General features: G+C 47.9%; 47 protein-coding genes and 7 tRNA genes (1 of these 54 running past the window's edge). 34 read left to right on the top strand and 20 right to left on the bottom strand.

Annotated features, from left to right (window positions below):
• Nucleotides 1-4,938, bottom strand: the 5' portion of a protein-coding gene (locus Q3O60_RS13665) for an ATP-binding hybrid sensor histidine kinase/response regulator (protein WP_305894497.1). 1,683 nt of this gene lie to the left of the window's left edge; 4,938 of the gene's 6,621 nt are visible here — the first part of the coding sequence; the start codon lies at nucleotides 4,936-4,938; its stop codon lies beyond the left edge, outside the window.
• 208 nt (nucleotides 4,939-5,146) lie between these two features.
• Here Q3O60_RS13665 and Q3O60_RS13660 point away from each other — a divergent pair, with 208 nt between their 5' ends.
• Nucleotides 5,147-7,399: a TonB-dependent receptor gene (locus tag Q3O60_RS13660; protein WP_305894496.1), complete on the top strand. Its 2,253-nt coding sequence runs from the start codon at nucleotides 5,147-5,149 to the stop codon at nucleotides 7,397-7,399.
• Nucleotides 7,400-7,429: 30 nt separating this feature from the next.
• Here the strand turns inward: Q3O60_RS13660 and Q3O60_RS13655 are convergent, their stop codons facing one another.
• The 5 genes from Q3O60_RS13655 to Q3O60_RS13635 all read right to left on the bottom strand — a co-directional run bounded on the left by Q3O60_RS13655 (nucleotide 7,430) and on the right by Q3O60_RS13635 (nucleotide 12,732).
• Nucleotides 7,430-8,095 carry an exonuclease domain-containing protein gene (locus Q3O60_RS13655; protein WP_305894495.1) on the bottom strand — a complete coding sequence of 222 codons (666 nt, stop codon included), beginning with the start codon at nucleotides 8,093-8,095 and terminating at the stop codon, nucleotides 7,430-7,432.
• 15 nt (nucleotides 8,096-8,110) lie between these two features.
• On the bottom strand, nucleotides 8,111-9,934 hold the full coding sequence (locus tag Q3O60_RS13650; protein WP_305894494.1) for a DUF294 nucleotidyltransferase-like domain-containing protein: 1,824 nt from the start codon (nucleotides 9,932-9,934) through the stop codon (nucleotides 8,111-8,113).
• A gap of 132 nt (nucleotides 9,935-10,066) precedes the next feature.
• The gene (locus Q3O60_RS13645) at nucleotides 10,067-10,579 is read right to left on the bottom strand and encodes a hypothetical protein (RefSeq protein ID WP_305894493.1); all 513 of its coding nucleotides are present in this window, start codon (nucleotides 10,577-10,579) and stop codon (nucleotides 10,067-10,069) included.
• 85 nt (nucleotides 10,580-10,664) lie between these two features.
• Nucleotides 10,665-12,464 carry a sodium:solute symporter family protein gene (locus Q3O60_RS13640; RefSeq protein ID WP_305894492.1) on the bottom strand — a complete coding sequence of 600 codons (1,800 nt, stop codon included), beginning with the start codon at nucleotides 12,462-12,464 and terminating at the stop codon, nucleotides 10,665-10,667.
• 4 nt (nucleotides 12,465-12,468) lie between these two features.
• On the bottom strand, nucleotides 12,469-12,732 hold the full coding sequence (locus Q3O60_RS13635; RefSeq protein ID WP_305894491.1) for a DUF4212 domain-containing protein: 264 nt from the start codon (nucleotides 12,730-12,732) through the stop codon (nucleotides 12,469-12,471).
• A 178-nt stretch (nucleotides 12,733-12,910) separates the two neighbouring features.
• Between Q3O60_RS13635 and Q3O60_RS13630 the strand changes: the two genes are divergently transcribed.
• The 9 genes from Q3O60_RS13630 to Q3O60_RS13590 all read left to right on the top strand — a co-directional run bounded on the left by Q3O60_RS13630 (nucleotide 12,911) and on the right by Q3O60_RS13590 (nucleotide 24,210).
• A complete protein-coding gene (locus Q3O60_RS13630) occupies nucleotides 12,911-16,546 on the top strand; it encodes a PAS domain-containing hybrid sensor histidine kinase/response regulator (protein WP_305894490.1) in 3,636 nt (1,211 codons plus the stop codon).
• Between the two features lie 114 nt (nucleotides 16,547-16,660).
• The gene (gene pabC / locus Q3O60_RS13625) at nucleotides 16,661-17,422 is read left to right on the top strand and encodes an aminodeoxychorismate lyase (protein ID WP_305894489.1); all 762 of its coding nucleotides are present in this window, start codon (nucleotides 16,661-16,663) and stop codon (nucleotides 17,420-17,422) included.
• Nucleotides 17,416-18,480 (top strand): endolytic transglycosylase MltG, encoded by a 1,065-nt coding sequence (mltG, locus tag Q3O60_RS13620; RefSeq protein WP_305894488.1) that lies wholly within the window; start codon nucleotides 17,416-17,418, stop codon nucleotides 18,478-18,480. Before pabC ends, mltG begins: the two co-directional genes overlap by 7 nt.
• Entirely contained in the window at nucleotides 18,470-19,114 is a 645-nt protein-coding gene (tmk, locus tag Q3O60_RS13615; protein WP_305894487.1) for a dTMP kinase, read from the top strand. Before mltG ends, tmk begins: the two co-directional genes overlap by 11 nt.
• Complete coding sequence (holB, locus tag Q3O60_RS13610) at nucleotides 19,098-19,994, top strand: DNA polymerase III subunit delta' (RefSeq protein WP_305894486.1); 897 nt, start codon at nucleotides 19,098-19,100, stop codon at nucleotides 19,992-19,994. Before tmk ends, holB begins: the two co-directional genes overlap by 17 nt.
• A gap of 13 nt (nucleotides 19,995-20,007) precedes the next feature.
• The gene (locus tag Q3O60_RS13605) at nucleotides 20,008-20,334 is read left to right on the top strand and encodes a PilZ domain-containing protein (RefSeq protein ID WP_305894485.1); all 327 of its coding nucleotides are present in this window, start codon (nucleotides 20,008-20,010) and stop codon (nucleotides 20,332-20,334) included.
• 22 nt (nucleotides 20,335-20,356) lie between these two features.
• Nucleotides 20,357-21,142, top strand: coding sequence for a TatD family hydrolase (locus Q3O60_RS13600; RefSeq protein WP_305894484.1), 786 nt, complete (start codon nucleotides 20,357-20,359; stop codon nucleotides 21,140-21,142).
• 488 nt (nucleotides 21,143-21,630) lie between these two features.
• The gene (locus tag Q3O60_RS13595) at nucleotides 21,631-22,662 is read left to right on the top strand and encodes an NAD(P)H-quinone oxidoreductase (RefSeq protein ID WP_305894483.1); all 1,032 of its coding nucleotides are present in this window, start codon (nucleotides 21,631-21,633) and stop codon (nucleotides 22,660-22,662) included.
• A 69-nt stretch (nucleotides 22,663-22,731) separates the two neighbouring features.
• A complete protein-coding gene (locus tag Q3O60_RS13590) occupies nucleotides 22,732-24,210 on the top strand; it encodes a hypothetical protein (protein ID WP_305894482.1) in 1,479 nt (492 codons plus the stop codon).
• A 41-nt stretch (nucleotides 24,211-24,251) separates the two neighbouring features.
• On the opposite strand, the gene Q3O60_RS13585 is transcribed toward Q3O60_RS13590, so the two are convergent.
• Nucleotides 24,252-25,793 (bottom strand): MFS transporter, encoded by a 1,542-nt coding sequence (locus Q3O60_RS13585; RefSeq protein ID WP_305894481.1) that lies wholly within the window; start codon nucleotides 25,791-25,793, stop codon nucleotides 24,252-24,254.
• Between the two features lie 28 nt (nucleotides 25,794-25,821).
• Nucleotides 25,822-27,882, bottom strand: a complete 2,061-nt coding sequence (metG, locus tag Q3O60_RS13580) for a methionine--tRNA ligase (protein WP_305894480.1) — start codon at nucleotides 27,880-27,882, stop codon at nucleotides 25,822-25,824.
• 128 nt (nucleotides 27,883-28,010) lie between these two features.
• On the opposite strand from metG, the gene apbC reads away from it, so the two are divergent.
• From apbC to Q3O60_RS13550, 6 genes are all read left to right on the top strand, one after another.
• The gene (apbC, locus tag Q3O60_RS13575; protein WP_305894479.1) at nucleotides 28,011-28,961 is read left to right on the top strand and encodes an iron-sulfur cluster carrier protein ApbC; all 951 of its coding nucleotides are present in this window, start codon (nucleotides 28,011-28,013) and stop codon (nucleotides 28,959-28,961) included.
• A gap of 67 nt (nucleotides 28,962-29,028) precedes the next feature.
• Nucleotides 29,029-29,631: a dCTP deaminase gene (dcd, locus tag Q3O60_RS13570; protein WP_305894478.1), complete on the top strand. Its 603-nt coding sequence runs from the start codon at nucleotides 29,029-29,031 to the stop codon at nucleotides 29,629-29,631.
• 197 nt (nucleotides 29,632-29,828) lie between these two features.
• The gene (locus Q3O60_RS13565; protein WP_305894477.1) at nucleotides 29,829-30,407 is read left to right on the top strand and encodes a glutathione S-transferase family protein; all 579 of its coding nucleotides are present in this window, start codon (nucleotides 29,829-29,831) and stop codon (nucleotides 30,405-30,407) included.
• 75 nt (nucleotides 30,408-30,482) lie between these two features.
• A tRNA-Pro gene (locus tag Q3O60_RS13560) sits at nucleotides 30,483-30,559 on the top strand.
• 257 nt (nucleotides 30,560-30,816) lie between these two features.
• Nucleotides 30,817-31,047, top strand: a complete 231-nt coding sequence (locus tag Q3O60_RS13555) for a hypothetical protein (protein ID WP_305894476.1) — start codon at nucleotides 30,817-30,819, stop codon at nucleotides 31,045-31,047.
• 2 nt (nucleotides 31,048-31,049) lie between these two features.
• On the top strand, nucleotides 31,050-31,898 hold the full coding sequence (locus tag Q3O60_RS13550; RefSeq protein ID WP_305894475.1) for a hypothetical protein: 849 nt from the start codon (nucleotides 31,050-31,052) through the stop codon (nucleotides 31,896-31,898).
• A gap of 425 nt (nucleotides 31,899-32,323) precedes the next feature.
• Here the strand turns inward: Q3O60_RS13550 and Q3O60_RS13545 are convergent, their stop codons facing one another.
• Both Q3O60_RS13545 and Q3O60_RS13540 read right to left on the bottom strand, forming a co-directional pair.
• Entirely contained in the window at nucleotides 32,324-33,142 is an 819-nt protein-coding gene (locus tag Q3O60_RS13545; RefSeq protein ID WP_305894474.1) for a hypothetical protein, read from the bottom strand.
• Entirely contained in the window at nucleotides 33,142-34,332 is a 1,191-nt protein-coding gene (locus tag Q3O60_RS13540) for a hypothetical protein (RefSeq protein WP_305894473.1), read from the bottom strand. Before Q3O60_RS13540 ends, Q3O60_RS13545 begins: the two co-directional genes overlap by 1 nt.
• Nucleotides 34,333-34,566: 234 nt before the next feature.
• Between Q3O60_RS13540 and Q3O60_RS13535 the strand changes: the two genes are divergently transcribed.
• Nucleotides 34,567-35,250, top strand: coding sequence for a superoxide dismutase (locus tag Q3O60_RS13535; protein ID WP_305894472.1), 684 nt, complete (start codon nucleotides 34,567-34,569; stop codon nucleotides 35,248-35,250).
• A gap of 70 nt (nucleotides 35,251-35,320) precedes the next feature.
• Here the strand turns inward: Q3O60_RS13535 and Q3O60_RS13530 are convergent, their stop codons facing one another.
• The 3 genes from Q3O60_RS13530 to Q3O60_RS13520 form a co-directional block, all read right to left on the bottom strand.
• On the bottom strand, nucleotides 35,321-36,373 hold the full coding sequence (locus Q3O60_RS13530; RefSeq protein ID WP_305894471.1) for an MJ1255/VC2487 family glycosyltransferase: 1,053 nt from the start codon (nucleotides 36,371-36,373) through the stop codon (nucleotides 35,321-35,323).
• Nucleotides 36,374-36,394: 21 nt separating this feature from the next.
• Nucleotides 36,395-36,922, bottom strand: coding sequence for a phosphatase PAP2 family protein (locus tag Q3O60_RS13525; RefSeq protein WP_305894470.1), 528 nt, complete (start codon nucleotides 36,920-36,922; stop codon nucleotides 36,395-36,397).
• 102 nt (nucleotides 36,923-37,024) lie between these two features.
• Nucleotides 37,025-38,917 (bottom strand): tetratricopeptide repeat-containing diguanylate cyclase, encoded by a 1,893-nt coding sequence (locus tag Q3O60_RS13520; protein WP_305894469.1) that lies wholly within the window; start codon nucleotides 38,915-38,917, stop codon nucleotides 37,025-37,027.
• Between the two features lie 227 nt (nucleotides 38,918-39,144).
• On the opposite strand from Q3O60_RS13520, the gene Q3O60_RS13515 reads away from it, so the two are divergent.
• Nucleotides 39,145-40,281 (top strand): 1-acyl-sn-glycerol-3-phosphate acyltransferase, encoded by a 1,137-nt coding sequence (locus Q3O60_RS13515; RefSeq protein WP_305894507.1) that lies wholly within the window; start codon nucleotides 39,145-39,147, stop codon nucleotides 40,279-40,281.
• Between the two features lie 71 nt (nucleotides 40,282-40,352).
• Here the strand turns inward: Q3O60_RS13515 and cspE are convergent, their stop codons facing one another.
• Entirely contained in the window at nucleotides 40,353-40,562 is a 210-nt protein-coding gene (gene cspE / locus Q3O60_RS13510; RefSeq protein ID WP_305894468.1) for a transcription antiterminator/RNA stability regulator CspE, read from the bottom strand.
• A gap of 355 nt (nucleotides 40,563-40,917) precedes the next feature.
• On the opposite strand from cspE, the gene Q3O60_RS13505 reads away from it, so the two are divergent.
• Nucleotides 40,918-42,987, top strand: a complete 2,070-nt coding sequence (locus tag Q3O60_RS13505) for a prolyl oligopeptidase family serine peptidase (protein WP_305894467.1) — start codon at nucleotides 40,918-40,920, stop codon at nucleotides 42,985-42,987.
• A gap of 79 nt (nucleotides 42,988-43,066) precedes the next feature.
• On the opposite strand, the gene ald is transcribed toward Q3O60_RS13505, so the two are convergent.
• Nucleotides 43,067-44,185: an alanine dehydrogenase gene (gene ald, locus Q3O60_RS13500; RefSeq protein WP_305894466.1), complete on the bottom strand. Its 1,119-nt coding sequence runs from the start codon at nucleotides 44,183-44,185 to the stop codon at nucleotides 43,067-43,069.
• A 134-nt stretch (nucleotides 44,186-44,319) separates the two neighbouring features.
• Between ald and lrp the strand changes: the two genes are divergently transcribed.
• From lrp to Q3O60_RS13470, 6 genes are all read left to right on the top strand, one after another.
• Nucleotides 44,320-44,802: a leucine-responsive transcriptional regulator Lrp gene (gene lrp / locus Q3O60_RS13495; RefSeq protein WP_305894465.1), complete on the top strand. Its 483-nt coding sequence runs from the start codon at nucleotides 44,320-44,322 to the stop codon at nucleotides 44,800-44,802.
• Between the two features lie 316 nt (nucleotides 44,803-45,118).
• Nucleotides 45,119-47,578, top strand: coding sequence for a DNA translocase FtsK (locus Q3O60_RS13490; RefSeq protein ID WP_305894464.1), 2,460 nt, complete (start codon nucleotides 45,119-45,121; stop codon nucleotides 47,576-47,578).
• Nucleotides 47,578-48,204, top strand: a complete 627-nt coding sequence (gene lolA / locus Q3O60_RS13485; protein ID WP_305894463.1) for an outer membrane lipoprotein periplasmic chaperone LolA — start codon at nucleotides 47,578-47,580, stop codon at nucleotides 48,202-48,204. The genes Q3O60_RS13490 and lolA overlap by 1 nt, the downstream gene beginning before the upstream one ends.
• Nucleotides 48,205-48,209: 5 nt before the next feature.
• The gene (locus Q3O60_RS13480; protein ID WP_305894462.1) at nucleotides 48,210-49,553 is read left to right on the top strand and encodes a replication-associated recombination protein A; all 1,344 of its coding nucleotides are present in this window, start codon (nucleotides 48,210-48,212) and stop codon (nucleotides 49,551-49,553) included.
• 80 nt (nucleotides 49,554-49,633) lie between these two features.
• Nucleotides 49,634-50,932 (top strand): serine--tRNA ligase, encoded by a 1,299-nt coding sequence (gene serS / locus Q3O60_RS13475; protein WP_305894461.1) that lies wholly within the window; start codon nucleotides 49,634-49,636, stop codon nucleotides 50,930-50,932.
• Nucleotides 50,933-50,951: 19 nt separating this feature from the next.
• Nucleotides 50,952-51,140 (top strand): hypothetical protein, encoded by a 189-nt coding sequence (locus tag Q3O60_RS13470; RefSeq protein WP_305894460.1) that lies wholly within the window; start codon nucleotides 50,952-50,954, stop codon nucleotides 51,138-51,140.
• Between the two features lie 35 nt (nucleotides 51,141-51,175).
• Here Q3O60_RS13470 and Q3O60_RS13465 read toward each other — a convergent pair whose 3' ends face one another.
• From Q3O60_RS13465 to Q3O60_RS13445, 5 genes are all read right to left on the bottom strand, one after another.
• Nucleotides 51,176-51,496: a TusE/DsrC/DsvC family sulfur relay protein gene (locus Q3O60_RS13465; RefSeq protein ID WP_305894506.1), complete on the bottom strand. Its 321-nt coding sequence runs from the start codon at nucleotides 51,494-51,496 to the stop codon at nucleotides 51,176-51,178.
• Nucleotides 51,496-51,777, bottom strand: a complete 282-nt coding sequence (locus Q3O60_RS13460; protein ID WP_305894459.1) for a DsrH/TusB family sulfur metabolism protein — start codon at nucleotides 51,775-51,777, stop codon at nucleotides 51,496-51,498. The genes Q3O60_RS13465 and Q3O60_RS13460 overlap by 1 nt, the downstream gene beginning before the upstream one ends.
• Nucleotides 51,774-52,139 (bottom strand): DsrE family protein, encoded by a 366-nt coding sequence (locus Q3O60_RS13455; RefSeq protein WP_305894458.1) that lies wholly within the window; start codon nucleotides 52,137-52,139, stop codon nucleotides 51,774-51,776. Before Q3O60_RS13455 ends, Q3O60_RS13460 begins: the two co-directional genes overlap by 4 nt.
• Nucleotides 52,139-52,498 carry a DsrE/DsrF/TusD sulfur relay family protein gene (locus tag Q3O60_RS13450; protein ID WP_305894457.1) on the bottom strand — a complete coding sequence of 120 codons (360 nt, stop codon included), beginning with the start codon at nucleotides 52,496-52,498 and terminating at the stop codon, nucleotides 52,139-52,141. The genes Q3O60_RS13455 and Q3O60_RS13450 overlap by 1 nt, the downstream gene beginning before the upstream one ends.
• Before the next feature lie 139 nt (nucleotides 52,499-52,637).
• A complete protein-coding gene (locus Q3O60_RS13445; RefSeq protein ID WP_305894456.1) occupies nucleotides 52,638-53,306 on the bottom strand; it encodes a Bax inhibitor-1/YccA family protein in 669 nt (222 codons plus the stop codon).
• Between the two features lie 222 nt (nucleotides 53,307-53,528).
• Here Q3O60_RS13445 and Q3O60_RS13440 point away from each other — a divergent pair.
• The 9 genes from Q3O60_RS13440 (at nucleotide 53,529) to Q3O60_RS13400 (ending at nucleotide 57,640) form a co-directional block, all read left to right on the top strand.
• Nucleotides 53,529-53,619, top strand: a tRNA-Ser gene (locus Q3O60_RS13440).
• Between the two features lie 92 nt (nucleotides 53,620-53,711).
• Nucleotides 53,712-53,802: transfer RNA gene (locus tag Q3O60_RS13435), tRNA-Ser, on the top strand.
• Between the two features lie 197 nt (nucleotides 53,803-53,999).
• Nucleotides 54,000-54,644 (top strand): UvrY/SirA/GacA family response regulator transcription factor, encoded by a 645-nt coding sequence (gene uvrY / locus Q3O60_RS13430; protein WP_305894455.1) that lies wholly within the window; start codon nucleotides 54,000-54,002, stop codon nucleotides 54,642-54,644.
• 31 nt (nucleotides 54,645-54,675) lie between these two features.
• Complete coding sequence (gene uvrC / locus Q3O60_RS13425; RefSeq protein ID WP_305894454.1) at nucleotides 54,676-56,490, top strand: excinuclease ABC subunit UvrC; 1,815 nt, start codon at nucleotides 54,676-54,678, stop codon at nucleotides 56,488-56,490.
• Nucleotides 56,491-56,522: 32 nt separating this feature from the next.
• A complete protein-coding gene (pgsA, locus tag Q3O60_RS13420; protein ID WP_305894453.1) occupies nucleotides 56,523-57,089 on the top strand; it encodes a CDP-diacylglycerol--glycerol-3-phosphate 3-phosphatidyltransferase in 567 nt (188 codons plus the stop codon).
• Between the two features lie 118 nt (nucleotides 57,090-57,207).
• Nucleotides 57,208-57,283 (top strand) — tRNA-Gly (locus Q3O60_RS13415).
• Nucleotides 57,284-57,325: 42 nt separating this feature from the next.
• Nucleotides 57,326-57,399, top strand: a tRNA-Cys gene (locus Q3O60_RS13410).
• A 50-nt stretch (nucleotides 57,400-57,449) separates the two neighbouring features.
• Nucleotides 57,450-57,536 (top strand) — tRNA-Leu (locus Q3O60_RS13405).
• A 28-nt stretch (nucleotides 57,537-57,564) separates the two neighbouring features.
• Nucleotides 57,565-57,640: transfer RNA gene (locus tag Q3O60_RS13400), tRNA-Gly, on the top strand.
• Nucleotides 57,641-57,671 lie beyond the last annotated feature (31 nt).

Below are 57,671 nucleotides of genomic sequence, written 5' to 3'. Positions count from 1 at the left end.
TTGCCGTTGTCGCTCGGTCATACCTATGCCGGTATCGGTGACTGAGCCATGCAATTTATAACTACGGTCGGCTGATTTATCTCCATGCAGCATAATACAAATAGACCCTTTATCGGTAAATTTAACTGCATTATTCAGCAAGTTGATGAGTAACTGTTGAATACGTAAAGGATCGCCAATCAGCTCCTTGGGAATATCAACCGATATATCAGCGACCAGCTCCAGCCCTTTGCTGTGAGCTTTCAAGGCTGTCATATTAATGGCTTGCTGCACTACATGATGTATAGAAAGCCGGGTACGCTCCAGTGTTAATTTGCCTGCTTCTACCTTAGAGAAATCGAGAATGTCATTTACAAGGCTGAGCAGCATTTCGCCTGAGCCCCGAATTTTACCCAGTAAATCCAACTGTTCATGATCGACCACTCGCTTACTGGCCAAGCGACTCAGGCCTATCACCGCATTAATTGGGGTTCGAATTTCATGGCTCATCCGAGCTAAAAATGCCGATTTTGCATCGGTCGCTGCTTCTGCTTTGATTTTAGCTTGGGCCAGCTCTCTGGTTCGTGAAGCTACTTTTTGTTCCAGATTTTTATTTGCCTCTAACAGTTGCTGCGATAAGCGGGTGTTTTCAAATAAGATAGCTGTCTGGTTGGCCAGTAACTGCAGTACTTGGATCCGCTCTTCCGGAAAAGCACCTGTCATGCTGTCGTGCTGCAAATACAAAATACCGCGAAAGGCGCCATTGACAATAATAGGAATACACAGCAAGGATGCTGGCAACCCAAGTTGTGGATGAATGGATTTCAGCAGCGGAACCTGACTGGTATCATTATAGAGTTTGGCTTTACCGGTGCGGCGAACCAAATTTAGCAGGTTGGCTGGCGGCTGCAGTAATTTATCGCTGGTGCTGGCTTGTAGCTCCAGCTCTTCTTCTCCTGATGCAAACAAAAGACAGCCATTCTGTGCTCCGGCATTTTCCACCATGATATGCAGCATGGTATCGAGGAAAGCGGTTAAATCAACTTGTCCACTGAGCGTTTCAGAAGCCTTAAAAATTGAAATAAGATCCAGTTGGCGGCCTGATGTGGCGGTGTCGGATGAGTGTTGGTATACACGTAGTTCAGGGTAGGTTGATTGTAACTGCTGAAGTTTGGCTGCGGCTTGCCATTGTTGATAACTTTGGTAGGCCTTCAGGCGGTGTCCTGCGGCAAAATCGGGCTGATGCATCTGTTGCCAATAATCGGCTACCCGTTCATGGGCAATGGCGAGGTGGTGCAGAAATCCCTGCTGTTCAGACTGGTGAATGGCTTGCTGATAAAGTTGCCATGCATCCGTTTTATTGGCCAAAGCGGCTTGCTCAGCATGAAGTAAAAACACCTTATATTGATGGTTGTCCGGTCCGGCTTCGGACCAGCTTTCAAATTTAAGCACCAGCGCATTAAGCTCATTGTGCCAATGACTGGCTTGGTCATTATTAGGTGCGTGCTGTGCTTTTCTGAGTAAACGAGCATAGGTTAGGGCGGCAAAAAAGTAATACTCAGTCTGGTGGTGCAGTGATAATGCTACGCCTGCCAGTGGCTCTGCAGCCTTGATATGTTCGAGGGCTTGCTCATCTTCATCCATCAAAGAAGCAAGTATTAATTTGATGCAATGGTAGCAAAATAAAATGGTGTGGTTGTTGTTTTGTTGCAACACCGCAAGCTGAGTACTTTCTGAGTACGCTTCTCCTTCGAGCATCAAGACATTACGTGGAACCGTCGTTAGGTTGAATGTCAGTTGCTGCCAAATCTGGCTAAACTCAAGGTTATAAGGAAACTGCTTCTCAGTTAGAAACTGAATCGCACGATCGCCGTACTGTGCGACCTGCTGTAAGGGTTGGCCACTCATGACCCGATAAAAGCTACCAAATAAAGCCGAATGGGCCGCATACTCCAGGTTGCCTTCTTTTAACGCTTGTTGAAAACTGTCTTCGAGTGCTTGTATGCTGACGCTGAGAGGGGCATTCCAGGGCAAAATTGCAGCTGCGCGTTGAAAGTCTAACTGAGCTTGAAATTTACCTTGGTACCGCGTATTCACATCCAAAGCGAGATCTGCAAACTCGAGCGCTGTACTGTATTGACCAAATGCAGCCACTAAATTCATACCATGGCCGAGATAACCCAGTGCCGACGAAGCACAATGACCATGCTGCAGGCTTAATTTCAGTAAATGATAACTGACCGTCATGTAGTGCAAGGGGCCGACGATATAGGCGACCGTAAAGAGACTCCCTAGCATATCCATGGCCTGCAATAACTCATCATCTTGCAGGGCTGGGCGTTCGATTAAAGCCGCGATGTTGTCAGGTGCATACATCGTTAGCACTTCCGCATAATGACTGACAATCTGCTCCGTGACGGTAATGTCAATCCCCACTTCAGCCAGCACCTCAGCGGCAAGATCAAAGGCTTCACTAAGCTGATTCTGAGCAAACAAAATCAGGATCTTTTGCTGGCAGTTTTGCATACGCTGCAACCGGGAGTGAGTCAGCTGATCCAACTGCAGGCACCAGTGCCAGGCATCCGGGTAGTTCTGTGTTAGATAGCTACTTTGCGCAAGGCCAGCGAGGACGGCCCGGGATTGATCGTCACTCGAAGGATCGCTCAAGTTTTCCAGCAGTTGCCGGGCCTGCACAAAAAATGCATGAGCGGTATCGTATGCATTGGTTGCTAAGGCTTTATCTGCAGCCATTAAGTTAAATTCAGCCACCTTTTCTGCGCCAAGCTCACCTACACTGAGGGGGAGGGCGGCATTGAGATGCGTGATAAACTCAAAGACATGTTGTTGCTGCTGCTGTGCTGTTGCAAAGTCTGCCAGATAATAGCGGGCAATAGTAGCGTGCAGCTGTTGCTCAGTTTGTGGGGTGGCCAGTTGAAACGCTGCTTGTTGCAGGCGGTCATGGCTGAAATGAAGCGATTGCAATTGCTGCCCATCCGGAGCTTTGAATGCGGTCAGAATACCTGTGTTAATAGGGCCGGTTAGGTGCTGCTCCAGTTCCATGACTGAATACCCGGTAATCCCTGCTAGGGTATGCATGGTTGCTGAGTCACCCAGCAAGGCAATGATTCTAAGCAGTTGCTGTGCCTCGGCATCAAACTGATTGAGTCGCTCTGCTACGACCTCAGCATGCTGATCGCTCATGGTTTGCTGAGACACTGCAGTCAAATCCCAACGCCAGATACCATCCGCACAACAATATAGTAGCTTTTCATGATGTAGTTTCAGCAAAAACTGCTTCAAGTAAAAGGGGTTGCCACTGGTTTTTTGAATCAACATATCAGCCAGTGGCTGCAACGATTTCTCGGTCTGTTGCAGTGTATCGGTGAGTAGCTGCAATGTTGCCTGCTCAGACAGAGGGTTAATCGATATGTGCTGAAGGTTGGCATGGCTTTGTGCTATAGCATCAAGAGTAAATTGCAATGGGTGGTCGGCCAGAACTTCATTTTTCCGAAAACTCAGTAGCAGCATGATGCGCTGAGCACTTGGATCTTCGGCTAATAGCTCCAACCAGCGCAGTGTGGCTCTATCTGCCCATTGCATATCATCCAGAAACAAGACCAGCGTGCAATTTTGCTCGGGAAAAACACGGAAGATACGTAGTAAAAGCTGATTAAAACGGCTCTGGCTGGCACGGTTAGCCAAGGCCTGTGGTTTGGGTGCTGGTGTGAGAATAGGCGCCCACTCAGGGATCAGCTCCGTCAGTAAAAAAGCATCGTCACCAGCCGCCAGTTGCAGCAGTTGCTGCCATATTTTTAGTTCTGACTCGGGCTCTTGCAAAATAGATTCTGCTAACTGCTCCAGCGCACTTTTCAGCCCTGAGAAAACTGAGTTCTGTAAGTACTGATCGTGTTTTCCTTGAATAAAAAAAGTATGACCGTCCAGTGTTAATGGATGCAGCTGTGCAATGACGCTGGTTTTTCCTGAACCAGAGTAGCCTTGTACCGCCACCACCTGCATTTCGCTGGATTGGTGAGATAAAGCAAAGGTGTGTTCCAGAACTTGTAATGCGTCGGCCCGCTCATATAAGGTGTCAGGAAAAGGCAGCTGACGGATCCCCACATAGACGGAGGGGATGAATAATGTTTTATCCTGTTCTGAGCTTGGCTCAGTGCAAGATTCAATATCTTGCATCACACCCTGGACCGAATGATAACGTTGATTCGGGTCTTTATGCAGCAGAGTATGAATGATGTGAGCTAGTCGGGGATCAAGCTCTGGTTTTAATTCGAGTAAATCTGTTGGTTTTTTCGCAATGTGGGCATGAACCAACTCAAGCGCTTGTTGCTGTTCGAATGGGAATTGCCCGGCAATTAAGGCATAACTTAAGACACCTAGTGCATAGAGATCAGCGCGCTGATCCAACGGGCAGTGCACTCTGCCAGTGGCTTCCGGAGCTAGCGTCCGAAGCATGGCGAGATCCAATTCAGTCTTTACCTGCAATGGATGGACTGAACTGATGGTAGATGCAAAACGACTATTCAGTAAATTGACTTCGTCACCAGTCGCAGACCAATAGAGTGATTCTGCCTTTAGTTCGCCCAAGATGAAACCGGCCTGGTGGATTTGTTGCAGCAGGCGCAATAAACTTTGGATGGCGGTTAGGGCCGTAATTTTCTGCTGACTAATGCAGTCGATCACTTCAAAAAAGCCAAGCGTGTAATGCCGCATCGGGACCACCCTATACCGGTAGCCTCCTTCTTCAAAGCTATCTAAGGCCTGAACAAGCCAGGGATGCTCTGCCTGCAAAGTGGCGAGAGCTTGTGATGTAGACGCTGCGGATAACGAGTGTTGATGAATAAACACCTGCTGTTGTTCAGCAGTTTTGGCAACAAATAAACGATGATCAGGAGCTAAAGCAGGACGTTCAGTTAACTCATTAAATTGTGACAGCTTCAGCATAGAACAACACCTGAAAGTATGAACAGTCTTGAGCTAGCTTAATGGGTTCGTAAAGAAGAATAAAGGCTTTTCATCATAGCTTTGGCTATCAAGCTGATTACAAATTCTGTTTGTAGAGCCTGATACGATCCTATACTATTTCACCATCGACTTAAGTACTTTGGCTTCGCTGTTTTTACCGCTTCAGGGCCAGCTCAGGATAGGCACTATGTATTATAAAAACATGCTCTATAAAAGCGTATTCCCTGTTTCATTTTGTAGTTTAGCGCTCGGACTCAGCACATGGTCTGCTGAAGCACAAATGGATAGCTCTTCAGCGGAGCAAGATGCTGTTGAAGTCATAGAGGTGCATGCTCAACGCCGTTTACAAGATATTTTTGATGTGTCCGTTGCTGTGACACTAATCGATGGCGAGTACTTAAAGCAACGGCAGATCAAAGACAGTGTAGAGCTGGCTGCGTTATCACCAAACTTTACTGCAAGCCAAGCTGCCGCAGAAGGCACCACACCAGCTTTTACTATGCGCGGTGTTGGCATGTTTGATTACAATACATCGACGGTCTCTCCGATTGCGATATACAGCGATGATATTGTCAGTGGTGGTGCCAGCTTTCTGGGGGCTCAGCTGTTTGATTTGGCTCGGGTCGAGATTTTACGTGGGCCTCAGGGCACTTTGTTTGGCCGTAATACCACTGGCGGCGCTATTTTACTGATGTCAGCCATGCCTGAAGATGAATTTGGTGGCTATATAAGGGCCAGTGCGGCTGAACAGCAACATTATCGGGCACAAGGCGCGCTGAACACCCCAATTAATGACGATACTGCCGTCCGCTTTGCCTTTAACTGGCAGGATTACCACTACAGCATGAATAATGTGTTTCCTGATGCACCTACTGCGGGTATGGAGCAAGCCAGCTTCCGTGTGCTGCTTACCACACAATGGCAAGATTGGGATCTATTATTGCGCTTGTCATCCGAGCATTGGCAGGGTGTACCAAAACCAGTGTACAGTGCAGGTATTTTCAGTGATCTGGCCACAGGAACCTTATGTCCGCTTGCTTTAGTGGGCACCAAAGAATGCGTCGATGGCTTTGGCATGCGTGTGGATAGCGATGATTTCTGGACCACATCGGCGAACATGGCAGAGAAACGTAATCGTACCGATAGTTGGGGGGCCAGTATCCACCTCAGCCGTGACTTTAGTCCAGAGTTCAGTCTGAAGTCGGTTAGCGCTTATAAAACGTTCAATCGAATGCATTTATGGGATGCGGATGGTCCCGGACAGTTTATTGAAGGCCAGCTTGGCTCGAACAGTGATTTTTTCAGTCAGGAATTGACGTTCTATTGGGATCAAGGCTCGCGCTTTTGGACCGCTGGGCTTTTTTACCTGCAAGAAGAGCTTGAGCAAAACAATCGCCTCGATTTATTTCGCGATTTTAGGGCGGTACCTGAGTTATCAGATGTTCCGGCCCAATTTATTTATCACAATACCCTCAAGAATACCTCAACGGCGGCTTATGCCCAGCTGGAGCAGCCGCTTAGTCAGCGTTTTACCCTGACTGCAGGGCTGCGGATCACGGATGAGAGTACGCGCTATCAGGCGCAAAGTGATTTGGATACGGTCGCATTTTTTATTCCACAGCTGTGGGATCTTTCCGGTAAAGTATCGGATATCGAGTGGACCGGGAAACTCGCTCTTAACCAGCGTTTAAATCCCCGGCATATGCTGTATTACAGTTATTCCAGAGGGTACAAAAGTGGCGGTTACAATGGCGGCTTTGCCAGTAGTGCAGAAGAAGCCGCCAACTCAGCTTACGGGCCTGAATACCTGGATGCCTGGGAAGTTGGCAGTCGTTGGCGCTCAGAAAATAATCGTATGCGCTGGAATCTGGCTGCTTTTTATTACGATTACCGCGATCAACAAACCTTCGTCAACTTTAGCAGTGGGGTTGCTCCTTATCATGTATTGAAAAATGCTGGTGACGGGCAAATCTTTGGTGTTGAATCTGAATGGCGCTATCAGGCCAGTCAGCAGTTGGAACTGCAGTTAGCGCTGGGGTATATCCCAACGGCTAAGTTAGGGGAGTATCGTGAAGGTGAGCTATTTGTTGCCGATACCCGTTTACCTTTTACGCCTGAATGGACGCTAGGTGCAGCCATTCAGTACCAGCAGGCACTGAATCACGGTGCTTTATTGTGGCAGCTTGGTGTCGATTACCAATCCTCAGTTTACTTTGATCAATACGAAGACCATTATACCCGCCAGACAGGTTACAGTCTTTGGCATGGGCGGGTCGGTTGGCAACTAACACCTGAACTTGAGCTGGCTTTTTGGGGTAAAAACTTGTTTAATCAAGAATATACTGAGCTAAAGTTCGATTCGATTGCCGCACTTGGTGCCATAACTCAATTGCGAGGTGAGGCCCGACAGCTTGGGGTTGAAGTTAGCTATTACTTCTAGCCAAGTTAGACATAGATGAGTATACGATCACTAACGCGATAGCGCTTGAAGCTCTGCTAAAGTCATCTCTGCATTGCTGTACTGTCGAATTTGGCTGATCAGCAGCTGTGCGCAGGCAAAGGCATCGGCCAGCGCATGGTGTTGTGGTGCTTCTGGTAAATGATGCCGCTCCAGACAGTTTGGCAGCCGCAAGGCATTTTGTGTCAGCACCGTACCTTTGCGCTGAAGCCGCTGCCACTCTACACGCATGGTATCAATAGCGTTAAACTTAGGGCTACGGCCGAAGCAACGTTGGCAGGCCATGGTTAAAAAAGCTAAATCCATCACTGCATGATGGGCAACCAGAATATAGCCGGGGTAACTCTCAAGCAGCAACTGCAACAATTCGCATAACTCCATGCCTTGCAATAACTGATGGTCATGTACGCCATGGAACACGGCACTTTGGCCGACGCCGATCGGAGATTTCACCAGATAGTGGGCACTTTCACCCAGAATGATTTCTTGCTGCCGTATTGGAACCCAGCCCGCACTGACGATATGGTCTTGCTTGGCATCAAGGCCAGTTAGCTCTAAATCAAGCGCCAAAAAATTCACATCCCGCAACTTGGTTTTCGGTGACGGAGGGGAAATAGCTTCGTATTGACGGACAATGTCATTCATTGGCATTGGGGGATTTTTGAACCAACCAAACATGATAATACCTCCAAACTAAAGCTCCCGACAGAAGCGATACTTCAAGTGACTTTGGGCCTGATTAATCACCTCAAACACATCCTTTAACTGATGCCGTTGCAGACCAGATAAGACAGCTGGGTCGAGCAAATTAGACGCTTCATGGCCTTGTGAAATATCATGCTGATGTTTATCCCAGCGTAGCTGGGCCAATACATCAAATGCATCGAGTAAGTTCTGGCTGTCTTTTGGATCCATCACTTTATGCTGCGCCAATTGGATCAATCGTTGCCGTGTATTGATGGCTGGGATCCCTTTGCTCAGGCTGTAAATACGTGCGATATCGGTGATCAGGATCAGGCCGCGCTTTTTCAAATCGAGCCCTTTCTTTTGTTTGCCATCGCGCTCCAGGGTAAAGGTTTTGAAGAAACCAAGCGGTGGCGAGCCTTTTAATGCATTGTGCGAAAGATGGTACAAAAACACGGCTCGATCAACGGTGCGAGCCAGAATATCTTGCTTTAACGCATTAAACAGACTTTTGCTGCCATAAATAGGCCGCAAATCAAAGAAAATACTCGACTTTAGCAAGGCGTCCGGGGTTGGGGTTTGGATCCAACGGCCGAATTGTTTCGACCAGCCTTTGAGACTTAGCCGTAACTCAGGGTTACTGGCCATAATATTACCCGGGCAGTACACAATGCCACATTGGTTTAAGCCATCACAGACGATTTTGGCGAGTTGCTCAAAATACTGGCCAACGGCGCCCTCCGGCTCTTTTTCCAATAGTAAAGCATTGTCTTGATCGGCATTTAAACCTTGCTCCATCCGTGCCTGCGAACCAAACCCGAGCCAGCTGAACACACAAGGCGGCGGCCCGAGTTCAGCAATGGCCAGTTTGATCCAACTTTGCGTCAGAGCATCCGTCACGGTTGTCAGTACGTGGCTGGCCTCGTGCGCGGGCACTTGCTGCGAGCTCAGGCTACGACTTAAATGCTCTATTTGACTGGCGCACTGCAAAATACCTTCTTCGGTATGTTGCCGGTGGATCTCACCAATCAAATACACCGGATGATCTTGTTGGGCACGGATCACATCTGTCGCGGTGATCATGCCAAAAATATGCTCATCCCTGAGCACGGGCAAATGGTGAATATTGTGCTGACTCATCAACTGGACGGCTTCAAACAGATAGGCATGCAAGTCGATGGTTTCGGGACGTTCTGTCATCACTTCAGTGACGAGGGTATTAGCAGGTAAGGCTTCAGCAACCACACGGCTGCGTAAATCGCGGTCGGTGATAATACCCACCAGCTTATTATCGTGCTCGACCAATAAAGACGATACCCGCTGTTTTGACATCATACTGGCCGCTTCTTGAACGGTTGCATCTGGCGGAATACTGACTTTACGCGCTTTGGCGACGTCGCTAATTTTTAGGGTAAACCGATCGGTAGATTGCGCCTTGTATTGATGCAGGCGGCGACTAAATAAACGTTGAAAAAATAAATCGATGTTTTTGAATTGATAGCGAAAATGATCAAAGCCTTCTGCAGGCAACCAATAGACCAGGCCATCTTCTTCACACAACAGAGTATCTTTATCATGCAGCTCCGTCAGTAGTTGTTGATAGCCATAAAAATCACCAGTTTGTAACTTGGTGAGTAGTTGCTGCTGATCACTGTAAAGGGAGAAGACTCCAGTGCGGACAATCATCAGCCGTTGGCTAGCTGTGTTTACTTCTTCACCGGCACGAAAATAGTACACCGACATCTGACGTGCCAATGCCTGCCGTTGATCTGCATCCAACTGATCAAAGGGGGTAGTTTGTGCTAAAAATGACGTAACTTCGGTGACTTCCATTGCTGTTATGCCTGAGCCAACATACAAGCAACCATAGCAAAGCGATGGCAGAGAAACCAGACGACTTTAGTCGCAGCCATAACATGGATACTCAGGTATCAAAGAATAAAACCATCCATGATGTGCTGTGGTTTAACGGCATACCCGCAGCAGTGGATCGTTTTGCTCTAACCGGTACCAGTCGCTGGAGACAGATTCACCAGCAGCAGGAAGCTTAAGTTGCTCATGATAATCAGCGCGGGCCTGCTGGCTACAGTGGATGACTGTGGTCACTTTTCTGGCTGCCATACGACGTTCGAACAGGTATAAATCCAAACGGATTAAATCTGGGTTGTGTTCATTGTGGCTGGCATTGTTGAGATCAGCGGCAATAAAGCGTAGCGTTTGCGGGAAGACATAACTCCAGGGCCGCCAAAACGCGGTTTGTTCAGCGGTACGTACCACCTCGACTCCAGCAGGAAGTAAGGTTTGCTGATGATCAAACCAGGTGTATTCGGTGTAGATCTGAAAGCTCAGCATACCAACACCAGCAGCAACGGGAACCCACCAGGTGGCAAGCCTTTTGCCGCTCAAAAAACGCAAAGTCAGGGCGATGCCTGCCGCGCCCATACCAGCGGAAATAGTAGCGATAAATTCCCAGAACATGTGTACCTCTCGAATAAAAAAGGGCTTTCCTGCCGGAAAGCCCGTGTTTGGACGTTACTACTCTAGCACAACAACGTGCATGGAGTTAGTGGCCAGTCGCTTCACCGGCACCGCGCGGGAAACGAACACTTTCGACCAGGTCTTGAATTTCCTGTGGTGGTTCTTCAGTCAGGCCAGAGACTAAGAAGGCAACACCAAAGTTGATCATGGCACCCACTGCACCGAACGACAGCGGCGAAATACCGTAGCCGAAAGAGCCCAGTAGCCAGTTCTGTGGGATATTCTCAAAGGTATTGGTGCCAGGAATGAACAACCAGCCCAGATACAGGAAGATGTAAACCACAGTACTGATTAAACCAGCCAGCATACCTGCGATAGCTCCTTTGCTGTTGATGCGTTTGGAGAAAATCCCCATCATCAGCGCTGGGAAAATCGACGCTGCAGCGATACCGAACGCGAGTGCTACCGTCTGGGCGGCAAAGCCAGGCGGATTTAACCCGAGCCAGGTAGCAACCACTATGGCGACCCCCATAGAGATCCTGGCCGCCATCAACTCGCCTTTATCACTGATATTTGGATTAATGGAGCCTTTGATTAAGTCATGACTAATGGCAGAGGATATCGCTAATAACAAACCGGCAGCGGTGGATAACGCTGCTGCTAAGCCGCCAGCTGCAATTAAGCCGATGACCCAACCGGGTAGATTGGCAATTTCCGGGTTGGCCAGTACCAAAATATCATTATTTACAGTCAACTCATTACCAGCCCAGCCACGTTCAGCGGCCGTCGCTGCAAACTCTTGACCCTTTGGATCGGACAGATTGTCGTTGTACATCTGAATACGACCGTCGCCATTTTTATCGTCAAAGCGGATAAGACCAGTGTTTTCCCAGGTACGCATCCAATCAGGGCGCTCACTGTAATGAATGGCTTCAGCGGTTGGGCCATCTGGATAAATAGTGGTCATCAGATTTAAACGGGCCATGGAAGCAACTGCTGGTGCAGTTAAATACAACAACGCGATAAACACCAGTGCCCAGCCAGCAGACCAACGAGCATCTGCAACCTTAGGTACAGTGAAAAAGCGAATAATGACGTGCGGTAAACCAGCGGTACCAATCATCAGGGATAAAGTAAACAGCACCATGTTGAGTTTGTTATCGACGTCAGCGGTGTAGTCCTGGAAACCTAAATCACGGACAACTTCATCCAGTTTCTGCAACAAAGGCAGGCCAGATTCGGTATGGGTCGAGAATAAACCTAGTGGTGGAATTGGGTTACCGGTCAACTGCATAGAAATAAAGACAGCAGGAATGGTATAAGCAATAATCAGCACCACGTACTGTGCGACCTGAGTGTAAGTAATACCTTTCATGCCGCCCATAACGGCGTACATAAATACCACCACAGCGGCAATCATGAGACCAGTATCGTTTTCTACTTCCAGGAAGCGAGAAAAGGCGACACCAGCGCCGGTCATCTGACCGATAACATAGGTTACGGAAGCAATGATCAAACAGGCGACAGCGACTAAGCGCGCTCCGGTGCTGTAAAAACGGTCACCGATAAAGTCAGGTACGGTAAACTTACCAAACTTCCGCAGGTAGGGAGCAAGCAACATCGCAAGCAGTACATAACCACCGGTCCAACCCATTAAAAAGCTTGAGTTAGCGTAACCGCCGGCGGCAATAAGGCCAGCCATAGAGATAAACGATGCGGCAGACATCCAGTCTGCAGCGGTTGCCATGCCGTTCATGACTGGGTTGACACCACCACCGGCAACATAAAACTCCTTGGTGGAACCAGCGCGCGCCCAGATAGCAATACCGATATAAAGCGCAAAGGATGCGCCGACGAAGATTAAGTTAATGGCAAACTGACTCATAGCATTATTCCTCGTCCAGACCGTATTCTTTATCGAGCTTGTTCATTCTCCAGGCGTAGAAAAAGATCAAGGCGATAAAGGTTAAGATGGAACCTTGCTGGGCGAACCAAAAACCCAGATCAGTGCCACCAATTGCGATTCCGCTCAGTAACGGGCGGAATAAAATACCGAAGCCGTACGATACCAACGCCCAAATCGCCAGGCTGATGATGATCAGCCGGAGATTTGCTTGCCAGTACGCAGCAGCACTTTTTTTATGCTCTACCATGGTTGTGCTCCCATTGTTGTATTTTTGTTCACTTTTGGTCAGTCTTAATCTAGCAGCGGCTGGGAATTGCGAAAGCCCGACTTTAGTCGAAGCCAAAGGGTTTAGAGCGAGCTATTGGTTGACTTTCGATGGTGTTCAGCCAAGAGTATGAAAAGAAAAATAATGGGGAGAGCATGCAGTGGCAGCTTGGACGGTAGCATTATTGGCGTTAGCCTATGTCGGAGGCTTATTTTGGATCGCCAACTGGGGGGAGCGTCATGCCGACGATCGTCTGATACGAAAGTATGGTGGCTTAATTTATAGTCTGGCTTTGGCTGTATATTGCACATCCTGGACCTATTACGGTGCTGTAGGCACCGCAGTCACGCAAGGCTGGGATTACATTCCCATTTATTTAGGCCCATTGCTGCTGTTTCTATTCGCTCAACCTTTCCTGTTTAAATTGCTGCATGTCACTAAAAAACACAATGTGACCTCGATCGCTGATTTTATTTCCTCCCGTTATGGCAAACGACGCAACATTGCTCTGTTGGTGGCACTGATCTGCTTGGTGGTGGTGGTGCCTTATATCTCATTGCAATTAAAAGCGGTGGCTAGCTCGTATCAGGTGCTGCTGGGTGAGGACTTTAGTGTTGGCAATGTGAGCTGGTTCCAGGATAGTGCTTTGTTAAGCGCGATTGCTATGGCGTTTTTTGCTATTTTGTTTGGCACCCGAAAAGTGCACCTGACCGAGCAGAACCGGGGAGTGATGGTGGCGATAGCCTTTGAATCTGTGGTCAAACTCTTTGCCTTGTTGATGCTGGCCGGAGCTGTGTATGTGTTTATATTGGATATCGAACAATCAGCTTTGCAACGATTTATTGAGCATGCTTCGATGCAGCAGCAGCAAACCAGCAGCAGTGGTTGGATAGGCTTTATCACCAAAACGGTTTTGGCAACGGCTGCTGTATTTTTGTTACCTCGCCAATTTCACGTGGCCTTTGTTGAAAATGTGTCGAGTCAGCACCTTCGGCATGCCAGGCGCTGGTTCTCTGGCTACATGGTGATGGTGACTCTGGTGGTCGTGCCTATTGCTGTGGCCGGTATGATGATGTTTCCTGGCCGCTTGGTCGATGCAGATAGCTTTGTATTGCTGATCCCTTCTGCCTCAGGCTGGGATACCTTGAGTATCCTGGTCTTTATTGGTGGCTTTTCTGCCGCTACCTCGATGATCATTATTGCGACACTGGCACTGAGTACCATGATCAGCAACGATGTGATCTTGCCGGGCTTGTTACGACGCAGTAAGAAGCAAGGCATGCAGCATGACTATAGTTTGTTGCTGCTGTTGGTTCGTCGCAGCATGATCGTGGTGGTGATGGCATTATCCTGGCTGTATTACGTGGTGTTTGCCCGCAATTATGATTTGGCAGAAACCGGTTTATTGGCCTTTGCTTTAACCATACAGCTTGCTCCTGCTGTGGTGGGGGGCTTGTACTGGCGACATGGTAATGCATATGGCGTTTATGCTGGTTTGTTACTTGGTTTTAGCCTGTGGTTCTTCACTTTAATGTTGCCTCAGTTGGTCAGCGCCGGGGTGATCAATACCGATATTATGGCCACCGGTTTGTTTGGTTTAAGCTGGCTGCGTCCCGAGCAGCTGTTTGGAGTGCAATTAGATAGTCTGAGTCACGGCGTTATCTTTTCGCTTGGTTTTAACATTGCCGCTTATCTGTTGGTTTCTGTTCTAAGGCGTGCGCCGTTGAAGGACCGTTTACAAGCAGTGGCCTTTGTCAAACCGAACTTGCCTGTTGATCATCAGGATACTCCTGCCCGCCGGATCCGGATTCGTAATTCTGATTTACGTACCTTGTTGGAGCGCTTTGTCGGCTCGCAACGTGCTAATGAGTGTTTGCAAGAGTATGCCAGACGTCAGGAGATGGAGCTTGACCCAGATGAGCAACCAACAACTCGTTTGGTTGAGCATGTAGAGCGTGAGCTGTCTGGAGTGATTGGTGCATCATCGGCTTCGACCATGGTTAATGCTGTGCTTGAAGGCAAGCAACTGGGTTTCGAAGATGTGGTGACCTTGTTTGATGACACGACTCAGGCCATTCAATTCTCTCGAAAAATTTTGTTTTCTACACTGGAGCACTTAAGTCAGGGGGTCAGTGTGGTTGATCGTGATTTAAATCTGGTGGCCTGGAATAAATCGTATTTAGAGATGTTTGACTACCCCGAAGGAATGGTAAGAGTCGGACGGCCCATTGCCGATATTGTCCGTTTGAATGCAGAGCGTGGTTTGTGTGGCAAGGGGAATGCCGAAGATCATGTGGCCAAGCGAATACAGCATATGCAAAATGGCACTCAGCATGTCTTTCAGCGGGTTCGACCCGATGGTCGGGTGATTGAAATGCGTGGTAATCCGATACCTGGTGGAGGGTTTGTCACCAGCTTTGCCGATATCACTGAGCATGTAAAAGCCGTGCAGGCGTTGGCTGAAGCGAAACAGCATCTGGAGCAAAGAGTAAAAGAACGTACCCAAACCATCAGCGAAATGAACCAGGAATTGCTGGATGAAGTGGAGCGACGTAAATTGACGGAGCAGCAGTTGTTACAAGCAAAAGCGGAAGCTGAAGCAGCCAATGCATCTAAAACGCGGTTTTTAGCACTTGCCAGTCATGACATTTTGCAACCATTGAATGCTGCGCGTTTATTTACGGCTGCACTGTCAGCGCGACATGAAGCTATACCAGAGGGAGCTGCCTGGCATGAAAACCATCAGCAACAGCATGACCCCCAGCACAAAGATGATTATCAACAAAAACATGATTATCAGCAAAAACATATTGTGCAGCAACTGGATAGCTCACTGAAAGCGACCGAAGAATTGATCTCTACCTTACTGGAGATCGCCAAGCTGGATGATGGCAAGTTAGAGCCTTCTATTGAGGCGGTACCGCTAGATGAATTATTGGGTAATCTGGCTGATGAGTATCGGGTACTGGCTGAGCAAAAAGGGTTGCAGTTAACGGTACGAAGTCGTGATGTTCAGGTGCTGTCTGATGCCACCTACCTGCGCCGTATCTTGCAAAACCTGTTATCCAATGCCATCAAGTACACGCCGAGTGGAAAAGTCTTATTGGGATGTCGCCGCCGCGATGATTGGTTGGATATTCAGGTGTGGGATACCGGGCCGGGTATAGCTGAACCAGATTTGCTGCGTATCTTTGATGATTTCTACCGCATTGATGCCACAGCCAAAGGGCAGCAAGGGGTAGGGCTTGGCTTGGCCGTTGTACATCGGATGGCACGCGTGCTCGGGCATCGGGTCAATGTGCGCTCTCGACAAGGTCATGGTACTGTTTTTCAGTTAAGCTTACCGCTTGCATTGGCGAAGCCAAAACCGCTGATTGAAGAGCGGGTGAGCAAGCCACGCTCTGGTTTAGCCGATTTACGCGTGATCTGTGTTGATGACGACGTGACCAACCTGGAAGCTTTGAAAGTCTTACTGCAGCAATGGCAGATCCAGCAAGTAAGCGGATTTTATGATGAGCAAAGCTTATTGCGTTTTGCTGCTGAAAACAGCCCGCCGGATGTGTTGTTGATTGACTATCAACTGGGCCAGAATAGCAATGGACTCGACTTATACCAGCAGCTGCAAGTGTATTGGCAACAGGTGCCGGGGATTTTGGTCTCCGCATCGCCACAGGCTGATTTAGCCAGTCAGGCGCAACGGCTTGGTTTGTTATTTCTAGCCAAACCCATCAAACCGGCGGCACTTCGGGCTAGTTTGAACCAAATTAACCTATTAAAACGCAGAGTTGCTGAATGATTCGGCAACCGGGCAGTGGCTTTGTTGACGTTGATGGTTCTGGTTGGTATTCATAATTGAGATAGGGCATACTCTTGCCAGAACCTATCATGATAATGGCAAAGGGTGGTCTCTGTGCAGGTAACAACCCCTTCGGTTGGTGATCGCAGTTTTCAATTTGGTGATGGCCTTTTTAGCACCATTAAGGTCACTGACGGGCGACCTGAGCTGTGGGCATTGCACCAAAGCAGACTGCAGCAAGGTGTTGAGCGGCTTGGCATCAAGGCGCCCGATTGGCAGCAGCTGGCAATCCTTGTACAGCAAGCCGTGACCGCCGAAAGCCAAGTGATCAAGGTCGTGATTTCGCGCGGCCATGCTGGTCGTGGCTACAGCCCCGTAGGTGTCGATGGTCCGGATATTTACATCAGTACGGCAGCCTTGCCCGATTATCAGTTATGGCAACAGCAAGGCATCCGGCTCGATGTTGCAACACTTCAGTTGGCATGCCAGCCTGCGTTAGCGGGCTTGAAGCACAATAACCGATTGGAGCAGGTTTTATTAAAGCAAGAGCTGGCAGCTACTGAGTGGGATGATTTGCTGGTGCTTGATCAATTGGGGTATATCACCGAGGCAACGGCGGCGAATGTATTTTTTTATCGTCAACAACAGTGGTTCACTCCGCAGTTGCAGCGAGCGGGCGTCGCGGGTGTTATGCGAGCTCACCTAATGGCACAGTTGGCTGTTTCTGAAGTTAATTGGACCCTGTCTGAGTTAGAGCAGGTGGATGCGATGTTTCTATGCAATGCGCTCTGTGGTGTGGTGCCGGTGCGGCAGTTGCAGCAGCGCATCTTTGATATTTCGGCAGTACAGCAGTTACAACAGGAGTTGTTATGTTAAGGCGTTTAATCGTGTTGGCCTTGGCCTTATTTTTTTTAGCTGCGGTGCTGGTGTATCAACAAATGCAACAGTTGGCGACTACCCCGTTGCAATTAACCACACCATTGTTTACGGTTCCTGCCGGAGCCTCGGCAACTGGCTTATGCCGCCGGTTGCAACGGGATGGTTATGTACAACAGCAAGACTGTCAGTTATTTCGCCTTCAATTGTGGTTAGAGCCAGAACTTGCTGCGGTGAAAGCGGGTACTTACAAGGTCACTGGTGATGCATCCTTAATTGCTTTGATCGAGCAGTTTGTTCGCGGCGAAGTGGCTCAGTTTCCTTTTACTATTCGTGAGGGGGAAACATTGCAACAAACGCTCGAACGTTTGGAGCAAGCAGAGCACTTACAGTTTGATATCGACGCTTCAGAACAACTACTGACGCTGCTAAGTTGGCCTGAAGCATGGGGCGAAGCACCCAGTCAGGCAGAAGGTTTATTTTTCCCTGAAACGTACAACTACACGGTAGGTAGTTCAGCCAGTCAGTTACTGCAGCGTGCTCATCAAAGTTTGCTTCAACACTTGTCTGCGAGTTGGGAGCAGCGCCATTTTGACATTCCGCTGCAATCTCCTTATGAGCTACTGATCATGGCGTCTATTATTGAGAAAGAAAGTGGCTATGAGCCGGAAAAACCGCTGATTAGCTCGGTGTTTATGAATCGGCTACGGGACAATATGCGTTTGCAAACCGATCCGACCGTTATTTATGGCTTAGAAAGTTTTTCTGGTCGCATTACCCGGGCCGACTTACAAAACCCACATCCTTACAATACTTACCGGCATCATGGCTTGCCGCCCGGGCCGATTTCAGCGGTGAGTCGAAGCTCGTTGCAGGCAGCAGCCCGGCCAGTCGATAGCAGCATGTATTACTTTGTGAGTAAGGGTGATGGTAGTCATGTTTTCTCTGAAACATTGCAAGAGCACAATGCTGCGGTGCGACGTTACATTTTAGGACAAGGCCGATCTGAGCAAGATAATTCGGAACAAAACAATTCAGGACAAACAAATGAGCAGTAAAGGCCGCTTTATTGTAGTAGAGGGATTAGAAGGGGCAGGCAAAAGCACGGCGGTTGCATGCATTAAAGCATGGTTGGAGCAACAGCAACTGCAAGTGGTGTGTACCCGGGAACCTGGTGGCACTCCCTTAGCTGAGCACATTCGTCAGTTGGTCAAGCAAGTGCATGAAGAGACGCTCGCTCCTGAAGCTGAGTTATTGTTGATGTATGCTGCTCGGGTGCAATTATTGCAGCAGGTGATTGAGCCTGCTTTGGCCGAGGGCAAATGGGTATTGGCAGATAGGCATGACCTGTCATCCCGCGCCTATCAGGGGGGCGGTCGCCAACTGGATGAAGGGTTGATTAACAGCATCCGTCATGCGGTGCTTGGCGATTGTCGGCCAGATTTAACCTTGTATCTTGATATCGATCCGGCGTTGGGGTTAGAGCGTGCCAAAGCTCGTGGCGAGCTGGACCGAATCGAGCTGGAGCAGCTGGCTTTTTTCCAGCGTACCCGTCAGGCCTATTTAACCATCGCTGCTTCCGAGCCTGGTATTGTGGTCATTGATGCGGCTCAAGACCTGAGCAAAGTTCAGCAGGACTTGATTCAGGCTCTGACAGATTTTTGGACCGCGCAGCATGCTTCCCTGGCTTGACAACAGCTATCAGCAACTCGCTGCGTTAGCTCTGCAAGCAGAGCTTCCTCATGCTATTTTGCTAACCGGTAGCTCGGGGGTAGGCAAGGTTCAGCTTGCTGAAGCATTGGCAGCACTATTGTTGTGTCGTGAGCCACAGCAGCAGAACCCTTGTGGCGAGTGTAAGTCGTGTCGTTTGCGCTTAGCCGATCACCATGCCGATTATTGGCATCAAGCGGAAGCAGAAGGGCGAATTGGAGTCGATAGGATACGACAGCTAACGGCTTTTTTTCAGGGCAGTGCCCAGCAGGGAGGAGTTCGTATCGCGCTATTACCTCAAGCCGAACGAATGAGTGAGGCTGCGGCGAATGCCTTATTGAAAACCTTAGAAGAGCCTCCATCGACCTGTTTTTTGCTGTTAACCAGCGACCAACCTGCCATGTTATTGCCTACCATTACAAGCCGTTGTCAACGTTGGGCTATTGGTGTCAACGATGTTGCTGAGGCCACAACATGGTTACAGCAACAAAGCCAGCAACCATTGCCAGACTTTATGCAGCCGATGGCGGCCAGTGCGCCGTTGCAAGCATTGCATTGGCTGCAGTCTGAACAAGCTGAGGAAGCAAAACAGTTGTTACAGCAGTTGGAGCAGTATGTGCAAAACCAACTGGATCTGCACACAGTGGTCAAAGCATTGGAAAAAAGCGCCGTACTTTCGGTGGTACTTAGCTGGTTTATTCGTCAACGACTGCCAGAGCTGATATCCTTACCTCAGCAAGCTCACTGGCAGTTGCTGCAGTACTTTCAACGTTGGTGCCGTGACGAGACGCAGATTTTAGGGCAAAATAAAAACCTGGCATTGACAGCTTTATTGCTGGAGTTAAAGCGCTTAAGTGCGTAGATCGAGGTGAGGTATGGAAGAAATCCCGTTAGATTTTATGGATGTCAAAGAACTGTATCGCTGCTACATGCCTTTTTTAAAGCAGGGCGGTTTGTTTGTCCGCACGGCCCGAACTTATAAAATGGGCCAGTCACTGGCACTTAACGTAACCTTGCCAGATGCTTTGGAAGCCATTTTAGTAACAGGTAAAGTTGCCTGGATCACGCCTCATGGTGCCCAAAATGCCTGCCCGGCTGGCGTTGGTGTTGCTTTTATTGACGATAAAAAGCACTTGAGCGAGCAAATCGCAAAGTTGGTCGCTGGTTTACAAGCCAGCCATGAGATCACTTATACCCTTTAAATCCTCACTAACAGGAATCCCCGTGTTTGTAGATTCACACTGTCATCTTGATCGCCTTGAATGGGATAAATTAAATGCTCAGTTGCCGGATGTTATTGATGCCGCAACTGCTGCTGGCGTTGAACATTTGCTTTGCGTATCAGTCAGCTTAGCTGAATTTGAGCAGATGGCTGCTTTGGTGGCGCCTTATCAGAATGTTTCCATCTCTTGTGGCGAGCATCCGCTGCATCAAACCGATACGGTGGATACCGAGCTACTGCTGCAACATTGCCAAACTTCCAAAGTAGTGGCCGTAGGAGAGACCGGGCTGGATTACTTTTATGCTGCAGAAACAAAACAGGCACAGCAAGCCGCTTTTGTAGAGCACTTAGACGTAGCTGCAACGGTTCGTAAACCTGTAATTATTCACACCCGGGATGCACGGGCCGATACCATTGCCTTGATGAAAGCACATCGTGCAGAACAAGCCGGCGGTGTATTGCATTGTTTTACTGAAAGCTGGGACATGGCAAAAGCAGCTTTGGATCTAGGTTTTTATATTTCTATTTCAGGTATTATGACCTTTCGTAATGCTGGTGCACTTCGCGATGTGGTGAAAAAACTGCCGTTAGATGCATTGCTTATTGAAACTGATTCGCCTTACTTGGCGCCGGTTCCTCATCGTGGCAAGACCAATCAACCTGCCTATGTGACTGCTGTCGCTGCAGCCGTTGCCGAAGTTAAAGGGGTTGCAATTGACGAGTTAGCGCGTCAGACTACTGATAATTTCTATCGGCTTTTTGCTGGTATAGAGCGAAAAAATAAATAATTAAAGCAAAAAATAAAAGCAAAAAAAGGCCCAGAACCAATCCGAATTGTTCTGGGCTCAGGGGAATGGCTCATAGGGAATGAGCCGTGCGCTATCGAAAACAATAACCAAGGAGAAACTGTCTTCAAGTGTAGTTAGTTTGAGACCGTTTTTCCTACATGGTTCCACACAAGTTGAGAGGACTATCCATTCAATCATCCCCAGCTTATCCCTAAGTTATCCCCAGCTTATCCTCTGTAGTGCTTACTAATGCTCGTTTGTCACTGATTTGAAAACACGACATTTTGATTTTTTTTAGTCGCTAATTTTATTTTTTACTGAGTTTTAAGATAAAAATAGTCTAAAAAGAAAGCAGTATATTGACTTGTGTTTTGATTAAATAAGTTGACCCTAAATTTTCATTGAATTTAACTTATTGATTTTATCGAAAAAATATAAATTATAGGGTACAGTGGATACATAGATAGAGAGCAGGTTGGATGATACGCATGCAGCAGACTAACCACCTTTGTATTGACAGCTTACCAGAGCAGATGCAAGCCATGCATGTTGTTGCCGCAGGTAAACAGAGCCAGCTGGCACTGATTGAGTGTCCATTGCCTGTTTTACAATCTGGTCAGGTATTGATTAGCGTCACTGCCGCGGGTGTTAATCGCGCTGATTTAATGCAACGCCAAGGTTTGTATCCTGCCCCAAAAGGTGAGAGTGAAATTCTTGGGCTAGAAGTCAGTGGTCGTGTGGTTGCTGTCGCTGATGCTCACTTAAAGCATTGGTTAGGTTGTCAGGTGATGGCTTTAGTGCTGGGTGGAGGGTACGCAACTTTTGCCAGAGCCCATGCCGAACACTTAATGCCAGTACCAAAGCACTGGACTATGGTGCAGGCGGCAGCCATGCCGGAGGTTTTCTTAACCGCTTATCAGTTGTTGTTTCGTCTGGGGCAGTTGCAACAAGGTCAACGAGTGCTACTGCATGCTGGTGCTAGCGGTGTCGGGACCGCAGCGATTCAATTGGCTTGTCGTAGCGGCGCCAGAGTCGCGGTCACCGCCAGCAGCCCACAGAAGTTAGCCCGTTGTCAGGCATTGGGCGCCGAACTGACTATAGATTATACCAAACAAGATTTTGTTGCCGGGCTCAAGGCTTTTTGGCCTGATGGAGTCGATTTGATACTAGATCCAGTCGCTGGTGATTATATCGCGCGAAATGTGGATGCATTGGCGTTGGATGGGAAAATTGTGATCTATGCGTTGATGGGAGGCCGTCAAAGTACCCTGGACATGGCAACACTGTTCCGTAAGCGCGGTCAATTACTCTGCTCAACATTACGCAACCGCACAGATCACTATAAGTCAGATTTAGTTCGGGACTTACTGGCCGACTTTGGTGCTGCTTTTGAGTGCAATGAACTCAAGCCGGAACTATATGCTGAGTTTAACTGGCATCATGTTGAGCAAGCTCACCAGTTGCTTGCGAGCAATGCGACGATTGGGAAAGTTATTTTAACCATGTCTGATCCAGAGTAACTTGCTGCTATACTAGCTTTCGTTAGTTGCTTTTAACGTCTGCCTTTATGTGCTAAGGAATTGATATTTATGAGCTTGGGGACAATTGCCAAGTCTAATTACAGTAAAGCTGTACAAACACTCATTAATAAAATACATGATCGCACTGATGTTCAGGACTCATTGTATGAACAAGCGACTCAGTATTTTCTGGATGCAGATAAGCTTGCTCAGCAACAAACGGCTGCAGAGCAAGAAGTGTATTTATTTAATCAGCGTTTAGGTCAAACTCCTGCCTCTGAGAAAGCAAAAATAGAGCAGCAATTAGATAAAGCAGAAAAGTCTTTGCGACAAGTCAGTGCATCGCTGGATCAACTGCGCTTGCAACGGTTAGAGCAGCTCAAAGAGCTGTGCTATAGCGTTTTGCAACTATCAGAAGGCGAGGATGCGGATGACACGCATGTGATGACTGCCAAGTTATTGGGGACGATTCAATTGATGTCACCTACTGAAGGGAAATTAGTCGTCGTTAGCAACCAAAAAAGCAAGCATTTGTATAAAGCCGTATTGGCACTTCGCTTATTGGATCGATTGTTGCTGGATGAACAAATCAGCAACAGCTATGTGTTAAAACGCTATCAGGATAAAACAGAGTACGACATCGAAATCACTGGCGGTCGTATTTATCAACCGTTTCGGGATGATGTCCAAATCCCGTTGTTAATGGCAGCGCTGGTACAGGATATTGGTCAGTACCACCCTGAAGCACAGCAGATTTTACTTGGCCCCGATGGCGATCAGGATGAGTTCCGTGTGCTGGATAACCCAGAGCGGGTCGCTATGCTGCAAATTAACTATAAAGAAAGCCTGAAATACATCACACAAGCCATTGGTAAGGACAAGTACATTGGTAACAGCAAAGATCAGCGTGCCTGGTTTGATCGCAACGAACAAGAAAAACTGGGTTTTATTGTTACCTTGCTGAAAAACTCGATCAAGCCAGAGCAGGGGATTGGCAATCTGTTAAAGATCCCTCAGATCTATACTTCTGTAGTGCTATCGACCAAGCACAATTACAGTTATGAGAGCATCCCGAAAGTTGGCCTGGTGCTCGATAAAGCTGTCGAAAAGGGCATGTGCAGTAAAACCGCTGCCGATGGTTTAATGCGAATTACCGGTATCTTTCCACAAGGTTATGGCATTACCTATATTCCGAAAGACTCGGACAAACAAGATCTGGACCGCTACGAATACGCGATTGTCACATCCCTGTATCCGCCTCATCCCAATGTACCCATTTGTCGGATGGTGACGAGAAATCTTACCTATCAAATCTCGGTGATGGGATGCACTGTGCGGGTAGAGAATAATTTGTTTTTTCCGCAAGCGCGTAAGAAGTTGGAGCGAATTAAGCCTGAGCGACTCAAAGAAATTCTGGAGAAGTTAGTCTCTAACTTAGAAGAGCGGCAGAATATGGCGTTAATCCCTAAGTGTTGGCACCCGACGGAATACTTTACCTACGCCAAAAACCAGAACTTATGGAACAAAGCGATTAATCATCACTTTTAACCGTACCAGCTTTTCTGGCTATACAACCCAGCTAATGATGCTCACTTATCTGGGTTGTTTTGCTTAGCCTGACGCTTAGCTAACCGGCTGACAATGGTGTCGTCTTCATCTTGCTCTTCCAGACCTACTTCGTTTTTAGCTTCTGCGGTAGCGCTTACTGAGTCAGTATGGCTTTCTGTTGTTTCTGCATCGGATAATGATGCATCTGCTGGTGGCTCTGCATCGTCGTGTTGCTTTTGTACTATAGGGTCATCTTCACTGCTACCCGCTGTAGAATGCGCATTGGTATCTTCCGCAATTTCTGGATCATCCAGCATGTGCTCTTGCACCATGTCCTCATCAACCCGTGGGTCCAGAGCGGCGCGAAGCGGTGAGGAGAAGACATCGCTTGATGCAATCACGTAGTCTTCTGCTTGCTGCGAAGCCACTATACGGGCTGCTTGTTTCTGTGAGTAGTTAACGCGTTGCAGCCGAAGGAACAATAAAAAGCTACAGACTGCCATAAAACCATACAGCATAAAGTTACCGACCCACTGCATCAGGGCCGATGCTAAGATGGGACCAAAGCAAGCACCGATACCAAAGGTCAGCAAAATGACGGCTGATAAGGATACGCGCTCGTGCTGCTCCGCGTGCTGATTGGCTAACGCAGCTGCGATGGGATACAGCGAAAAAGCCAGAAAGCCGAAGCAGAAGGTAGCGATCATTAGAGCCATGCCGGACAGAGGAAATAAGGCAATGCAAAGCACGACGATGGTGAGTAAGGCACTATTGGTGCGTAGTAAACGACTTCTGGGGATACGATCAGATAATTTACCCATAGGCCATTGTGCCAGCAAGCCTGCGATGATGGTGATGGACATAAAGATCGCGATTTGCTCGGTGGGAATGCCTTGTTGGCTCGCAAAGGCGGGGGCCATACCATAAAAAGCCCCAACAATAATGCCAGCCACCGTAATGGTGCTTAACGACTGTGGGATCCGCCGCCAGAACGTCATAATTTGCAAGGGTGCAGAGTGCAAGGGCGCGGGGTGAATACGACGGGTAATGCCAATAGGGACGATGGAGAGTGCAAAGCCAATAGCAACCAGCAGTAATGGCTCAGGGCCCAAATCAGGGAATGAACTAACGACCATTTGACCGGCAATGAGACCAAAATACGACACGATCATGTAAAAAGCGAACACGGTGCCACGTTGATGATTATCTGCCTGCTCATTCAACCAACTTTCCAGCACCATGTACTGGGTCATCATGCCCATGCCGACCAGAAACCGTAGCAATAGCCAGAAGGTCAAATCAGGCACCAGACCATGGCAAAGCGCTGATGCGGTGACCACGCCAGCACTGGCAACAAAAGCCCTGATATGGCCAACGCGGGCGATCAGGCGGTGGCCAACTTTGGAGCCCAGCACCAAGCCGAGGTAATAAGCTGACATCAGCGCGCCGATCCACAAGGGATCGGCACTTTCTTTCGAGAGTAGCAAGCCCAGATAGGTTGTCAGCAGACCCGCGCCAAGCACCATCAAAAAGGTTGAAAAGTACAACGACGAAAATGCTTTATACGAACCTGATTGCGACATACTTACTCCCTGTTTGGACCCGTGTTGGCTACTTGACGCGCATACCAGCAGTTGCACCACTATCCGGTGATAGAATAAACAACTCACTGCCACCAGGCCCTGCGGCGAGTACCATGCCTTCGGATAAACCAAAACGCATTTTTCGCGGTGCCAGATTAGCTACCATCACGGTGTAGCGGCCAATCAGATCGGCAGGCTCATAAGCTGCTTTAATACCAGCAAATACCTGGCGCGTTTCACCCGCGCCAATATCAAGTTCCAGCCGGATCAGTTTGTCGGCTTTTTCAACTGGCTCGGCATGCACTATACGAGCAACCCGCAAGTCGATTTTAGCAAAGTCATCAATACTGATGGTATCCGCTATGGCTTCGCGTTCTTTGGCTACCGAAGCTTCCGCGGTTGGTGCTGCTTTCGCGGTGAGTGTTTCATTGTTCTGCTGCTGTGGCAGTAAGTTTTCTTTTGATGCTTCAAGCATGGCAGAAACTTTGGCTGGGTCAACCCGTTGCATCAGTGCTTTGAATGGCTCGATGCGATGATTGGTGAGCGGTTGCTGATAATTCTGCCAGCCAAATTCATCTTGTAAAAAGTTCTGAGCATCATGAGTCATCATCGGCAGGATAGGGCTTAAATAATGCATCAGCACACGAAACAAGTTCAGCCCCATGGAGCAGACATCATGTGCTTCTTGCTGTTTCTGCTCATCTTTGACCAGCACCCAGGGCGCTTTGGCATCGATGTACTGATTGGCCTTATCGGCCAATGCCATAATGTCCCGAACAGCACGAGCATAATCGCGCTTTTCATAATGGCTGGCGATGCTTTCGCCGGCGGCAGTGAACTCAGCCAGCAACGCTGTTTCTGTGACTGTTGCCGAAAGTGTGCTGTCGAAACGCTTGGTGATAAAGCCAGCACAACGACTGGCAATATTAACTACCTTGCCAACCAGATCGGCATTCACCTTTTGCACAAAGTCATCCAGGTTTAGATCCATATCAGTAATGGCTGGAGTTAGTTTCGTCGCGAAATAATAACGCAAATACTCCGGGTGCAAATGCTCAAGGTAGGTACGGGCCTTAATAAAGGTCCCTTTCGATTTAGACATCTTGGCACCATTCACGGTGACAAAGCCATGCGCGTAAACCGCATTGGGTTTACGAAAGCCAGCCCCTTCCAGCATGGCAGGCCAGAATAGGCTATGGAAATAGATGATGTCTTTACCAATGAAGTGGTAGACCTCAGCGGTAGAGTCCGGCGCCCAGTAGCGTTCAAAATCGATATCTTGCATTTGGCACAAAGCCTTGAAGCTTGCTAAGTAGCCTATAGGCGCATCCAACCAGACATAGAAAAACTTATCGGTGGTGCCTGGGATCTCAAAGCCAAAATAAGGCGCATCACGGCTGATATCCCACATATGCAGGCCATCGGTAAACCATTCTTGCAGTTTATTGGCCATTTCCTCTTGCAAAGAGCCGCTGCGAGTCCAGGCTTTCAGCATGTCCTCAAAAGCGGGTAAATCGAAGAAGTAGTGTTCGCTATCTTTCAGTACTGGTGTTGCACCAGAAATTACAGAGCGTGGGTTTTTTACATCCGTAGGGGTGTAAGTGGCGCCACAGACATCGCAGCTATCGCCGTTTTGATCTTCGGCACCACATTTCGGGCAGTCGCCTTTGATAAAACGATCCGGTAAAAACATCTGCTTTTCCGGGTCGAACAACTGGCTAATGGTCTTGCGCTTAATATGACCGGCAGCATCCAGTCGTTGATAAATTAAACTGGCTAGCTCACGGTTTTCATCACTGTGCGTTGAGTGGTAGTGATCGAATAGAATGGCAAAATCACTAAAATCAGCCTGATGCTCAATGCTGGTTTGTGCAATCATCTGCTCGGGAGATATCCCTTGTTGCTGGGCCTTCAGCATGATCGGGGTGCCATGCGCATCGTCAGCACAGACGTAGTAACACTCATGGCCACGAGATTTTTGAAAACGTGACCAGATATCCGTTTGGATGTATTCAAGCAAGTGGCCTAAATGGATGGGGCCATTGGCATAAGGTAAAGCACTGGTGATTAGAATTTGGCGTTTCGACATCGATGGCAACTCTTGACAGAAAAACAGGAAAAATAATGCATGGATGATACAATACCTGCGCCCGGTTCGCATCCGTCAATGGCCGATCTGGTACAAAAATACTGACTTCCTGCTAAATGGATTGCCCAATGTTTAATTGGTTTGCGCAAAAGACAAAGAAATCATCATCAGAGCCTGCTCACCAGTCGGAGCCGACTACTGCGTCAGCTCAGGGAAAGGCTCAAATTTATAAGCCTGAAGCTGCAGGTGCAGAGCCAACTTCGTACGCTTTTCAGCGAGTAAAGCACGTTATTTTGGTGGCGTCTGGTAAAGGTGGCGTCGGAAAGTCGACCACAGCGGTGAATCTGGCGACTGCTCTCGTTGCTGAAGGCGCGAAGACCGGCTTACTTGATGCGGATATCTATGGCCCCTCTATTCCAATGATGCTTGGCTTAGCCAAATCACAGGCAGCGTCTGGCGATGGCAAAACCATGCAACCGCAACAGGCCGCTGGCTTGAGTGTACAATCCATCGGTTTTCTGGTATCGCCCGACAAAGCCACGGTGTGGCGAGGCCCGATGGCCAGCCAGGCCTTGTTGCAGCTTATTCATGAAACCAACTGGCCAGAGCTGGACTATCTGATTGTCGATATGCCCCCTGGTACGGGCGATATCCAATTGACGCTATCGCAAAAACTGGCCGTGACCGGTGCCGTAATTGTGACTACACCTCAGGATGTGGCATTAAGTGATGCGCAAAAAGCCATTGTGATGTTTAATCAGGTGCAGATCCCGGTACTCGGCTTGGTAGAAAATATGAGTTATCATCAATGCAGTGCCTGTGGCCATCAAGAGGCTATTTTTGGTCGCGATGGTGGTGTTGAGCTGGCTGCTCGCTATCAATTGCCCGTTTTGGCGCAGTTGCCTTTGCAAACAAGGCTGCGCGAGTGCTCTGATCTGGGTAAGCCACTATTTCTTAGCGAGGATCCGGCCGATGATGCGCTCTGTCTTTTGTACCAACAAATGGCGCAGCACTTGATAAAGCAGGTCCAGCTATTGGCTGTGACATCGGTGCCTGAAATTGTATTTAGTGATGATTGAGCATGTGTGTTGGCTTAAAAAATAGTATGTCTTACTCGGCTTCTATAAATTGTGGGTTCTATAAATTATGAGATTATGTGATCGGGATATTGAGCGTTATCTGGATGAAGGCCGAATTTGTATTGAACCGCGCCCTGCACAAGATATGATTAGCGGTGTCAGTGTCGATATTCGGCTTGGTAATAAATTCCGTGTATTTCAAGCCTATACAGCTCCTTACATCGACTTGAGTGGCCCACGGGCTGCGGTCGATAAAGCACTGAACTCGGTGATGAGTGATGAAATTGAAATTGCAGATGATGGTGTCTTTATCTTACACCCAGCTGAATTGGCTCTGGCTGTGACATTAGAATGTGTCACTTTGCCGGCTGATATTGTCGGTTGGTTGGATGGCCGCTCATCGCTGGCCCGGCTTGGCTTGATGGTGCATGTCACCGCGCACCGAATCGATCCGGGTTGGTCCGGGCACATTGTGCTGGAGTTTTACAACAGCGGCAAATTGCCACTGGCTCTGCGGCCAAATATGAAGATTGGCGCACTTAACTTTGAATTGATGACGGGCGAAGCAGAGCGGCCCTACAACAAGCGGGTTGATGCGAAATACAAACAGCAAACCGGGGCGGTTGCCAGTCGGATAGGGGAAGATGATAAAAGCTCTACTTTGTTGTAGCTGGCGAGTTTGAAGTTGCTATGATTCAAATTAAAAAGCCCATGCAGAGCATGGGCCAAAAATAAAGCAATAAAGCAAAAATGAAGCGTGATGATTATGCAATAAAGCTGCATAGTTTGGCAATAGTGTAAGCCGTGTTTTTTTGTTGTCTGTCGCATTTATATGCGCATTCGTCAGCCCAATTAACAGGAGTCTGTATGAAACTTTTTGGCTCATTACCTTCACCCTATGTTCGTCGCATCCGTTTACTGCTGGCCGATCATCATTATGAGTTTGTGAACCTAAACATCTTTTCGGATGACGATCGTGCCACACTGGTTCGTTTAAACCCAACCCGCAAAATCCCCATGCTACTCGATCATGAGCAAGTGATTTTTGATTCAGGTTTAATTTATCGCTACATGAGCAATAAGTTTGGCTTGACGCCACTTAGTTGGCCAGAAGAAAACCAGCTTATCCTGATAAATGCGGCCAATGATTCACTGGTAGAGCTGCTGCTGTGCCAACGTTCGGGCTTTGATATTGCAGAAGATAAGTTATTCTTTAACTTGCAGCGTGAACGGGTTGCTGAAGTGCTGGCGATTTTAGAACAACAGACACAGCAAGGGCTATTCAACGACTGGAATTATGTTGCCATGAGTCTGTACTGCTTAGCCGACTGGATTGCGTTTCGCCAACTGTGGTCACTGGAACCGTTCCCGGCGTTGCAGGATTTCCTCAATGCAAATCAACAGCAACCAGCCGTGCAAAGCAGCGACCCACGCCATTCAGCCTGAGCCTGCCTAAAAATACTGCAGTTAAGCGCGCCAGCGTTGCTTTTTGCCGGATTATCCGTATTATACGCTCTAAGTCGGTACGTGGCGCAGCTTGGTAGCGCACTGTCATGGGGTGTCAGGGGTCGGAGGTTCAAATCCTCTCGTACCGACCAACAAAACAACCTGTTTTTTAACAGGTTTTTTTGTGTCTAAAACTTACCTTAGGGTTTGCGGAGATTTCATAAATTAGTTGTAATCTTAATTACGTAATAAGCTGGATTTTTTGACTAAAAAGGTATACAAAAGAGTTAAGAGGGAATTAAGTTGCCTGACTTTTGAGGTTGGTATCAAAGGGTGCGATAAGAGATTATTACTTAAATAACCCCCAACTTTAACGGATACTTGCTGGCTTGACTTTTGGAGAAATAAAATGCCTAAGTGGTTAAAAATATTATCTTTTGATGTATTCTCTTCTGGCGCTGGTGTAATGGATCAAGACGAGTTCGAACGAGAATTGCTCGATCTTATAGACCACCATAAAGAATTCAGAATCCATGATAATGGTACTATCTCTATGAATTTGGAAAATCCTGAGGCGCAGAAGCGGTTGATTGAAGAAGTTCGCAAGTTTGAGAACTTTGAAGTTGTAGGCCGAGTGTAAAAGTGGGTTATGGTGCTTTATTTTTAGTACTAATATTTGCAGCCGGATATATATATTGCTGGGTTACACCAAAAAATCGCTACAAAATACTACGAATGGATGGTTATTCTCTTTATTTCTATATCGGAGTATATGGCGTTTTCATTTGCTTATTGGCAGTGTCAATAATTGCAGTTTTAGATATATTTAATGTCCCATCTAAAATCTTTCCTTCATGGGTGTCTTACGTAAAAAATTTACCTGAAACTACATTAATAGCTAGCTCTTTAGTTAAGAGTTCTTTGTTATCACTTTCTGTAGTTTTAATCGTTTATATTTTTTCATTAATAAAAAAAATAATTTCTACCTGTACAATTAAACGAAAATACAGATTAGCCTTGAGTATTGCACTTACAAGTGACTACGAATATATTTTATATGAGTCGACTTCGAAATACAGATCAATACTTATAACTCTTGAGTCGGGTAAGGTATATGTAGGTATCGTGTATAACTTTGATCCCATGGATGGTAAGGCAGAGTTCATAACCATCATGCCGCTGTTAAGCGGTTATAGGGATAAATGTCAGGAGGTTAAGTTTACAACAAATTATCATGAACACTATAAAAGTGAGCTTGGGCATCTTGCTGCTAAAATGGATAACCCAGAGACTATTCGGTTAATGAAGGGATATGTTATCATTATTCCTGCAGCGCAAATAGTTTCAATTAGCAGGTTTGACATTAATGCATACAGAAAATTTATGAAATCGAAGTTTAATTCTGATTCATATGCTTATAGTATCAAATCTGGGTATGATTTTTTACCTGACAATAAGTTTGCTTATCCTAATGAAAAGTTTCAATTTTAAAAGTCTCACTTTTATGAAAGTTATTCGTGTATTATATTAGCATGTGCCTGCTATTTAGAATTATTTACCTTACAAAGCAAAGCAGCTAGTTTTTATGTTTACCCGAAAACTCAATACACAGATCATCTAAAGTAGAATTAAACTTCTCTTCATTTAATGCTACACGATAAAATTTTTGTTGACTTTGAATTTGTGTGTGCAGCCTTTACTAGAGTCAAATCATCGGGTAAGAGTCCTATGATTATCTGTGCCTATCTTACTGCTCTGCTTAGGGTTACCAACCAAGCGCAATAGAAAAAGGTTCTAACTTAATTCTCGGTAACATCAATCACGCCGAAGGTTTGGTTGGTGTTACGCTTAGCATCAACTACTTAAACCGGTATAACATTGCCGGTGGACAACGTTGGTCTAATTCATGATAAAGACTATACTCCACTCTGTAATAAACGGCTTTCTTCCATCAACAAAGAGACCCTTACATTTTCGAGTATTTTTTGCTGCGCTTTTTCTGCATCTTTCTGCCAAGCTTTCTCACTTGGATTATCAACTCTGTGTTTAAAGCCTATTGCCAGGTAAAACTGACTACTAAGCGGTAGGCAGTAAAAATCTGTTCGTGTCGGATGCCGGTCATACTTTTCCTGATAGTACACCCACTCAAAACCTTGTAGGGTAACCAGTTTCGCTGGTTGTAGCTCTGGGTAGCCATAATTGTTTATCCGGCCTTGCAGCTCGTCGCGGTAGCGCTCTTCAGTGAATGGTGAGCCTCTGGATGCGCGAAGCTCCGCATATTCTTTTAGTTCAGACTCAATTTCAGTATTGCGGCCAAGGCCATATTCGCCAATTACTTCTGAGTTGTAATGCTGATCATGTTCATTGATGACATGCTTAGCTAGTGCTTGGCGGTCAAGCGCATCAAAACCTTCAGGGACTTTCTTTAACCAGACGTTTAACCACAGCCAGCCGTATTCACCGCCATCAAAACGCACGAGAGGAGCTAAGTAACACCAACCATGGGTTAATATCGGTACGAACTTATGCTGGTCTTTCTGCTGTTGGTATTGCTCAAACCAACCGTTAGAGCGAAACGGGTAATTAACCTGCTTGGGTGGCTCATCAGAGCCAATATTGGAGTAGGGCAACGTAAGTTGAACAGAGAACTCTTCCAGTAAAAAGCTGAGCTTGTGCAGTCGGTTGAAATCAGGGCCGCCAGCGAATCCCTGCCACCAGTTTTTTAGAGGCTGCATTAGCTGACCTTTCCTGTATGTTTATTAATGTACTTTTGCACCTGAGCAGCCTTTTTGTGCTGACCAAACATTAGCAGCTGTTGTTTATATGTCTCTATGCCCAAGTATGGCAGGGTATGAGGGCTTACGCCGGGCTCGGAGTCTTTACCCAAGACCAGACCACAGAATTTAATGCTACGGCATAAGCTGCTGGCTGACAAATCGTTACCACCGGCTAAGTTTGGTACAACATCAAAAGGGTTGTTTCTTACTGCTACGATCTTGATGCCTACGCCATTGGCCAATTGCGTTAATTTGCTAACGTTTGCGCCACTGCCATGAATAGTTAACTGTTGGCGGTGCAATAGGCCACCATAATGCTGGCGATAATGAATCAAGGCAGCATTAAATACTATCGCCCCTTGGCTGTGTACTACCCATTTTACGCTTTTTCCCTGCTGTTGAACCTGTGCAAGTACCGCAGCCAAATGCTGGGCATTATGTGACTTGGAGCGGCTGGCTTTGTCGAATACGCACTCAGCCAGATCCAGCTTCCAACCATCACTTGGGTTGTGAAACAGGGTATAAGCGGCAATGCCGTCGCTTTGATAGGCCGCATGAGCATGAGCCCCCATTAACCAGGCTGCTTTTCGCTGATCGTTCTGCATACCGTTAACAGCAGCATGCTCGGTATTTACCTGATGCACCGGAGTTCCTTCATCCCAGGCATCTTGTAAACTGTTAATGTCGCTTTGTGATGCAGGGCCGGTGTAGTTGTTTGGATTTTTACGCTTAACCTGATAAAGCATGGTGCGTTCTGCCGCTGCATTGCCAGATTTTGCACCTTGCAGCGACTGGTCAAACAGTATGTCGTCAATTACCACCTGGCCACTGGTTGTTGTGCGGTATTCAATCAGATAGTGATAACAACGGAATGGGTAACGGGTGCGGTAGATTCGACGCAACGGATTTAAACTGTGTCTGGTTGAGTATGTCGAACCCGGGTAACGGGTGACATAATCAATCTCTTTCATCACCTGCTGCTGATCGTAATCATTGAGGCTGGCTAACATTAATAAAGCCTGATGGGTGAGTTGCCACTGATTGTTTAGATAGTGTGACGGAAGGCGAATACCATGTTCCTGGGCAAGGTTCTTGTCTAAACCGGTATAATTAAAGGCTTGGGTTTTCCCTGTGTGAATCCAGCTCATGTGCTATTCCTTTCCTTGTATACGATTACTTTTGGAAGGTATCATAAATCAGGAATTATACGCAAAGGTTACATTTACTTTTCTTTTTTTATCTTAAAACCGCAAAACCAATCATATGTTGAATTTTGATATTAACTGAAACATCCCGCATACTCATCCATTACGTTGTTTCTGCTGTATAATGTATAGTTGTTGTTTTGTCATCGTTTTTTCTTAAAAAAGGAACTGAGTCTGATGTTTAAATCGCTTTCATTGTCAGGATTATTGTTGGCCGTATCGTTACCGGCTCTCGCAAGTTTTAATTTAGCCCCCTTACCTTATGCCGCTGATGCGCTGGAGCCTGTGATTGATAAGGCCACTATGCAAATTCATCATGGCCGTCATCATCAGGCTTATGTGAACAACCTGAATGCTCAAATTACCAATTATCCCGAGCTGAAAGATATGGATTTAGCTCGCATGATGCAGCGGATGCCGGAATTTAATACCGCTGTACGAAATAATGGCGGTGGCCATTACAATCATCAATTGTTCTGGCAATTGATGGCGCCGGTTGGTACTGGTGGTGAACCATCTAAGGCGTTGCAAGCGGCTATTGAGCGCGATTTTGGCTCGATGGGTGAAATGAAAAAACAGTTTAATCAGGCGGCGGCAACCCGCTTTGGCTCTGGCTGGGCCTGGCTGATTGTTAATGAAGACCACAAGCTGCAAGTGACCTCTACCCCTAATCAGGATAACCCGCTGATGCCGATGGCTGATGTGAGAGGAACACCTGTGCTGGCATTGGATGTGTGGGAACATGCCTACTACTTACAGTACCAAAACCAGCGAGGTAATTATGCCGATGCCTGGTGGACCGTAGTGAACTGGCATAAAGTAAATAGCCTGTTTGAACAAGCACTGGCCGCTACTCACTAGCAACCAAGCTGGTGAAAACCAAGTTGTGGCAGATGTCTCATATTGCTTAACCCCAGCTGATGGTGATTTATCAGCTGGGGAGCTGGATGGTTTTTGGGAAGTTGGTCTGCTGCCATAGTGCATCATGAAGTGGTTGATGGTTGCCCCAGTTGCCTTGCAACACCCAATCCACGATGGCTTCAGCCACTTTGGGATAGCGTACTGCTTCTTGCGATTTGGTCCCCAACCAGCCAATAATACTTTGAGCATCCAGTTTGGACATACTGTGGCAGAGACCCAGTTGCTGCAGAGTTTTCACGTTGCTCTGTTGTTCAAATTGGCCTTGCAGTGGTTTGAGCAGCAATTTTTTGCCCAGAGTCAATGCTTCAGAGGGTAGTTCAAAGCCACCATTGGCAATCACGCCCTGACAGCGGTGTAAGTCGGCTTGAAAATGCTCGTGAGACAATGGCTGTAAACTCAGGTTATCTTGTTCGATGGCATCTTTTTGTTCCGGGTGATAACAAACAAAACGCTGGTTCTTGATACGCAGCAGCAACTGACGGATAGTGTTTAAGTCTTCAAAGGGTAAATACACCAAAATAAACGGTTCGCTACTGACATCCATACCAGACTTACAGTGTACTATTGGCGGCAGAATAGGTTGGTTAAAATGATACCAGTGCAATCCGATGTAATAATTGGTAGGTGCGAAGTGTTTCATCACCAAGCGATCCATCGCATTCATACCCACCTTAGGAACATCGAAGCGAAATGCATTTTGGTGGCTGATGCCAATGCTGGGAATTTTTTGTTTTTTTGCCGCCCAGGCACTGACCGGCTCAAAATCATTTAATACCAGATCATAACCGCTAAGATCCAGCTGGCGGATCTCACGCAGTAACTGGGCCGGATTATTCTTGAAGACCGTTTTTAATAGATTGATCTGGCCTTGTTCAGTGTAAAACGTCAGGCCGCGCCGGGTCTGATAAGTACCAAATGCATCCATGGAGAAATAATCATTGTGGCTACGGCCTGAGAAGATAAAATCGACCTGCACTTGTTGTTTGCTGAAGGCTTCTGCCATCGCGCGAGCGCGAGCAATATGCCCATTTCCTGTTCCCTGAACGCCGTACAGTAGCTTCATGATGACCTCAAAATTGCGACTTCAAACTGCCATGATTAGCAATGCGCCTTGAGCACAAGCAATGCCAAGCAGGGCACCAATTAAAACATCTGTCATAAAATGCACACCCAGTAGAATACGTGATAAGCCGATGAGTGCTGCCCAACATAGTGCGATCACATAAAACTCAGGGTAAAAATTACCGATTAGCGTGGCAATAAGAAAAGCTGCGGCCGTGTGGCCAGAAGGCAAACTATAGCGGTCGCTTGGGGTAATAAAGCAGGTTAACAGCTCAGACAGCTCTTTAGGCCGACGGCGACGAAAGCTATTTTTAGCCAACCAGTAAATAGGCAGATGAATGGCAAAAGCGAGCAGACCAGAACGGAAAAACTGCCCTTGGTCTTGATGATCCAACCACCAGATCAAAAAGCCCAGCACAATATAGAGATGGCCATCACCGGTACGTGATATCACTTTGCTGATGCTGGCCACTTGACGATTAAATCGATGTCGCAAGCAGAACAACGAAAATGCTAAGTCGAATTCTGCAATGGGTTGTATCGCACGCATGTTAAGCCCTCCGGTTGAGAACACATGACAGAATGTGACTCTACTTTAGGCGGGCTGCATGACAGAATGATGACATGACCGCAATCCGGTTGCGGGATGCTATCAGCTAGCGAAATCCTGAGCGGTGGACAGTCGATTACGCCCCTCGGCCTTGCTATGATAAAGCGCCTGATCAGCACTCACTAACATGGTTTCAGCGCTGTCAAAGCCTGTATAACTTGTGTAACCAATAGATACGGTGGTGCGATAATCATTTAATTCGAGAGTGGTGCCTATTTGTGGGGTATGCGACCGAATAGCCTCCAGAACTTGTTTGGCATCTTCCGCATTGGTGTGAGGCAGAATAACCAAAAACTCCTCGCCACCAATACGGCCGACCACATCAGTCGAGCGGGTATGTTCCTGACACAAGCGTGCAAATTTCTGTAAAACCCGGTCACCAACGGCGTGGCCAAAGCCATCATTGAGCTGCTTGAAATAATCCAGATCGAGCATAGCCACCGTCAGTGGGTAGTGGTGGCGTTGTGATAGTTGCAATTGCTGTTTTAATAAGCCGAGTGTATGGCGTCGATTGGGGAGCTGAGTCAGCCCATCAAAATTCGCTAACTGCTGTAGTTTTTTGCGCTGCAGTAGCACATAGCTGATTAAAAATAAGAGTAGAGCGATGCCAATGACCAAGCCTGCAAGCCATCCAATCAACATACGTTGGTGTTCGGTTTGGCTGTTTATAATGGTTTGTTGTAATTCCAGTTCTTTTTGCAGCAGTTGATTCTCAAACGCATTGGTATCCAGCTCATACTGGGCACGCAGTTGGTGCAATAAATGGGTACTGCGTTGGTTGTTTAGCTCACTTAAGCGCTGACTAGCCTGACGATACAATCGATAAGCCTCAGCAGGGTGGTTACTGGCAGCCTTCCACTCAGCTTGTAATTGCTGAATATGTGCATGTTGGATGGGCATATGCTCGGCATCACCGTACGTAAAGGCTTTTGTTATATGCTGCTCAGCCAGATCCAATTCTGATTGCTGTAATGCAATGACGGCAAGGCTGCGGTGAATATCAAGCAACATATACTGATTGTCTGCTTTACTAAAGGTTTGCAATGCACTCTGAAGCATAGCTTTAGCCTCTTCAAAGTCTTGTCGCTGAATATGAATACTTGCCAGTTCCTTTTGCGCGTAAGCCACGCCCTGATCGTCACCTGCCTCTGCAGCCAATTGCATGGATGCGTTTAGTAAATCGATCCCTTGTTGATGATTGCCAAGATTAATCTGGGCTTTTCCCAAACCATATTGAGCAATGCTCACTTCGACGATATTGCCCTGAGATTGGTGAAACTCTACGGATTCTTCAAAGTAAGGTATAGCCAATTCATCTTCACGACGGTACTCATAGACCAAGGCAATATAGCCAGCGATATGGCCTTTACTGAGCATGAAATCTTCGGCCGGCGCCAGTCTGTATGCCTGCAGCAAGTCTTGCATTGCTGCGACGTAATTCACCAGGCTAAGTTGTAGTATGCCTCGAACCACTAAACCGTGGATATACAATGCCTGATGCTGATTGTGTTTAGCCCACTCGATCGCCGACTCGGTGATAGGCATACCATCCGCTGGTGTACCCGCTAAATCCAGTGCTGTGGCTTTCGTCAGTTGCAGCATATGGTAGAGCCATGGTTGTTGCCCGGCTGAAAACAGTTGCAGAGCTTGTTCAATGGTTTGCAATGCTTGATGGGGGTATACCAAGACCGTTTGCAGCTGCGCCTGCAGATACAACAGTTGCGCTTTATCCAGAGGAGAGTTTACCTGCTCTAACTGGTGTGTAATGCGTTGTTGGGTGACTTCTGGCTCTTGCTGGCTGGCGCGGTATAGCGCCTGATAATCATCGGTAAGCGCCGTCAGGGTAGATTCAGTGGCCTGGCTGTAGCAAGAAAATAAAAGACCAAGCCCAAATATAAGTATTGGCTTGTGTCTGAACCAGCTCAAAACGTACATGATTAAACCCTATTTCAGGCTGAAATTTAACCATTATCATAACAGCCGCTTTCCTGTCAGCACAATTTATCTGCTTGAAATATCTGCACCTTGAGGCTGATTAAGGAAATAACAGCGATTCATCTTGTTTTACCGGCTAACGATTTGTATTTTTTACATCTACTCTGGTCAAATCAGCAGGAGTCAGTAGAATAGTGCCTTTCATTCATGACCGAAGTTTACGCATGATGCAGACTGAGCAAGACCCTTTTGTTGATATTCGCCCATACAATGATAGTGAAGTAGCTGGTGCTATAGAGCGCTTGATTGCTGATCAGGATTTCATTGACGCTATTTTGCATTATCGCTTTCCTCATCTTTCTGGCCCCTTGGGCTGGTTGCTGTCACCGATATTGAAAGTGGTATTGAAACGTAAATGGGCTCGATTAAAAACGGTGAAAGATGTGCAATTGCAGGTCTCTCGCTACATGAAAAGTACCATGGCGAATACAACGGCTGGCTTTAGTTACTCTGGTGTGGAGCAACTCAAAACCGATCAAGCGTACTTGTTTATTTCTAATCATCGTGACATCGCCATGGATCCAGCCATTGTCAATTGGTGCCTGCACAAGTACGGCATGAATACGGCACGGATTGCCATTGGTGATAACCTCTTGAAAAAGCCCTGTGTCACTGAGTTGATGCGTTTGAATAAGAGTTTTATTGTGCGCCGCTCGATGAAGGGGCCGCGTGAGATGCTCAAAGCTTTATCTCAATTGTCTGCTTATATTCATCATTCGCTCGGTAGAGAGAAACAATCAATTTGGATTGCACAGCGCGAAGGGCGGGCAAAGGATGGCAATGATGTCACCGAAGCCGCTATGCTGAAAATGCTGTATATGGAAGGGCGTAAGCAGGGGATTTCATTTGCTGAGGATATTGGTCAGTTGCATATCGTGCCAGTAACCATCAGTTATGAGTTCGATCCGTGCGATAAAGCAAAAGTTCGCGAGCTGGTGCTAAAACAAACACAAGGGCATTACCAGAAAGGTGAATTTGAAGACATCGATAGCATCATACAAGGGATTGTAGGCTTTAAAGGACGAGTGCATGTTGCCTTTGGCCAGATGGTGCAACCCAATGTAGACTCACCGGATGAACTAGCGGCCGCTTTGGATACAGAAATCTATCGCAATTACCGTTTATTCCCGATCAACTATCTGGCGGCTGGTGTTGAGCATGAAAGCATCACCGAGCAAGACAGATCGCAGTGGCAGCAAAAGCTGGCAGAGCACTCTGAAGCTGAGCAGGCATGGTTGCAGACCATGTATGCAGCGCCGGTTAAAAAACAACAAAAGGCAGCGGAGCCCGTGACGGAAGACTAACCGTTATTGTTGCCATAAACAGCATAAAAAAAGGACACCGAGGTGTCCTTTTTTCGTAAATTCGTAGTGTCTTAAAGCGGGGTAACGTTCGCCGCTTGTGGGCCTTTTTGGCCTTGTTCGATTTCGAACGATACACGTTGGCCTTCAGTCAGAGACTTGTAACCGTCGCTTACGATAGCACGGTAATGAACGAAAGCGTCAGCGCCACCGTTGTCTGGAGTGATGAAACCGAAGCCTTTATCGGCGTTGAACCATTTTACGATACCAGTTGATTTAGACATTATATGTCTCCTGAAAAAATTAAATTTAAATGTATAACGCGCTATGCGTTGGTAGCCGGCAAAAATGTTACGTATGTGGCCAACCAGCGTGAATCTTCAGGGACATGACTTACTAATGAAGCTGTGCTGCGAAGTGTTCAGGAACAAGTTGTACATAGGTCTGCATTACAGGCCAAGAGTTATCATAACAGTAATTATTCGAATGTATAGTAATTTTTGGGTCTTTAGCCGCTGTATTTCTGGCATTTCTTCTTATAAAAGCAGACGTTAAACGCAACCAGCGTAGGCAGGCAGATGAAATCGTGTTAATTTCGGAAGGTGTATTAAATTAACATAAAAAATAAAAGGCCCTCGTATGACATTAAAATTTGCATCTTCATTGCTTAGCCTGGTGGTTGTATCCGCCATGGTTCAGGCAGAGCAGGATCCTTACCTTTGGTTGGAAGAGGTTCATGGCGAACGTGCTATGGAATGGGTTGAGCAACAAAATGAAATGGCTCAGCAGGAGTTAGCACAATCTGAGTTGTATCAGCTCATGTACGATCAGACTCTTGAAGTGCTGGACTCCGATGATCGTATCGACTTTCCCAGTCGACAGGGAGAGTACCTGTATAACTTTTGGCGCGATGCCAACAACCAGCGTGGTTTATATCGCAGAACTACGGTAGAAAGTTATGCCAGCGGTAAGCCAGAGTGGCAGGTGGTATTAGACATTGATGCATTGGCGGCGGCTGAAGATGAAAACTGGGTGTACAAGGGAATGTCGTGCTTGTACCCGGATTATCAACGTTGTTTGGTCAACTTATCACGGGGTGGCGCCGATGCGACAGTAGTGCGTGAGTTTGATAAAAACTCCATGAGCTTTGTTGAGGATGGCTTTACCTTGCCAGAAGCAAAAAGCCGGGTTGGTTGGATCAATCAAGATAGCCTCTATGTTGCCACAGACTTTGGTGAAGATAGCCTGACAACCTCCGGTTACCCAAGGGAAGTGCGGGTTTGGCATCGAGGTGCCGATTTAGCAAAAGCTCCAGCGTTATTTAATGGTGATGTTGACTCGGTAGCCGCTGGCGCCTACCGGATTTTTACCGCGACTGCGAATTATGATGTGGTGTATGAATCGCCCAACTTTTATAGCAATAAAATGTGGTTACGTCACAACGACGAGTTGCTGGCCGTACCAAAACCAGACAGCGCGACCTTACGCACTATTTTTAACGATCAATTGATCCTGATGTTGCGTGAAGATTGGTCAGAACATGGCTTTAAACAAGGTTCACTGGTGGCGATGCCAATGTCGTCTGTCCATAGCGGCAAAGCCGAGGCCAGTTTAGTGATGGCTCCCACGGAGACCATGAGTATTCAGGGCGTAACGCGAACCAAAGATCATCTGTTGATCACAGTATTGCAGGATGTGACCAGCCGGGTATTCAAGCTGGAAGCATCTGAGCAAGGCTGGCAAGTGCAGGATTTAGAGTTGGCAGACAATGCCAGTATCTCGGTATTTAATACCGATGAAACCGATAATATTTTTCATTATACCGTCAATGGGTTTTTAACCCCGACGACATTGATGCAAAACGATACCGCAACGCTGAAAGCCAGTCAGCTACGTCAAGCACCGAGCTGGTTTGATGAAGCTCGCTTCGATGTGCAGCAGTACAAAGCCAAATCAGCCGATGGTACTCAGGTGCCGTATTTTGTAGTGAAAGCGAAAGATGTTGAGCTGAATGGTAAGAACCCAACCTTGTTGTATGGCTATGGTGGCTTTGAAGTCTCGATGCGACCTTCGTATTCAGCAGTGCTTGGTCGTAATTGGCTGGAGCAGGGCGGTGTTTACGTACTGGGAAACATTCGTGGCGGTGGTGAGTATGGCCCGGCCTGGCATCAGGCTGCGCTTCAAAAAAATCGTATGCGGGCTTACGAAGATTTCTTTGCAATTGCCGAAGATTTGATTGAACGTAAGATCACCGCGCCACAGCACCTGGGGATTAAAGGTGGTTCAAACGGTGGTCTACTGACGGGGGCTGCCATGGTGTTACGGCCGGAGCTATTTAATGCTGTAATCAGCCAAGTCCCTTTGCTGGATATGAAGCGCTATCATCTGTTATTGGCTGGCGCATCATGGATGGCCGAATATGGTAACCCGGATGATCCTGAGATGTGGGAGGTGATCAAAACTTATTCGCCTTACCATAATCTGCATAAGGATAGGACCTATCCGCGGGCCTTTTTCTACACCTCAACCCGTGATGATCGAGTTCACCCTGCGCATGCGCGTAAAATGGTAGCTCGTATGTTGGAACAAGAACATCCGGTGGTCTACTTCGAGAATATTGAAGGAGGGCATGCCGGTGCCAGTGATAACCGGCAAAGTGCTCGCATGGCTGCGTTGGAATACAGTTACTTATGGCAACAGCTTAAGTAGTCGCTCAATCATCTGAGTTGATTAACTCCATAAAAAAGCCCGGCTTCTTAAGCCGGGCTTTTTCGTTGCAAACCTTTATTTAACCGCGAACGGCTACTTTAGGGTCGACAAAGTCAAACTTCAGTGCTTCAGCAACGTACTGATTGGTGACGTGACCGCGGTAGACATTCAAACCGTTCATAAGGTGCTCATCGTCCAATAATGCTTGCTTATAGCCTTTGTTGGCCAAACGAATGATGTACGGTAAGGTGACGTTATTCAGCGCAAAGGTTGAGGTACGAGGCACAGCGCCAGGCATGTTCGCAACGCAGTAATGCACGACATCATCAACAATATAGGTCGGGTCAGCATGCGTCGTCGCTCGTGACGTTTCGACACAACCACCCTGGTCAATGGCCACATCGACAATGGCCGCACCTGGCTTCATGCGTTTAATGTGTTCAGCAGTAACCAGTTTCGGTGCTGCTGCGCCTGCTACCAGAACGCCGCCAATCACCAGATCAGCCGCCAGTACTTCTTTTTCCAGCGCATCAGCTGTCGAGTACACCGCTTTAACGGCACCGTTAAATTGCACATTGATGCGGCGAAGTACATCAACACTGCGATCCAGTACTGTGACATCGGCACCTAAACCTAAGGCCATTTGTGCCGCATTGGTGCCAACCATACCACCACCAATAACAACGACTTTCGCCGGTGCTACGCCTGGTACCCCGCCTAATAACATGCCTAAGCCACCGCAGGATTTTTCCAGTGCGCGTGCACCTGCCTGAATCGACATGCGGCCAGCAACCTCAGACATTGGGGCCAACAATGGCAAACCACCTTTGCTGTCGGTAACGGTTTCATAGGCAATGCAGACGGCTTTGCTTTTGATTAAATCTTCAGTTTGTGGCAAATCGGGTGCCAGATGCAGGTAAGTAAACAGGATCTGACCATCACGCAGCATGGCACGTTCAACTGCTTGTGGCTCTTTGACTTTGACGATCATATCCGCTTTGGCGAATACCTCAGCGGCTGTTGTCAGCACTTCAGCACCTGCTTCCTGATAATCTTCATCGGTAAAACCAATACCGATACCAGCATGATGCTCAACGCAAACCTGGTGACCGTGTTGAATCACTTCACGAACACTGGCAGGTGTCATACCCACACGATACTCGTGATTTTTAATCTCTTTTGGGATACCAATTAACATGATGATTGCCTTACTGTAGGGTGGTAAAATTTGGTGCTAGTATATAGCTAATTTTGTCGAATTAATGGTTGTTTTTATGGTGAATGGTAGTTTAATATGCTTCATCTGCGTTATTTTTAAGAATATATCACTGCATGTTTTCGCAAAGTAAAAGCAGCAAAAAGCTCGACCGCACCGACCGTAAGATCTTAGTCGAACTTCAGCGGGATGGTCGGGTCTCAAATGTAGAACTTGCCAAGCGCATCGGGTTAAGCCCAACCCCCTGTTTGGAGCGGGTTCGTAAGCTGGAAAGCGAGCAATACATTCTCGGATACACGGCCTTGGTGGACCCAATTAAAGTCGGTGCTGCGCTTCTGGTGTTTGTCGAAATCACCCTCAGTAAAACCTCGCCTGAAGATTTTGATGAATTTAGCAAAGCCGTGCAAAAACTGGATGAAATTCAGGAGTGCCACTTGGTATCGGGCAGCTTTGATTTTTTATTGAAGACGCGAGTCTCCAATATGGCTGCTTATCGTGAGTTGTTAGGGGAAACTTTATTGCGTTTACCCAGTGTGCGGGAGAGCCGAACTTACGTGGTAATGGAAGAAGTGAAGCAAGGTAATTTTATAAAACCCTGACCGTTAGCAAGGCTGAGTTCAGTTTGGGAGTGTTATAACTAATAGGATTTGTGCAGTCAGTTTAGCGTAATGCTCGAACCGGCTTAGCTCACGCGAACGCGCCGTGAACCCATCCATGGGGGCTCTGTGAAGCCCGTCCAGGGCTTCAAAGGTTCGCTTAGAGTAAGCCTAATCTCGCTTATCTGACATTGTGTTTCCAATATGCTGGCTTTTTCTGCAAGTTGATCGCCAAACAGATGCACGAAGGTGCACAGTCTGGTATCTTTCTAGGCAGAACCATGGATACATTGATACCAATAAAAGTGAGGCCTACCCTTTGCCACAACTATCCATCTTTAATTTAAATGGCGTTCAGCGATTGCTTGAAGTCGGTTTGATCCTTTTCTGCGGGCTGGCCGCTTTTATGTTGCTGGCATTGATGTCATTCAACCCAGCTGATCCAAGTTGGTCGCAGGCGGGTTATCAGCAGGATGTCGCCAACTATGCCGGGCCCGTTGGCGCCTGGATGGCTGATTTATTGTTATTCTCTTTTGGTTGGATTGCCTATTTAGTGCCCGTTCTGGTGGCTGGTGCCGGTTATTTGTTTTTTAAACGTTTTCACCATGTGCTGGAGCTGGATTATTTGATCCTTGGTTTACGGCTGATCGGCTTGTTACTGACGATTATCAGTGCCACCGCGATCAGCAGCATGAACTTTAATGATATTTATTATTTTTCGTCCGGTGGGGTAGTGGGGGATATCTTCAGTGGCTTATTGCTGCCTTATCTGAATTTTGTCGGTACCACCTTGTTGTTACTGTGTTTGTTTGCCACAGGCCTCACCTTTATGACAGGCATTTCCTGGTTTACCGTGATGGATACAATTGGTGCCTGGGTCTGGCAAGCCGGCTGCTGGTTATTTCAATTACCCAGTCTCTTGCAACAGAAGTGGCAGCAGCATCAGCAGGAAGTGGAAGACAGTCAAGAGTTTAAGGCCAGTCATGATTTCAATGGCAATAGCGACGAGGAAGTGACGGAGCCGCCATTACGCATTAGCAGCAGTAAAGCTGCTTCGGTACTGCCAGTGACCCCATTGAATGAGCAAACGGATGCCAGAGCATTCTACAGTGTCGATGACCTTGCGGATGACTCACTGTCGTTTAGTGCCGTGGATGAACCTGAACTGCCGGAGCAAATTGAGAAAACCTTGCGTCATACCCAACTAAAGCGTCCTGTGGCAGCTGCCGTGGAGCCAAGCCCGGATGACGATGATGAGATGGAGCTTGAACCACTGTCCGCTACAGAATTGCCAGGTTTAGAGCTATTGGATCGGCCAGATAAAGCGGAAAACCCAATTGACCCGGCTGATTTAGAGCGGGTATCGCGTTTGGTGGAAGCCAAGCTGCTGGACTTTAATGTCGAAGCCAAAGTGGTGGGGGTACACCCGGGCCCTGTGGTAACACGATTTGAGCTGGATCTGGCGCCAGGTGTGAAGGTCAGCAAAATTACTGGTTTAGCGAAAGATTTAGCCCGCTCGTTATCGGCCATCAGTGTGCGGGTGGTTGAGGTGATCCCTGGTAAGTCTTTTATCGGCCTTGAGTTGCCCAATAAGCATCGTGAAATTGTTCGTCTTTCGGAAGTGATAGGTGATGCTGTGTTTGAGCAATCACGTTCGCCGTTGACCATGGTACTGGGGAAAGATATCGCTGGTAAAGCCATGATAGCCGATCTGGCCAAGATGCCACATTTACTTGTGGCAGGGACGACCGGCTCAGGGAAGTCGGTTGGGGTCAATGTGATGATCTGTAGTATTCTCTACAAATCGACGCCAGATGACGTTCGTTTCCTGATGATCGATCCTAAGATGCTAGAGCTATCGATTTATGAAGGCATTCCCCATTTATTAACCGAAGTTGTCACCGACATGAAAGATGCCGCCAATGGCCTGCGTTGGTGTGTGGGGGAAATGGAACGACGTTACAAGCTGATGTCTGCGCTCGGGGTGCGTAACTTAAAAGGTTACAATGCCAAAGTGAAAGAAGCTATTGCTGCTGGTGCGCCACTTAAAGACCCATTGTGGAAGCCATCTGATGATATGCAAGACGAGGCACCACTGCTAGAGAAGCTTCCTGCTATCGTGGTGGTCATCGACGAGTTTGCCGACATGATGATGATCGTCGGCAAAAAAGTGGAAGAGCTGATTGCCAGAATTGCACAAAAAGCGCGGGCTGCAGGTATTCACTTAATATTAGCGACCCAACGTCCTTCGGTGGATGTCATTACCGGCCTGATTAAGGCCAATATTCCGACCCGGATCGCTTTTCAGGTCAGCTCAAAAATCGATTCCAGAACCATTTTGGATCAACAAGGAGCTGAAAGTCTGCTTGGGCAGGGCGATATGTTGTATTTGCCGCCGGGTTCAGGCGTGCCAAACCGGGTACACGGTGCTTTTGTTGATGATCATGAAGTGCATGCAGTGGTCGCTGATTGGAAACGGCGCGGTCAACCCAAATACATTGCTGAAATTTTAAGCGGTGAAACCACCGAAGAGAACTTATTGCCCGGTGAAACCATCGAAGGAGATGATGGGGAAGCCGATCCGCTGTACGATCAGGCCGTCGCTTTTGTGACCGAAAGCCGTCGTGCCTCAGTTTCTGGTGTGCAACGGCGTTTTCGCATTGGCTATAACCGTGCTGCGCGTTTGGTTGAACAAATGGAGCATAGCGGTATCGTTAGTTCACCAGGCCATAACGGAAACCGTGAAGTTATTGCGCCACCGCCACCGAAGGGACATTAATGAAAAAACTATTGATCGCGATTACTTTATTACTGGGTTGTTCAGCTGCCGTGATTGCGGAGCCACAGTCCGAGCCAGAGGCGAGCGATGCGCTGCGGCAGCAGTTGGATCGGATAGAGCATTTTCATGCCAGTTTTCAGCAACAAGTGTTTGATATGCAACAGGAGCTGGTGCAGGAAGGCGAAGGGGAGCTGTGGTTACTGCAGCCAGGTAAGTTTCGCTATGTCATGCACACCCCAGAGCCGATTTTATTCGTTGGTGATGGCATTACCTTGTGGTTTTACAATGAACTGCTGGAGCAAGTGACTTTATTTGATGCAACCACGGAGTTGCAGCGTACGCCTTTTGCTTTGTTGATGTCGGACGATCGTGCGTTATGGCAGGATTATCGCATTGAGTCGACCGGGCAGGGCTATCGGATTATGGCACTTGATTTGTCGAGTCCAGTCCAGCAGTTGGAACTGATATTTAGTGGCGATGTATTAAGTGAAATGCAGGTACAGGATTTAAATGGCCAGTTCAGTGTGTTTCGGTTCGATCAAATCAATACCGACCTTGATGCCTTTACCCTGGAGCACTTTCAATTTGTACCGCCTGCTGATGTTGATGTAGACGATCAGCGGTAATCCGGATGAGCACCCAGGGGTTTGATTTTAGCAATGATTTTCGGCCGCTTGCGGCCCGGATGCGCCCTCTTACCTTGCACGACTATGTCGGGCAACAGCATCTGCTTGCGCCGGGCTTACCGCTACGCCAAGCGATTGAACAAGGTAACATTTACTCGCTGATTTTATGGGGCCCGCCTGGCACGGGTAAAACAACCCTCGCAGAGATTATTGCCAGCCATGCCGACGCCGAGCTGGAAAAGCTTTCGGCGGTGACCTCTGGTATTAAAGAAATTCGTGATGCCATTCAAAAAGCCAAAGATAGGCAGCAGCAATGGCAAAAGCGCACCTTACTGTTTGTTGATGAGGTGCATCGCTTCAATAAAAGCCAGCAAGACGCTTTTTTACCGCACATTGAAGATGGCACCATTATTTTCATTGGTGCCACCACCGAAAACCCCTCCTTTGCATTGAACAACGCGATATTATCCCGTGCCCGGGTTTGTGTGCTGAATAAACTGACTGAGGATGAATTAAAGCCGTTAATGCAGCGGGCACTCAGCGATACTGAAGTAGGCCTTGGCCGCGAAGCGCTTACGCTGTTGCCTGATGCTGAACATCTATTGCTGCAACTGGCCAATGGCGATGCCCGTCAATTGCTGAATTTACTTGAGCTCATCGCTGAATACAGCACGGCAGCCGGTCAGCAGCATGACATATCGGCTGAGTTGGTTCGTCAATTGGTACCACGAAAACTCCCTGGTTTTGATAACCAGGGGGATCAGTTTTACGATCTGATTTCTGCCTTTCATAAATCGGTGCGCGGCTCTGCCCCCGATGCTGCCTTGTATTGGTATTGTCGTATTTTGGAAGGCGGTGGTGACCCTCTGTATGTTGCCCGCAGGCTTTTGGCTATCGCCAGTGAGGATATCGGCAATGCAGACCCAAGAGCCTTAACCATGGCGCTCAATGCCTGGGATACCTTTCAACGTGTTGGCCCGGCTGAAGGCGAACGCGCCATTGCGCAGGCCACTATTTATCTGGCATTGGCACCGAAAAGCAATGCGGTCTACGATGCGTTCAAACAAATGCGCCGACTGGTGGTGAGTGAGCCGGATCATGAGGTACCACACCACTTACGCAATGCGCCAACCAGGCTGATGAAAGAGCAGGGGTTTGGTGCAGAGTATCGCTACGCGCATAGCGAAGAGGGAGCTTATGCGGCGGGTGAATGTTATTTACCCGAGGCGCTTCGTGATTTACAGCTGTATCAGCCAGCAGAGCGAGGCCTTGAAAAGCAACTTGCTGAAAAAATGCGCTATTTACAGCAATTGGATGCACAAAGTCCGAACAAACGTTATCGGGAATGATACAATAACCTCAGAATAATCATCAGCGGCTGGCGTCATTTGATTGCAACAGCCGCCCAACCGAAAGACAGAAAATCATCATGTTGGATAGCAAATTTTTACGAGCAGAATTAACCGAAACCGCTGAGCGCTTGGCCGCTCGTGGTTTCACACTGGATGTGGCTACCTTGTCGGCGCTGGAAGAGCGTCGCCGCAGTTTGCAGGTGCAAACGCAGGAACTGCAAAACCTGCGCAATAGCCGTTCTAAAGAGATTGGTCAGGCCAAAGCGCGTGGCGAAGATATCGCCCCTTTACTGCAAGAGGTCTCCGGCCTTGGTGAGCAACTTGATGCTGCCAAAAGTGAGCTGGACCAACTGCTGGCCGAACTGGAACAGATCAGTCAGAGCATCCCTAACTTACCGGATCCATCCGTACCGCATGGTGCCGATGAAGCCGCTAATGTTGAGGTACGCCGTCATCTGGAGCCAACCAAGCTTGGTTTTGAGCCAAAAGACCATGTCGATTTAGGCGAAGCTCTGGATAAGGGCCTCGATTTTGAAAGCGGTGTAAAACTGTCTGGTTCGCGTTTTGTCGTGATGCGCGGCCAGCTGGCCCGGCTGAATCGGGCATTGACCCAGTTTATGCTGGATTTGCATACCACCGAGCATGGTTACACCGAAATGGTGGTGCCTTATCTGGTGAACCATGACAGCCTGTATGGCACCGGTCAATTGCCGAAATTTGGGGCGGATTTATTTCACACCAAACCTGCGACCGAAGAAGGTCAGGGCATGGCGCTTATCCCTACGGCTGAAGTACCACTGACCAACCTGGCACGTGATCATATTTTTGAACTGGCCGAGCTGCCGGTGAAAATGACCGCTCACACACCATGCTTTCGCAGCGAGGCGGGCTCTTACGGCCGTGATACCCGTGGTTTAATCCGTCAGCATCAATTTGATAAAGTGGAGCTGGTGCAACTGGTGCATCCTGATCACTCCATGGCAGCGTTAGAAGAGCTGACATCGCATGCCGAGAAAGTATTGCAGTTATTAGAGCTGCCATACCGTGTCATGCTGCTCTGTACCGGTGATATGGGATTTGGCGCTTGCAAAACTTATGATTTGGAAGTCTGGTTGCCATCGCAAAACACTTACCGTGAAATTTCTTCCTGTAGCACCATGGGTGATTTTCAGGCCCGGCGGATGCAAGCCCGCTTTCGTTTGGCCGAAGGCAAAAAGCCTGAGTTGCTGCACACCTTAAATGGTTCTGGCTTGGCGGTTGGTCGTACTTTGGTCGCTGTATTAGAGAACTATCAGCAAGCCGATGGTTCCGTGTTGATCCCGACGGTATTGCAGCCTTACATGAATGGATTGACGGTACTAAAAGCAAGCAACTGAGGGTACAGCCGGTAAACGTATGGGACCAAAAGCGACTCCACCTAAAACAGGTCTACGGCCTAAGCGCCTGAATGCATCCCGATCCGATCGGCGCGTGACGGCAGGGGTGCGTTGGTGGCTTTACCGATTGTTGATCATCGGCATTGTTCTGGTTGCTGTGTTGTTTTTTGTCGAAGCCTTGATAGGGATCTGGCAAGAATCATTCTGAACTGACAGGCAGCCTGCGTTTTAAGACTGCCTGAGTTACAGACAACGAGCGGGCTTTGGTAAGCCGGCTATTCGGGTTGCTTGCTTGGCTGGCCCATCCGGAAACAACATAAATAAGTACTTGCTGCTGCCTTTTTCAGGCCCATATTGTTGAGCCATGGCCTTGACCAGTAAACGAATAGCCGGAGAGGTATGATGTTGCTGGTAGAAGTCGCGCACAAAATGCACGACTTCCCAGTGCGGGTTGGTCAGTTCGATCCCTTCAAGCTCTGCAAAGCGCTGTGCCAGCGCCGGGTTCCACTGGCTGGCATCGGCCAGATAACCATGCTTGTCGAGTGGATAGCAAGTACCATCCATTACAATGTCGGACATAACCACACCTGTTTCGCCTGAGCGGTCAGCCCGACCCATTGTTGATCACTGATCGTCTGCCACGGAGCGCCTGTGTTTATGGCTCGAGCTTCGACATCCAGCTGCAAGGCATAGCAGCGACAGGGTAACTCTGGCCATGGCAAGAGCATGGCATAGACACCATCCTGGCGCAGCAACAGCACATCATCGGCGGTTAATGTTGCCAACCAGGTATTGAACCATTCATCGCTTGGACGTTGAGCGGAGATCCATTGCAGTAGTTTCATGAAAACCTCACGATATGCTGATAGTGAGGCAATTGGCTATGGAGCTGTCCGGTCGATAGCACCCTGACGTCATAGGCAAGAGCATCTGCTGTTAACTGATAGAGCGCCAGGTCAGGTTCGGTCACAATTGGCGCGGCAATATCATACAACTCAAATAAACCAATTGCTTTGCTCATGTCTTTAAGTTGCAAGCGGCTGGCAATGTCCTTGTGGGGTAACAGCAACAAGACCGCTGGCCCGGTGAGTAGCAGCTGCACTTGATGCTCTACTGCAGCCATGGCAAGGGCATAATCCAGCGCCTCACGAGCTTGGGGACGATTAAACGGAGAGCTATCTAACCAGACCAGTATCGATGTCGTCATTACAATTGCACCAATCTGTGGTTAGCCAGACGCATGGCATGCTCGGCTAAGCCAGCTAACTGATAGCCGGGCCGAAGTTGTTCGCTCTGCAAGGAAAGACCGCGTTTTTCGGCGGCCGTGCTGCAAAATAGCAGGGGGATCTGATGCTGCAGACAAAACTGAGCCAGTAATCGGGAGGCATCTGGCTCATCGGCTGGCAAGTCAATGGCATCACTGGCTGCTAAAACCGCATCCTGATAGAGGAAAATATGATCGATGCAATGACCCATTGCTACGCTTGATGAGGCAAAGCGCAGAGCGCTTTGAAAGGCCTGACCATTAAAAGGGGACTGGGTCAGTAAGATCACAAAGGATGTCACCGGTTAAATCCTGTTAGTTATAACAACGGGTAGCTCAAAACAAAGCCCCATGGCTGGCTTCACTGCAACAGACAGTATAGCAAGCACATGGGGCAGGGGGTAAGCATCACCACGGCATCAGCCGTGACTAGCCAAATGATTAATCATCACCACCAAAGATACCCAGCAAGCTAAGTAAGTGAACGAAGATATTAAAGACGTTCAAATACAAAGACACGGTCGCGCGGATATAATTGGTTTCACCACCATGAATGATGCGGCTGGTATCAAACAGGATAAGGCCAGACATGATCAGGATCACAGCTGAGCTAATTGCCAGTTGCAGAGCTGGCATTTGCAGGAAAATGTTCGCCAGTACTGCCAGCAGGACCACAATCAAGCCAACGAACAGGAAGCCACCCATAAAAGAGAAGTCTTTACGAGTGGTCAACGCATAAGCGGACAGCGAGAAGAAAATAACCGCGGTACCAGCCAAGGCCTGCATAATCAAGCCTGGGCCATTCGGCAGGCCTGCGTAGTAAGTCAGCATCGGGCCGAGTGAGGCACCAAAGGCGCCAGCAAAGGCGAATACCCAGAAAATACCACTGGCTTTATCGGCCTGTTTGTTTACCACAAACAGCATCACAAAACCGGCAATCATGCAGATAATGGACGCCATAGGGGATAAGTTCATCGCCATTGCAAAGGCAGCAGCAACGGCGCTGAATGCCAACGTCATGCCTAGTAAGAAGTAGGTGTTACGAAGCACCTTGTTGATTTCAACACCACGGCTGGCGGTGCTGATGGTCTGTGTTTCTCTGTACGACATACAGGTCTCCTTGCACTCTTAAGTACTTTAAAAAGCAATGGTAAATGCTAAAACTTTGATCCTCATCATACCGATTTAGTTCCCTAAGCTCTAGTGTTATCGGCCCGATTTTGCGCTAGTTGCACCATAATAGCTTAAATTGATGAAATTTTGACTGGCTGAAACAAAAATGGCAAAAAGGACTTTTCTTTCGCTGGTAAACTGATTAGTATACGCCTCGCTGGAGGGATGGCAGAGCGGTTGAATGCACCGGTCTTGAAAACCGGCGTGGGTTAATAGCCCACCGAGAGTTCGAATCTCTCTCCCTCCGCCATTTTCGCTTGTTGCAACTGGCTGTTTGCAACACTCAACTATTTGAGTGCGTCAATGTCTAATCAGCCTCTAATCATCTTGGTTAGGTATGTCGGAGGGATGGCAGAGCGGTTGAATGCACCGGTCTTGAAAACCGGCGTGGGTTAATAGCCCACCGAGAGTTCGAATCTCTCTCCCTCCGCCATTTTCATCCCTCATCACTGCGCTTGACCTTCCTAAAATGTACTGCAACTTTTCATTCCATCTTCTTAAGCAATCTGGCACACTAAGCCACCGGATTTTAGTCGTAAATTTCCAGTGATTGTGTTGAGTTTAATGCTGTCCTCGGCTATGCTTTAAAAATAAGAAAGTAGTAATAAACCAGTGAAGCGGAGAAGCAACTTGATTAACGTACTTATCGTTGATGATCACGAGCTTGTTCGAACTGGCATCAGTCGCATTCTTAAGGATGAACGTGGTATCAAGGTGATAGGCGAAGCTGGTACCGGCGAAGAAGCTCTGCAATTTTGTCGACACAATGAGCCCGATGTCGTGTTGATGGATATGAATATGCCGGGAATGGGTGGTATGACAGCCACCAAGCGGGTGATGCACTTTTGCCCTGATATTAAAGTATTGGCCTTATCGGTGACTTGTGAAGAGCCGGTGCCGACCAAGGTCATGCAACTTGGTGCTGCTGGTTTTATCTCTAAAAATGCAGCTCCGTCTGAGATGGTTTCTGCTATTCGCAAGGTCTATTCCGGGGTTCGGCACATCTCCGATGAAGTGGCCCAGAAAATGGCGTTGAGTAAACTGAATCACCAGGGCGAAAATCCGTTTGATGAACTCTCGGACAGAGAGTTACAAATCATGCTGATGATCACCCGGGGTGAAAAGGTCAATGATATTGCCACTCAGCTTAATGTCAGCAGCAAAACCGTGAACTCATACCGCTATCGGATGTTTGAAAAACTATCGATTCAAGGTGATGTAGAGTTAACGCACCTGGCGTTACGTCATGGCATGATTGATATTGCCAAAGCCTGAACCAAGCGAGTTGTTGCCCGGGTGAATCACTATGTTTGATGCAAAAGGCTTTATGCAAACGGTACCACAGCAACCAGGTGTGTACCGGATGCTGAATGCCAAAGGCGTGGTGATCTATGTTGGCAAAGCGAAAAACCTGAAAAACCGGCTCAGCAGTTATTTTCGTGCTCAGGTTGACAGCATCAAAACCAAGGCGTTGGTTAGTCAAATTGCCCAGGTCGAATTGACGCTTACCCACAGCGAAACCGAAGCGTTGTTGCTGGAAAACAACCTGATCAAAGCGCACCGGCCGAAATACAACATTCTGCTGCGTGATGACAAATCTTACCCTTACATTATTCTCAGTGATCATCGTCATCCGCGCTTGTTATCGCATCGCGGATCACGCTCGGTAGCCGGACAGTACTTTGGCCCTTATCCTAATGCCGGGGCCGTTTGGCAGAGCCTGAAGTTGATGCAGAAAATTTTCCCCATTCGCCAATGCGAGGATAGCTTCTATCAGGCCAGAACCCGGCCCTGTCTGCAATATCAACTCAAGCTTTGCTCTGCACCTTGCGTTGGTAAAGTATCCGATGAGGATTATCAGGAGCAGGTACGACTGGCTCGACTCTTTTTAACCGGTAAAGATCAGCAAATCGTCGCCGATTTGGTGCAGCAAATGGAGCAGGCCAGTGCTGCGATGGAGTTTGAAACGGCGGCTCGCCTGCGCGACCAAATCCAAGCGCTGCGTCGTGTGCAAGAGCAGCAGTCGGTCAGCGGCGATCATGAAGAAATGGATGTCATAGGTTACTGCTTTCAACACGAAGTGGCCGCAGTGCATGTGCTGTATATTCGTCAGCATAAAGTCATTGGCAGTAAAACCTACTTTCCTAAACTCCCCGCTAATACCGATGTGGCTGAGATTCTGCCTGCATTTTTACTGCAGTTTTATTTGCAAGGTATGGGGGGCCAGCAGGTGCCAAAAGAAGTGGTTTTGGCGCAAAAACCGGACGATAGCGACGCATTGCAGCAAGCCATTAGTCAGGTTGCGGGGCGCAAAGTTAAGCTCACGGCAGTGCAACGGGGCGAGAAAGCACGCTATCTCGAATTAGCCAGCAAAAATGCCCGTATTGCCTGTGAAGGCAAGGTCAGTCAGGCACAACGGGTCCGTTTAGGGTATCAGGCACTCAATCAGCTGTTTAAACCACAGGCTGCAATTAGCCACATGGAATGCTTTGATATCAGCCATACCATGGGGCAAGACACCATTGCATCCTGCGTGGTGTTTGATGAAAAAGGCCCGAATAAAACCCTGTATCGGCGCTATAATGTCAAAGGGATCACCGGGGGCGATGATTACGCAGCGATGGATTTTGCCCTGAACAAACGTTATGGCAAGCTCAGCGCCACGGATCCCTTGCCTGATCTTATCTTAATCGACGGCGGCAAGGGCCAGTTGCAGCGCGCGGTGGATTTTTTTGCCAACCACCCTTGCCAGCAACCACCTCTGTTGATGGGCGTGGCGAAAGGGGTTAGCCGCAAGGCCGGTTTAGAAACCTTATTGATCCCCGGCCAGACGGATAGGAACTTGGCTGAAAATGATCCGGCTTTGCATTTAATTCAGCAAATCCGTGACGAATCGCACCGTTTTGCGATTACCGGACATCGTAATAAGCGTGGCAAAGCATTGCTTAAAAGTTCACTGGAGCAAATCCCGGGCATTGGAGCCAAGCGGCGTCAGGCTCTGCTGCATTACCTTGGAGGGATGCAAGGCGTGCAACAAGCCAGCGTGGAGCAGCTTGCTTCTGTGCCAGGCATTTCAAAACAACAAGCCGAAAAGATTTACCAAAGCTACCGTAACAAGTAGCATAGGCATAACGTAGCTAAGAGAAGTAGTGCATGTTAAATATACCCAATATCCTGACCCTGTTTCGCTTGTTGTTGATCCCGGTCTTTCTCTGGCTGTTTTATTCTGGCCTTGATTCGGCCCGGTTCTGGGCGGCATTGGTGTTTGTGTTGGCGGCAATTACGGATGCGCTGGATGGCTATCTGGCCCGTAAGTTGGAGCAATCGACTCCGTTTGGCGCTTTTTTGGACCCTGTGGCTGATAAAGTAATGGTGGTGATGGCGCTAGTGCTGGTTACCGTTGATGAGCAAGCCTTGTGGATGACTATCCCTGCGCTGATTATGATCAGCCGTGAAATTATTATTTCTGCCTTACGTGAGTGGATGGCTAGCGTAGGTCAGGGGGCTGCCGTTGCCGTATCGGGTGGTGGCAAGTTAAAAACCATTTTCCAGATGGTGGCGCTGATTGGTTTGATTTGGCAACCGACGCATAGTTTATTGGTATGGGTAATGCCAGCCAGCATTATTGTGTTGTATCTTGCGACCTTACTGACTATTTCATCGATGGTACAGTACATTTATGCCGCTCGTCATGGCTTGATTGGTGAGCAGGCAGACTGATAAAGCACCGGTTCTGCTAAAAAATAGGCAGTCGAACTCAGATCTGATAATTTGTTGTTGACTGAATCAGTGAAACCAGTAGAATGCGTCTCGTGTTAAGGCACAAGGCGATTGCAACGCGAGTATAGCTCAGCTGGTAGAGCGCGACCTTGCCAAGGTCGAGGTCACGAGTTCGAACCTCGTTACTCGCTCCAAATCTTACTAATGTTTTTTGTAAGAGTTGGCGATGCAGGTAAGGCGGGTTGGCAGAGTGGCCATGCAGCGGATTGCAAATCCGTCCACCTCGGTTCGACTCCGGGACCCGCCTCCATAACACAACAACGTTTTATTGTTAAAAGTTTTATCGTTAGATGCTTGTCTGCCCGGGTGGTGAAATTGGTAGACACAAGGGATTTAAAATCCCTCGTTCGTAAGGACGTGCCGGTTCAAGTCCGGCCCTGGGCACCATTTAACGCTAGTTTTAAAGTACGATTTCGCGAGTGTAGCTCAGCTGGTAGAGCGCGACCTTGCCAAGGTCGAGGTCACGAGTTCGAACCTCGTCACTCGCTCCAAATTCAACAAAAAAGCAGCCTGACGGCTGCT

This window comes from Alkalimonas collagenimarina, assembly GCF_030717845.1.
GTDB classification, from domain to species: Bacteria; Pseudomonadota; Gammaproteobacteria; order Enterobacterales; family Alteromonadaceae; genus Alkalimonas; species Alkalimonas collagenimarina.
This window is presented reverse-complemented; position numbering and strand designations above follow the sequence as displayed.

Bases quoted from the DNA above. Each gene is read 5' to 3' on its own strand.
- Q3O60_RS13605 (WP_305894485.1), top strand. From the start codon at position 20,008: ATGGAAGAAATCCCGTTAGATTTTATGGATGTCAAAGAACTGTATCGC.
- Q3O60_RS13585 (WP_305894481.1), bottom strand. From the start codon at position 25,793: ATGTCGCAATCAGGTTCGTATAAAGCATTTTCGTCGTTGTACTTTTCA.
- serS (WP_305894461.1), top strand. From the start codon at position 49,634: ATGTTGGATAGCAAATTTTTACGAGCAGAATTAACCGAAACCGCTGAG.
- Q3O60_RS13660 (WP_305894496.1), top strand. From the start codon at position 5,147: ATGTATTATAAAAACATGCTCTATAAAAGCGTATTCCCTGTTTCATTT.
- Q3O60_RS13520 (WP_305894469.1), bottom strand. From the start codon at position 38,917: ATGTACGTTTTGAGCTGGTTCAGACACAAGCCAATACTTATATTTGGG.
- Q3O60_RS13545 (WP_305894474.1), bottom strand. From the start codon at position 33,142: ATGCAGCCTCTAAAAAACTGGTGGCAGGGATTCGCTGGCGGCCCTGAT.
- Q3O60_RS13480 (WP_305894462.1), top strand. From the start codon at position 48,210: ATGAGCACCCAGGGGTTTGATTTTAGCAATGATTTTCGGCCGCTTGCG.
- Q3O60_RS13455 (WP_305894458.1), bottom strand. From the start codon at position 52,139: ATGACGACATCGATACTGGTCTGGTTAGATAGCTCTCCGTTTAATCGT.
- Q3O60_RS13655 (WP_305894495.1), bottom strand. From the start codon at position 8,095: ATGTTTGGTTGGTTCAAAAATCCCCCAATGCCAATGAATGACATTGTC.
- Q3O60_RS13460 (WP_305894459.1), bottom strand. From the start codon at position 51,777: ATGAAACTACTGCAATGGATCTCCGCTCAACGTCCAAGCGATGAATGG.
- Q3O60_RS13645 (WP_305894493.1), bottom strand. From the start codon at position 10,579: ATGTTCTGGGAATTTATCGCTACTATTTCCGCTGGTATGGGCGCGGCA.
- Q3O60_RS13565 (WP_305894477.1), top strand. From the start codon at position 29,829: ATGAAACTTTTTGGCTCATTACCTTCACCCTATGTTCGTCGCATCCGT.
- Q3O60_RS13515 (WP_305894507.1), top strand. From the start codon at position 39,145: ATGCAGACTGAGCAAGACCCTTTTGTTGATATTCGCCCATACAATGAT.
- Q3O60_RS13590 (WP_305894482.1), top strand. From the start codon at position 22,732: ATGAGCTTGGGGACAATTGCCAAGTCTAATTACAGTAAAGCTGTACAA.
- uvrC (WP_305894454.1), top strand. From the start codon at position 54,676: ATGTTTGATGCAAAAGGCTTTATGCAAACGGTACCACAGCAACCAGGT.
- ald (WP_305894466.1), bottom strand. From the start codon at position 44,185: ATGTTAATTGGTATCCCAAAAGAGATTAAAAATCACGAGTATCGTGTG.
- Q3O60_RS13595 (WP_305894483.1), top strand. From the start codon at position 21,631: ATGCAGCAGACTAACCACCTTTGTATTGACAGCTTACCAGAGCAGATG.
- lrp (WP_305894465.1), top strand. From the start codon at position 44,320: ATGTTTTCGCAAAGTAAAAGCAGCAAAAAGCTCGACCGCACCGACCGT.
- Q3O60_RS13505 (WP_305894467.1), top strand. From the start codon at position 40,918: ATGACATTAAAATTTGCATCTTCATTGCTTAGCCTGGTGGTTGTATCC.
- cspE (WP_305894468.1), bottom strand. From the start codon at position 40,562: ATGTCTAAATCAACTGGTATCGTAAAATGGTTCAACGCCGATAAAGGC.
- Q3O60_RS13470 (WP_305894460.1), top strand. From the start codon at position 50,952: ATGGGACCAAAAGCGACTCCACCTAAAACAGGTCTACGGCCTAAGCGC.
- Q3O60_RS13525 (WP_305894470.1), bottom strand. From the start codon at position 36,922: ATGCGTGCGATACAACCCATTGCAGAATTCGACTTAGCATTTTCGTTG.
- Q3O60_RS13650 (WP_305894494.1), bottom strand. From the start codon at position 9,934: ATGGAAGTCACCGAAGTTACGTCATTTTTAGCACAAACTACCCCCTTT.
- Q3O60_RS13535 (WP_305894472.1), top strand. From the start codon at position 34,567: ATGTTTAAATCGCTTTCATTGTCAGGATTATTGTTGGCCGTATCGTTA.
- apbC (WP_305894479.1), top strand. From the start codon at position 28,011: ATGTTTAATTGGTTTGCGCAAAAGACAAAGAAATCATCATCAGAGCCT.
- Q3O60_RS13635 (WP_305894491.1), bottom strand. From the start codon at position 12,732: ATGGTAGAGCATAAAAAAAGTGCTGCTGCGTACTGGCAAGCAAATCTC.
- metG (WP_305894480.1), bottom strand. From the start codon at position 27,882: ATGTCGAAACGCCAAATTCTAATCACCAGTGCTTTACCTTATGCCAAT.
- pgsA (WP_305894453.1), top strand. From the start codon at position 56,523: ATGTTAAATATACCCAATATCCTGACCCTGTTTCGCTTGTTGTTGATC.
- Q3O60_RS13555 (WP_305894476.1), top strand. From the start codon at position 30,817: ATGCCTAAGTGGTTAAAAATATTATCTTTTGATGTATTCTCTTCTGGC.
- dcd (WP_305894478.1), top strand. From the start codon at position 29,029: ATGAGATTATGTGATCGGGATATTGAGCGTTATCTGGATGAAGGCCGA.
- Q3O60_RS13530 (WP_305894471.1), bottom strand. From the start codon at position 36,373: ATGAAGCTACTGTACGGCGTTCAGGGAACAGGAAATGGGCATATTGCT.
- Q3O60_RS13540 (WP_305894473.1), bottom strand. From the start codon at position 34,332: ATGAGCTGGATTCACACAGGGAAAACCCAAGCCTTTAATTATACCGGT.
- tmk (WP_305894487.1), top strand. From the start codon at position 18,470: ATGAGCAGTAAAGGCCGCTTTATTGTAGTAGAGGGATTAGAAGGGGCA.
- Q3O60_RS13465 (WP_305894506.1), bottom strand. From the start codon at position 51,496: ATGGATGGTACTTGCTATCCACTCGACAAGCATGGTTATCTGGCCGAT.
- Q3O60_RS13640 (WP_305894492.1), bottom strand. From the start codon at position 12,464: ATGAGTCAGTTTGCCATTAACTTAATCTTCGTCGGCGCATCCTTTGCG.
- lolA (WP_305894463.1), top strand. From the start codon at position 47,578: ATGAAAAAACTATTGATCGCGATTACTTTATTACTGGGTTGTTCAGCT.
- mltG (WP_305894488.1), top strand. From the start codon at position 17,416: ATGTTAAGGCGTTTAATCGTGTTGGCCTTGGCCTTATTTTTTTTAGCT.
- holB (WP_305894486.1), top strand. From the start codon at position 19,098: ATGCTTCCCTGGCTTGACAACAGCTATCAGCAACTCGCTGCGTTAGCT.
- Q3O60_RS13445 (WP_305894456.1), bottom strand. From the start codon at position 53,306: ATGTCGTACAGAGAAACACAGACCATCAGCACCGCCAGCCGTGGTGTT.